General features: G+C 43.2%; 42 protein-coding genes, 9 tRNA genes and 6 rRNA genes (1 of these 57 only partly in view). 55 read left to right on the top strand and 2 right to left on the bottom strand.

Annotated elements, in window-relative coordinates:
- Positions 1–43: 43 nt before the first annotated feature.
- The 20 genes from veg (at position 44) to NST81_RS00360 (ending at position 20,236) form a co-directional block, all read left to right on the top strand.
- Positions 44–313: a biofilm formation stimulator Veg gene (gene veg / locus NST81_RS00265; protein WP_048622332.1), complete on the top strand. Its 270-nt coding sequence runs from the start codon at positions 44–46 to the stop codon at positions 311–313.
- Between the two features lie 208 nt (positions 314–521).
- Entirely contained in the window at positions 522–707 is a 186-nt protein-coding gene (locus NST81_RS00270) for a small, acid-soluble spore protein, alpha/beta type (RefSeq protein ID WP_003352318.1), read from the top strand.
- A 1,286-nt stretch (positions 708–1,993) separates the two neighbouring features.
- Positions 1,994–2,863, top strand: coding sequence for a 4-(cytidine 5'-diphospho)-2-C-methyl-D-erythritol kinase (ispE, locus tag NST81_RS00275; protein ID WP_003352317.1), 870 nt, complete (start codon positions 1,994–1,996; stop codon positions 2,861–2,863).
- Between the two features lie 61 nt (positions 2,864–2,924).
- Positions 2,925–3,758 carry a pur operon repressor gene (gene purR, locus NST81_RS00280; RefSeq protein WP_003352315.1) on the top strand — a complete coding sequence of 278 codons (834 nt, stop codon included), beginning with the start codon at positions 2,925–2,927 and terminating at the stop codon, positions 3,756–3,758.
- Between the two features lie 15 nt (positions 3,759–3,773).
- Entirely contained in the window at positions 3,774–4,151 is a 378-nt protein-coding gene (locus NST81_RS00285; RefSeq protein WP_003352314.1) for a RidA family protein, read from the top strand.
- A 913-nt stretch (positions 4,152–5,064) separates the two neighbouring features.
- On the top strand, positions 5,065–5,358 hold the full coding sequence (gene spoVG / locus NST81_RS00290) for a septation regulator SpoVG (RefSeq protein ID WP_003352313.1): 294 nt from the start codon (positions 5,065–5,067) through the stop codon (positions 5,356–5,358).
- A gap of 183 nt (positions 5,359–5,541) precedes the next feature.
- Positions 5,542–6,915, top strand: coding sequence for a bifunctional UDP-N-acetylglucosamine diphosphorylase/glucosamine-1-phosphate N-acetyltransferase GlmU (glmU, locus tag NST81_RS00295; protein WP_003352311.1), 1,374 nt, complete (start codon positions 5,542–5,544; stop codon positions 6,913–6,915).
- A 15-nt stretch (positions 6,916–6,930) separates the two neighbouring features.
- The gene (locus tag NST81_RS00300; RefSeq protein WP_048622335.1) at positions 6,931–7,887 is read left to right on the top strand and encodes a ribose-phosphate diphosphokinase; all 957 of its coding nucleotides are present in this window, start codon (positions 6,931–6,933) and stop codon (positions 7,885–7,887) included.
- A gap of 200 nt (positions 7,888–8,087) precedes the next feature.
- Positions 8,088–8,732: a 50S ribosomal protein L25/general stress protein Ctc gene (locus tag NST81_RS00305; RefSeq protein WP_048622336.1), complete on the top strand. Its 645-nt coding sequence runs from the start codon at positions 8,088–8,090 to the stop codon at positions 8,730–8,732.
- Between the two features lie 301 nt (positions 8,733–9,033).
- Positions 9,034–9,594, top strand: coding sequence for an aminoacyl-tRNA hydrolase (gene pth, locus NST81_RS00310; RefSeq protein WP_270583677.1), 561 nt, complete (start codon positions 9,034–9,036; stop codon positions 9,592–9,594).
- Positions 9,595–9,660: 66 nt separating this feature from the next.
- Complete coding sequence (locus NST81_RS00315; protein WP_003352307.1) at positions 9,661–9,891, top strand: anti-sigma-F factor Fin family protein; 231 nt, start codon at positions 9,661–9,663, stop codon at positions 9,889–9,891.
- Positions 9,892–9,961: 70 nt separating this feature from the next.
- Entirely contained in the window at positions 9,962–13,489 is a 3,528-nt protein-coding gene (mfd, locus tag NST81_RS00320; protein WP_341027638.1) for a transcription-repair coupling factor, read from the top strand.
- A 295-nt stretch (positions 13,490–13,784) separates the two neighbouring features.
- Positions 13,785–14,321, top strand: coding sequence for a stage V sporulation protein T (spoVT, locus tag NST81_RS00325; protein WP_003352305.1), 537 nt, complete (start codon positions 13,785–13,787; stop codon positions 14,319–14,321).
- Positions 14,322–14,523: 202 nt separating this feature from the next.
- Entirely contained in the window at positions 14,524–16,119 is a 1,596-nt protein-coding gene (locus tag NST81_RS00330) for a putative polysaccharide biosynthesis protein (protein ID WP_341027641.1), read from the top strand.
- Positions 16,119–17,585, top strand: coding sequence for a nucleoside triphosphate pyrophosphohydrolase (mazG, locus tag NST81_RS00335; protein ID WP_341027643.1), 1,467 nt, complete (start codon positions 16,119–16,121; stop codon positions 17,583–17,585). The genes NST81_RS00330 and mazG overlap by 1 nt, the downstream gene beginning before the upstream one ends.
- A 74-nt stretch (positions 17,586–17,659) precedes the next feature.
- Positions 17,660–17,920 carry an RNA-binding S4 domain-containing protein gene (locus NST81_RS00340; RefSeq protein WP_040340798.1) on the top strand — a complete coding sequence of 87 codons (261 nt, stop codon included), beginning with the start codon at positions 17,660–17,662 and terminating at the stop codon, positions 17,918–17,920.
- 468 nt (positions 17,921–18,388) lie between these two features.
- The gene (yabP, locus tag NST81_RS00345; protein ID WP_003352300.1) at positions 18,389–18,688 is read left to right on the top strand and encodes a sporulation protein YabP; all 300 of its coding nucleotides are present in this window, start codon (positions 18,389–18,391) and stop codon (positions 18,686–18,688) included.
- Complete coding sequence (yabQ, locus tag NST81_RS00350) at positions 18,685–19,314, top strand: spore cortex biosynthesis protein YabQ (RefSeq protein WP_003352299.1); 630 nt, start codon at positions 18,685–18,687, stop codon at positions 19,312–19,314. Before yabP ends, yabQ begins: the two co-directional genes overlap by 4 nt.
- Before the next feature lie 22 nt (positions 19,315–19,336).
- Positions 19,337–19,732, top strand: coding sequence for an FtsB family cell division protein (locus tag NST81_RS00355; protein ID WP_003352298.1), 396 nt, complete (start codon positions 19,337–19,339; stop codon positions 19,730–19,732).
- A gap of 75 nt (positions 19,733–19,807) precedes the next feature.
- Entirely contained in the window at positions 19,808–20,236 is a 429-nt protein-coding gene (locus NST81_RS00360; RefSeq protein WP_003352297.1) for a S1 domain-containing RNA-binding protein, read from the top strand.
- 358 nt (positions 20,237–20,594) lie between these two features.
- Here the strand turns inward: NST81_RS00360 and NST81_RS00365 are convergent.
- A tRNA-Met gene (locus NST81_RS00365) sits at positions 20,595–20,668 on the bottom strand.
- Between the two features lie 413 nt (positions 20,669–21,081).
- Here NST81_RS00365 and spoIIE point away from each other — a divergent pair.
- The 9 genes from spoIIE (at position 21,082) to cysK (ending at position 33,036) form a co-directional block, all read left to right on the top strand.
- The gene (gene spoIIE / locus NST81_RS00370) at positions 21,082–23,562 is read left to right on the top strand and encodes a stage II sporulation protein E (RefSeq protein WP_048624342.1); all 2,481 of its coding nucleotides are present in this window, start codon (positions 21,082–21,084) and stop codon (positions 23,560–23,562) included.
- Between the two features lie 75 nt (positions 23,563–23,637).
- Entirely contained in the window at positions 23,638–24,372 is a 735-nt protein-coding gene (locus NST81_RS00375) for a VWA domain-containing protein (RefSeq protein WP_048622344.1), read from the top strand.
- Positions 24,341–25,333, top strand: a complete 993-nt coding sequence (locus NST81_RS00380; protein WP_048622345.1) for a protein kinase domain-containing protein — start codon at positions 24,341–24,343, stop codon at positions 25,331–25,333. The genes NST81_RS00375 and NST81_RS00380 overlap by 32 nt, the downstream gene beginning before the upstream one ends.
- A gap of 356 nt (positions 25,334–25,689) precedes the next feature.
- Complete coding sequence (gene tilS / locus NST81_RS00385; RefSeq protein WP_341027647.1) at positions 25,690–27,105, top strand: tRNA lysidine(34) synthetase TilS; 1,416 nt, start codon at positions 25,690–25,692, stop codon at positions 27,103–27,105.
- Positions 27,099–27,653, top strand: a complete 555-nt coding sequence (gene hpt, locus NST81_RS00390; protein ID WP_341027648.1) for a hypoxanthine phosphoribosyltransferase — start codon at positions 27,099–27,101, stop codon at positions 27,651–27,653. The genes tilS and hpt overlap by 7 nt, the downstream gene beginning before the upstream one ends.
- A gap of 117 nt (positions 27,654–27,770) precedes the next feature.
- The gene (gene ftsH / locus NST81_RS00395; RefSeq protein ID WP_341027649.1) at positions 27,771–29,774 is read left to right on the top strand and encodes an ATP-dependent zinc metalloprotease FtsH; all 2,004 of its coding nucleotides are present in this window, start codon (positions 27,771–27,773) and stop codon (positions 29,772–29,774) included.
- A gap of 423 nt (positions 29,775–30,197) precedes the next feature.
- On the top strand, positions 30,198–30,965 hold the full coding sequence (locus NST81_RS00400; RefSeq protein WP_040340791.1) for a type III pantothenate kinase: 768 nt from the start codon (positions 30,198–30,200) through the stop codon (positions 30,963–30,965).
- Positions 30,966–30,979: 14 nt separating this feature from the next.
- Entirely contained in the window at positions 30,980–31,858 is an 879-nt protein-coding gene (gene hslO, locus NST81_RS00405) for an Hsp33 family molecular chaperone HslO (protein WP_048622350.1), read from the top strand.
- 248 nt (positions 31,859–32,106) lie between these two features.
- The gene (gene cysK, locus NST81_RS00410; RefSeq protein WP_048622351.1) at positions 32,107–33,036 is read left to right on the top strand and encodes a cysteine synthase A; all 930 of its coding nucleotides are present in this window, start codon (positions 32,107–32,109) and stop codon (positions 33,034–33,036) included.
- Positions 33,037–33,166: 130 nt separating this feature from the next.
- Here cysK and NST81_RS00415 read toward each other — a convergent pair whose 3' ends face one another.
- Entirely contained in the window at positions 33,167–34,528 is a 1,362-nt protein-coding gene (locus tag NST81_RS00415; protein ID WP_341027651.1) for an IS1182 family transposase, read from the bottom strand.
- A 397-nt stretch (positions 34,529–34,925) separates the two neighbouring features.
- Here NST81_RS00415 and folP point away from each other — a divergent pair, with 397 nt between their 5' ends.
- The 26 genes from folP to disA all read left to right on the top strand — a co-directional run.
- Positions 34,926–35,747, top strand: coding sequence for a dihydropteroate synthase (folP, locus tag NST81_RS00420; protein WP_341030458.1), 822 nt, complete (start codon positions 34,926–34,928; stop codon positions 35,745–35,747).
- Complete coding sequence (gene folB / locus NST81_RS00425) at positions 35,740–36,111, top strand: dihydroneopterin aldolase (protein ID WP_040340789.1); 372 nt, start codon at positions 35,740–35,742, stop codon at positions 36,109–36,111. The genes folP and folB overlap by 8 nt, the downstream gene beginning before the upstream one ends.
- Positions 36,104–36,631: a 2-amino-4-hydroxy-6-hydroxymethyldihydropteridine diphosphokinase gene (gene folK / locus NST81_RS00430; RefSeq protein ID WP_341027652.1), complete on the top strand. Its 528-nt coding sequence runs from the start codon at positions 36,104–36,106 to the stop codon at positions 36,629–36,631. Before folB ends, folK begins: the two co-directional genes overlap by 8 nt.
- The gene (locus NST81_RS00435; protein WP_048622354.1) at positions 36,583–36,789 is read left to right on the top strand and encodes a helix-turn-helix domain-containing protein; all 207 of its coding nucleotides are present in this window, start codon (positions 36,583–36,585) and stop codon (positions 36,787–36,789) included. The genes folK and NST81_RS00435 overlap by 49 nt, the downstream gene beginning before the upstream one ends.
- A gap of 25 nt (positions 36,790–36,814) precedes the next feature.
- Positions 36,815–37,810: a tRNA dihydrouridine synthase DusB gene (dusB, locus tag NST81_RS00440; protein ID WP_048622355.1), complete on the top strand. Its 996-nt coding sequence runs from the start codon at positions 36,815–36,817 to the stop codon at positions 37,808–37,810.
- 180 nt (positions 37,811–37,990) lie between these two features.
- Entirely contained in the window at positions 37,991–39,478 is a 1,488-nt protein-coding gene (lysS, locus tag NST81_RS00445; RefSeq protein WP_003352280.1) for a lysine--tRNA ligase, read from the top strand.
- Positions 39,479–39,758: 280 nt separating this feature from the next.
- Positions 39,759–41,313, top strand: a 16S ribosomal RNA gene (locus NST81_RS00450).
- A gap of 135 nt (positions 41,314–41,448) precedes the next feature.
- Positions 41,449–44,381 (top strand): 23S ribosomal RNA (locus NST81_RS00455).
- 76 nt (positions 44,382–44,457) lie between these two features.
- Positions 44,458–44,572, top strand: a 5S ribosomal RNA gene (gene rrf, locus NST81_RS00460).
- A 6-nt stretch (positions 44,573–44,578) separates the two neighbouring features.
- Positions 44,579–44,654: transfer RNA gene (locus tag NST81_RS00465), tRNA-Val, on the top strand.
- Between the two features lie 65 nt (positions 44,655–44,719).
- Positions 44,720–44,792 (top strand) — tRNA-Lys (locus NST81_RS00470).
- Positions 44,793–44,798: 6 nt separating this feature from the next.
- Positions 44,799–44,880, top strand: a tRNA-Leu gene (locus tag NST81_RS00475).
- 9 nt (positions 44,881–44,889) lie between these two features.
- Positions 44,890–44,964 (top strand) — tRNA-Gly (locus tag NST81_RS00480).
- Positions 44,965–44,971: 7 nt separating this feature from the next.
- Positions 44,972–45,057 (top strand) — tRNA-Leu (locus NST81_RS00485).
- A 7-nt stretch (positions 45,058–45,064) separates the two neighbouring features.
- Positions 45,065–45,141 (top strand) — tRNA-Arg (locus NST81_RS00490).
- Between the two features lie 2 nt (positions 45,142–45,143).
- Positions 45,144–45,217: transfer RNA gene (locus tag NST81_RS00495), tRNA-Pro, on the top strand.
- A gap of 16 nt (positions 45,218–45,233) precedes the next feature.
- A tRNA-Ala gene (locus NST81_RS00500) sits at positions 45,234–45,309 on the top strand.
- Between the two features lie 136 nt (positions 45,310–45,445).
- A 16S ribosomal RNA gene (locus tag NST81_RS00505) occupies positions 45,446–47,000 on the top strand.
- 135 nt (positions 47,001–47,135) lie between these two features.
- Positions 47,136–50,068, top strand: a 23S ribosomal RNA gene (locus tag NST81_RS00510).
- 76 nt (positions 50,069–50,144) lie between these two features.
- A 5S ribosomal RNA gene (rrf, locus tag NST81_RS00515) occupies positions 50,145–50,260 on the top strand.
- Together the 16S, 23S and 5S rRNA genes with 8 tRNA genes alongside form the textbook arrangement of a ribosomal RNA operon.
- Before the next feature lie 405 nt (positions 50,261–50,665).
- Positions 50,666–51,130: a CtsR family transcriptional regulator gene (locus NST81_RS00520; RefSeq protein WP_371836624.1), complete on the top strand. Its 465-nt coding sequence runs from the start codon at positions 50,666–50,668 to the stop codon at positions 51,128–51,130.
- Between the two features lie 16 nt (positions 51,131–51,146).
- Positions 51,147–51,701 carry a UvrB/UvrC motif-containing protein gene (locus NST81_RS00525; protein ID WP_003354818.1) on the top strand — a complete coding sequence of 185 codons (555 nt, stop codon included), beginning with the start codon at positions 51,147–51,149 and terminating at the stop codon, positions 51,699–51,701.
- A complete protein-coding gene (locus NST81_RS00530) occupies positions 51,691–52,761 on the top strand; it encodes a protein arginine kinase (protein WP_048622356.1) in 1,071 nt (356 codons plus the stop codon). Before NST81_RS00525 ends, NST81_RS00530 begins: the two co-directional genes overlap by 11 nt.
- Positions 52,762–52,776: 15 nt before the next feature.
- Complete coding sequence (gene clpC / locus NST81_RS00535; protein WP_048622357.1) at positions 52,777–55,221, top strand: ATP-dependent protease ATP-binding subunit ClpC; 2,445 nt, start codon at positions 52,777–52,779, stop codon at positions 55,219–55,221.
- Positions 55,222–55,575: 354 nt separating this feature from the next.
- On the top strand, positions 55,576–56,949 hold the full coding sequence (gene radA / locus NST81_RS00540) for a DNA repair protein RadA (protein WP_327825348.1): 1,374 nt from the start codon (positions 55,576–55,578) through the stop codon (positions 56,947–56,949).
- A 3-nt stretch (positions 56,950–56,952) separates the two neighbouring features.
- Positions 56,953–57,671 carry the 5' portion of a DNA integrity scanning diadenylate cyclase DisA gene (gene disA / locus NST81_RS00545; RefSeq protein ID WP_003354814.1) on the top strand. The gene runs 349 nt beyond the window's last position, so the window shows 719 of its 1,068 coding nt (coding positions 1–719); its start codon is at positions 56,953–56,955; its stop codon lies beyond the right edge, outside the window.

Below are 57,671 nucleotides of genomic sequence, written 5' to 3' on the forward strand. Positions count from 1 at the left end.
TGTACAAGCTGTGCTATAATAAAGGACAGTGAGGTGGAAGCAAATGCCGAAAACATTAGCCGACATTAAAAAAGCACTTGATTCCAATCTTGGAAAAAGACTTTTGCTAAGAGCAAATGGTGGTCGAAGAAAGACCATCGAGCGATCCGGTATATTAGCTGAAACGTATCCAGCTGTGTTCGTCGTTGAATTGGATCAAGACGAAAACTCTTTTGAAAGAGTGTCGTACAGCTATGCGGATGTGTTGACAGAAACAGTGGAGTTAAAATTTTACGAAGATTCAACAGGGAATATGGCATTAGGGCAGCAGTAGACATCATGTTTGCTGCTTTTTGTTTTCCAATATTGGCGGCAGCCCCCTGTTATAAATAAAGTACTTCGAAACAAAATAAATATGCGGCATAGCTACAACTTTCATCGATTCTTTATGACCGATGAGTGAACCGATCTTGCTTTTTTCGAGCTCTTTTCTCTGTATAGAGTAGGGGTTCGTTAAAGCAAGATAAAAGGGGGATGCTTATATGGGCAAAAGACGAGGAGTTATGTCCGATCGTTTCAAAGAAGAACTTGCCAAAGAACTTGGGTTTTATGATGTCGTCCAACGAGATGGTTGGGGCGGCATAACGGCAAGAGACGCAGGAAACATGGTTAAACGAGCTATCGAAATGGCCGAACATCAGCTCATTAATAAGCAACAATCTGAATAAAAGCCGCACAAAGGCCGGGAAATCAAATTCCCGGCCTTTTTTATGTGCGCCCGGCATGTACATGAACTATAGGGTGTAAGTCCCGAACCCCGAAGACAGAAGTAGAGGTTAGCCAAGAGCAAGGGTGTCCGTGGTGACGCGGAATCTGAAGGAAGCTGGAGGCAAAACACCGGTCCGAGGAACACGAACCTCATATAAGGCTAGGTATGATTGAGTGAGTTTGCATAACAAAACAAAGCTCTTTCTGTCGAAGGTCATATCGAGTAAATGAGGCGGATAGATGGTGTGAAAGTGCATGTACTTACCCGGGGAGGTCTGGCGGATATGTGAAGTACTCTTCATAACCTACTTAGTGATAAGTAGCTGAACCGTCAGAAGTCAGCAGAGGTCATAGTATTAGTTGGTCTAGAACAACTAAGAAGGACCGAACAATTAAGAGAGAATAGCCCTTGGTATTCAGTGAGTCATGATGAACACAGAAAACGTAGTACCTCACTTGAGGGAGGAAGCGGTGAATCCCGTGGGAGACCTCTTGGAGGGTGGAGTGACCACTGGCATAAAGAGAACAGCTATTCACGGAAGTTATAAAGACTTGCGTCAATTATCTTAATTGAACCGCCGTATACGGAACCGTACGTACGGTGGTGTGAGAGGACGGGAGTTAATCGCTCCCTCCTACTCGATGCAGAGAAGAGATCCTCTTTATTCCTCGACTGTGTCCTCTTTATCACTTCAAAATAAAGAACACGCAAAGATCACAGAAAAATTTCGATGAAGCGACAACCATGATAGACGGATTTTCCGATACAGGGAAAGTAAAAATTAATGAAATGAGATCGACTTTTCTTCATCTAAACCTTTGTTTTGTGTGAAGTAAAACGACTCTTTTGCATTGAATAGGAACTGTCCGTGTTTTTAAATTATTCATGATGCATGTTTACGAGGATTTTATCCGTTCGTTTTGTCTACTGTTTATTAAAAAGCTTCACAATGATATCAGCTAAGTGATAGAGTTCATGAACCCGGTCTTTTCATTGTTTTTTGAAAATGGTAAAATAACATACTTGAATGGCTATAATGTGAAAGAATACATACATTTGCATAACAACGTTTTATTTTTTCTTTAGTAAATGATTGATTGACAAATACATCGAACGATCGATTGGGATGAAGGAAAGGCACATGGGTGTTCTTTTCTGTCTCTAAATACCTTCCGATTTCAAACTGCTCAGGGCGGTTTCCAATATCAAACCATCATTCTTCGGTTCAATAGAGTAGGTGAATAAATGAAATTGCATGTAAAAGCACCGGCGAAAATCAATTTATCTTTAGATGTCCTTCATAAGAGACCTGACGGCTATCATGAAGTGGAAATGGTAATGACGACCATTGATCTGGCAGATCGAATAGAGTTAAAAGAATTACGACAAGATGAAATTAGAATTGACTCTCATAACCGTTTTGTTCCCGACGATCATCGCAACTTGGCGTTTCAAGCGGCTAAGTTGTTAAAAGAAACGTATCACATCAAAAAAGGCGTCTCCATTTCCATTGATAAAGCGATTCCGGTAGCGGCCGGACTTGCAGGAGGGAGCAGCGATGCCGCGGCTGTGCTTAAAGGTCTTAATCAAATGTGGCAATTAGGTCTCTCTCTAGAGGAACTGGCCGACCTAGGTTCTCAAATTGGATCTGATGTTTCATTTTGTGTTTTTGGAGGAACGGCGCTTGCAACCGGTAGAGGGGAAAAAATTACCCCGCTTCCAACACCGCCGAATTGCTGGGTGGTTTTGGCCAAACCCCAAATAGGGGTCTCTACCGCGGAAGTTTATCGAAATTTGAAATTGGAAGAGGTTCGACATCCGAATACGAAAGCAATGATTGAAGCGATTGTCGAGCAAAATTATGAAAAAATGTGCCAAAATGTAGGAAATGTATTGGAAAGTGTCACTTTAAAAATGCATAAGGAAGTGGCGCAAATCAAAGAACAAATGATTCGATCGGGAGCGGATGCAGTATTAATGAGCGGAAGCGGGCCTACTGTTTTCGCTCTTGTACAGCATGATTCACGAATGAATCGGATTTACAATGGGTTGAGAGGATTCTGCGGCCAAGTTTTTGCGGTTAGAATGCTGGGCGGACCGCCGACCATTGTGTAAAACCGTATATTAATGTATATTTAAAAGAAAATATTCGGTTTTAAGGAGGCGCGGTGATTATATGAAATTTCGGAGAAGTGAACGGCTCATTGATATGACTTATTATTTATTAGAACATCCCCGCGAGCTAGTATCTTTAACTTTTTTTTCGGAAAGGTACGGTTCCGCCAAATCCTCCATTAGTGAGGATTTGGGAATTTTGAAAGAAACGCTGGAGCAAAGAGGGATGGGCACTTTACAGACCATTCCCGGCGCTGCAGGTGGGGTCAAGTTTTTTTCAAAAGTAAAAGAAGAGGATGCAAGGGCATTTATTAAAGAATTATGTCAGCAATTAGAAAAACCTGAGAGGCTTCTTCCCGGTGGATATTTATTTATGACAGATCTCATTGGAAACCCGCAAATCATACACAAAATTGGGAAACTATTAGGATCCGCGTTTTCTGAAATCGAAATAGATGTGATTATGACGGTGGCCACCAAGGGTATCCCAATCGCTTACGCTACAGCTGCCCATTTAAATGTGCCAGTGGTCATTGTCAGAAGCGACAGTAAAGTAACAGAGGGACCCACTGTAAGCATCAACTATGTTTCCGGTTCGACAAAACGGATACAAACCATGGTGTTGTCAAAACGAAGTTTAAAAGAGGGATCAAGAGTGTTGATCGTGGATGACTTTATGAAGGCCGGCGGAACGATCAACGGAATGAAAAGCATGCTGGCTGAATTTAATGCCGAAGTGGCAGGCATCGCCGTTTTGGTTGAGTCCGAGCATGCAGAGGAACGATTGGTGGAAGATTATATTTCACTTGTAAAATTGCGGGATGTTGATGTAAAAAAGAAGGAAATAAAGGTAGATGAAGGGAATTATTTTACTAAAAATATTCATTTTATTTAAGGAGAGAAAAGAAGGATGAAACAAGTTGCTACGAAGAATGCCCCTGCTGCTATCGGCCCTTATTCCCAAGGAATCATTGTCAATAACCTCTTTTTCAGCTCAGGTCAGATTCCGTTGACGCCTGAGGGAGTATTGGTGGAAGGAAGCATTGAAGAACAGACAAGGCAAGTGTTCCGCAATCTGCAAGCTGTATTGCAAGAGGCGGGAGCGTCGCTGGAAACCGTTGTAAAAGCAACGGTATTTTTAAAGGATATGAATGATTTTTCCGTTGTAAACGACATTTATGCGGAGTTTTTCGGGGACCATAAACCGGCTCGATCTTGTGTGGAAGTGGCTCGGCTGCCAAAAGACGCAAAAATTGAAATAGAAGTGGTTGCACTCGTGAAATCATGATGGATAAAAAACTGTCGACATCGTCGGCAGTTTTTTTTCATGTGCGCGCGGCATGTACATGAACTATAGGGTGTAAGTCCCGAACCCCGAAGACAGAAGTAGAGGTTAGCCAAGAGCAAGGGTGTCCGTGGTGACGCGGAATCTGAAGGAAGCTGGAGGCAAAACACCGGTCCGAGGAACACGAACCTCATATAAGGCTAGGTATGATTGAGTGAGTTTGCATAACAAAACAAAGCTCTTTCTGTCGAAGGTCATATCGAGTAAATGAGGCGGATAGATGGTGTGAAAGTGCATGTACTTACCCGGGGAGGTCTGGCGGATATGTGAAGTACTCTTCATAACCTACTTAGTGATAAGTAGCTGAACCGTCAGAAGTCAGCAGAGGTCATAGTATTAGTTGGTCTAGAACAACTAAGAAGGACCGAACAATTAAGAGAGAATAGCCCTTGGTATTCAGTGAGTCATGATGAACACAGAAAACGTAGTACCTCACTTGAGGGAGGAAGCGGTGAATCCCGTGGGAGACCTCTTGGAGGGTGGAGTGACCACTGGCATAAAGAGAACAGCTATTCACGGAAGTTATAAAGACTTGCGTCAATTATCTTAATTGAACCGCCGTATACGGAACCGTACGTACGGTGGTGTGAGAGGACGGGAGTTAATCGCTCCCTCCTACTCGATTGGACTCCTTACACATAATGATTCAGCTTCTTTGATGGTTGGAAATAGAGATGGGTTCATCCATCATCCTCATTTTTTTTACCGGCTGTTTTACAAAATTATTTTGGAGACGTTAAGAGAAAAGGAGTGACTACTAAAAATTTTTAAAAAATTTTCCTATTAAAAGAAGGAAAATTAGAAATACTGTTGAATATATTTATTAGATTTTCACAAAGGAAGGGTGGTGAACAGAGTGGAAGTAACAGATGTTAGACTCCGCCGTGTCAACACAGACGGTCGTATGAGAGCAATCGCTTCCATCACTCTGGACAACGAATTTGTTATTCATGATATTCGAGTAATTGATGGCAATAATGGCTTATTTGTCGCCATGCCGAGCAAACGGACACCGGATGGTGAGTTCCGTGATATTGCTCATCCAATTAACTCCAATACTCGCGGTAAAATTCAAGACGCAGTATTGAGCGAATATCATCGGTTGGGAGAATTAGAAGAAATAGAATTAGAAGAAGCCGGAGCTTCCTAATCACATATGAAACAGCATGAGCCTACTTCATAAGTAAGGCTCTTTTTTTGCGCTTCTACCCCCCATCATTTACCATCCTTTTCTTTCCCACGCTGAAAGCATGAGTTTCCCAAGCAACCTTGAAAAGATTGTGTATTTAGGATATCATTCAATATGGATAAAAAGGTTATTGGGGGACCCTGTATGACAAATATATATGCCATTGTTTTGGCTGCCGGCCAAGGCACAAGAATGAAGTCTAAGCTTTATAAAGTATTGCATCCTGTATGCGGCAAACCAATGGTAGAGCATGTAATCGATCAAGTTTCGACTTTGAATACAGATAAGATTGTTACTATTGTAGGCCACGGCGCGGAAGCAGTAAAAGCGCAGTTGGATGGAAAAACGGAGTTTGCAGTACAGGAAGAACAATTAGGTACAGCTCATGCCGTTATGCAAGCGGAAGGGCTTTTAGGTGATAAAGAAGGAATCACATTAGTGATTTGCGGTGATACGCCGCTTATTCAGGCTGATACAATGAAAGCGCTTATCGAACACCATCAACAGCATCAATCAAGCGCTACGATCTTAACGGTTCATATGGATCAGCCGGATGGATACGGCAGGATAATCCGCAATCAGGAAGGCTTTGTTGAGCGGATTGTTGAACATAAAGACGCAACGGAAGAAGAGAGAAAAGTACAAGAAATTAATACTGGCACTTACTGTTTTGACAATAAAGCTCTTTTTGAAGCATTAAAGAAAGTAAGCAACGATAACGCTCAAGGAGAATATTATTTGCCGGATGTCATTGAAATTATGAAATCGGAAGGAAAAACCGTTGCCGCTTATCAAATCGATGATTTTGAAGAAACGCTCGGAGTCAATGATCGAGCTGCTTTAAGCCAAGCAGAGAAAATTATGAGAAGAAGAATCAACCTTCGTCATATGAAAAATGGTGTCACTATCGTTGATCCCGACCACACCTATATCGGAACGGACGTAGTGATCGGACAAGATACGATCATTTACCCAGGCACGATGATCACAGGTCACACTGTAATTGGAGAAGATTGTGAAATTGGGCCTAATAGTGAGATAAAAGATTGCACCGTAGGGGATCGAACATCGATTCGCCAATCGGTTGCATACGATAGTGCCATTGGCAGTGATGTGAAGATTGGCCCGTTCGCGCATATCCGCCCAGATTCCCAAATTGAAGATGAAGTAAGGATCGGGAATTTTGTTGAAATTAAAAAGACGGTATTTGGCCGCGGAAGCAAAGCTTCACATTTAAGTTATATAGGAGATGCAGAAGTGGGCAAAGGAGTGAACATCGGCTGCGGCTCCATTACCGTAAATTATGATGGTAAGAATAAACATAAGACGAAAATAGAAGACGGGGTTTTTGTCGGCTGTAACTCAAATCTAGTTGCTCCTGTGACAATCGGCAAAGGCGCCTATATAGCTGCAGGCTCCACGATTACGGAAGATGTCCCTGGGGATGCTTTAGCGATAGCGCGCGCCCGCCAAATCAATAAGGATGGCTATGTTCAAAAATTAAACCATAACAAATAATTTCGGAGGTCCATCATGTATAACCAGTATTTAGATCCAAATTTGAAAATCTTTGCCCTCAATTCCAACAGGGCATTGGCAGAAGAAATTGCCAATTTTGTCGGAGTGGAGCTTGGAAAGTGTTCTGTTAAACGTTTCAGCGACGGAGAAATCCAAATTAATATTGAGGAAAGTATTCGTGGATGCGATGTCTATGTCATTCAGTCAACCAGTTCTCCGGTGAATGATAATCTGATGGAACTGTTAATTATGATCGATGCCTTAAAACGGGCTTCTGCCAGAACGGTGAATCTTGTGATTCCTTATTACGGTTATGCACGACAAGATCGAAAAGCGCGCGCTCGTGAACCGATTACAGCAAAATTAGTGGCAAATTTATTGGAAAAAGCCGGTGCGACCCGTGTCATCACATTGGATTTGCATGCCCCGCAAATTCAAGGATTCTTTGACATTCCTATCGATCATTTAATGGGAGTTAAAATTTTAGCCGATTATTTCAAAAAGAAACAGTTCGACGACGATATTGTGATTGTTTCCCCTGACCATGGCGGTGTTACACGCGCTCGAAAAATGGCGGAACGCATGAAAGCACCGATTGCCATTATTGACAAACGTCGTCCAAAACCAAATGTTGCTGAAGTCATGAATATCGTGGGAAATATTGAAGGGAAAATTGCTATTTTAATAGATGACATCATTGATACAGCTGGTACAATTACATTAGGAGCAAACGCCCTTGTAGAAAACGGGGCTAAAGAAGTGTATGCATGCTGTACACATCCGGTATTATCCGGGCCGGCGATTGATCGGATTCAAAATTCCAATATCCGGGAACTTGTTGTAACCAACTCTATTGCTCTTCCCGAGGAAAAGAAAATCGATAAAATCGTGGAACTTTCCGTTGCACCATTAATGGGTGAGGCCATTATTCGTGTTCATGAAGATCAATCTGTCAGCATGCTGTTTGATTAATCCATCATCGAAAATAGGTCTTGCGGATGGTATGGATTCCAAAAATAAGGAGCAAAAGAATGAAGGGTGTGTTCGAAGCAATAATGGGCGGCTTTCCATACATGTTTTTCATGTAATGACCATGTTTAAAGATTGCCTGTTTAGGCAATTCATATAAAAGGGTTTTTACATTAAAAAACTAGAACGGGAGGATGTCTAATATGAGTGCAGTACTAGAAGTGAAAAGACGGAATGACTTGAGAAAATCGACATTAAATAAACTTCGGCGTGAAGGAAACATACCGGCCGTTATATATGGAAAGGGATTAGAAAATCAAGCGGTTTACGTAAGCAGAACAGATTTGCTAAAAACGATTAAAGAAGTGGGAAGGAATGGAATAATCACCTTAAATATTGATGATCGTGAGCAGAGCGCTGTTTTACACGACTATCAAGAAGATACGCTCACAGGCGAAATGATTCATGCTGACTTTTTTGCTGTCGATCCTTCCACGGAAATCTCCGCTGAAGTTGTGGTGGAATTAAAAGGGGAAGCTCCAGGTGTAAAAGATGGCGGTGTTTTGCAGCAGCCGTTATTTGAATTGACTGTAAAAGGCAAAGTGACCGATATACCGGATGCCATTCAAGTGGACGTTTCCCAATTGCAAGTCGGTGATACGATTACCGTAGGAGATATAAAAGAACATTATCCATTTGAGATTCAGCACGGCGATGAAGAGACGATTGTCTCTATCTTGGCTCCGCGTCAAGAAGAAGAAATCAGCACCGGCGAACAACAAGAGCCTGGCATACCGGAAAATGAAGAAGGAAGGGAAACACCGGCAAGCAAAGAAAGCGAAGGTTAATAGGTGTAAGGGCACAGCATGAAAGGCTGTGTCTTTCTTTCATAGTTGTGTTTATTACTGAAATATAACTGTGTTGGCAAAAATTTTTTACGATGAAAATCATAAGGGGTTCTATGCTTTTATCCGCTTCCCATTTCAAACATCTATTTTGACTGAATAGAGAATCTTCAGTTTAAGATAAGAAAAAGAGATTTTTATGAAAAATGTTATTTTTTTCAAGCAGGGCGGTTGCCTCGCTTTTTTTGTACATACCGCATAATATGTTAGAATGTAAAGAAGAAACTTGAGGTGTTTTTGGATGATAAAATTAATAGCGGGGCTTGGAAATCCCGGTGAAAAGTATAGAGGAACAAGACATAATATTGGATTTGATGTGATAGATGAGCTTGCACATCGATTGCAATCTCCATTGACAACTGCGAAACACAAAGGAATTTATACGATTGTACGGTCAGGCGGGCATCAAGTTTTGCTGCTCAAACCTCTTACTTATATGAATTTGTCAGGGGAAAGCATTGCCGAAGTCATGCGTTACTATAAGATAGATATCGAGAATTTATTGGTTGTGTATGATGATTTAGATCTTCCGCCCGGAAAAATTCGCTTGCGCCAAAAAGGGAGCGCAGGCGGGCATAATGGCATAAAATCAGTCATACAACATACAGGTACAGAACAATTTAAAAGGATTCGGATTGGCATTGGACGCCCTGACGGAAATAATACGGTTATTGATTATGTATTAGGAAAGTTTGACAAAGAGCAGCAGTTGATCATGAATGAAGCCGTTAAAAAGAGTGCGGATGCTTGCCTTGAATGGTTAGAGAAGCCATTTCCCGAAGTCATGAACCAGTTTAACTCCTGAAGAATGAATATCCTCGTTTCGATGTGTACATACTAAGAATAAGATGTGCACACGGAGGAGGACGTAATGGCTATTCATTATTATTGCCGGCATTGCGGCATTAAACTAGGCAGTTTGGAAAAACATATTATTAGCAGTGAAAAGCTAGGTCTTCATAAACTTGCGGACCATGAACGAAAAGAGATGGTTCAATATGAAAGTAATGGCGATATTTCTATAAAATCTATTTGTGAAGATTGCCAGGAATCGCTTGAACGATATCCGGATTTTCACCAAAATGATTATCTTATACATTGATTGAACAAGCTTTGGATGCGGTCCAAAGCATTTTTCTGTTTTTTTGTTTGGACGCCAGGAGGGGAGAATAATGTTAAAAAATTTAGAAAATTTACTTCTTACTAATGATGAAATTCAATCCATCACTCAAGGTGTAGAAATAGGGCTTTCAGAGCAGCTTATTGCCGGATTATCAGGCTCTGCGCGCTCTTTGCTCATCTCTTCCGTATATTACAAGACGAACCGTCCGACATTGGTCGTGACCCATAATTTGCTGCAAGCGCAAAAACTGTATGACGATCTTATTCAAAGCATCCCTGAAAACGAAGTGTATTTATATGCGGCCAATGAACTGATTGCGGCGGAAATCTCTATTGCGAGTCCAGAGTTAAAAGCCCAAAGGATTGAAATGTTGAATCATTTAACGACAAGCACTAAAGGTGTGTATATCGTACCGGTAGCCGGTTTGCGAAAGATCTTGCCTCCAAAAGATGTTTGGAAGAGATTTCAAAAGATGCTTTCTGTCGGGGATGAAGTAGATTTAGACAGCTTTTTGCAAGAATTGGTCGTAATGGGTTATGAACGAGCCGATATGGTGAACACCCCAGGCGAGTTTAGTTTAAGGGGAGGCATATTAGATATCTACCCGTTGACAACCCCTGATCCCATTAGGATCGAATTTTTTGACACGGAAATTGATTCGATTCGCACGTTTTCCATTGAAGACCAACGTTCCATAGAAAATTTAAAGGAAGTCAGCATTGGCCCGTTTTCCGAAATGCCGCTCGATCGTGATCAATTGGTGATAGTGGGCGATAGGCTTCAAACAGCGCTGGCAAACAGCTTGAAAAAGGTGAAGAATGAAAAAACAAAAGAACTTCTCACTCAAAATATTGGAAATGATGTTGAGAGATTAAAAACAGGCAGCCTTCCAGATCAAATGGCCAAATATATAGCGATTGCTTATGAACATCCTGCAAGTTTAATAGATTATCTTTCGGACAGAGGAATCGTGTTTTTTGATGAGTTAAGCCGAATTAATGAAATGAATGACTCGCTGGAAAAAGAGGAAGCAGAATGGTATACGTCACTCATTGAAGAAGGTCAAATGGTACATGACTTGCAAGTGTCCCATTCGCTAGCGGATCTCTTGTCATCGATAAAGATGCCACGGCTCTATTTTTCTTTGTTTTTAAGGCATATTCCTCATACCAATCCGCAAAATATTGTGAATTTGTCTTGCAAACCAATGCAAAACTTTCATGGCCAAATGAATGTCTTAAAGGCGGAAACGGAACGATGGAAACATGGAAAATATACAGTTGTCTTTTTGTGTTCCAGCAAAGAACGAATGAAAAAATTCCAAAGTGATTTAGAAGAGTATGAGATTGAAGCTTCATTGCTGGAGGAAGAAGAGAATCTGTTTATCGGCAATCATCAAATTCTATATGGGAATTTGCAAACGGGGTTTGAACTTCCTTCTTTGCGGCTTGCCGTGATTACAGAAGAAGAATTATTTAATAAAAAGGTAAAACAGTCCAAGAGAAGGCAAAAACTTTCGAATGCCGAGAGGATAAAAAGCTATTCGGAATTAAACGTCGGGGATTATGTGGTCCATGTGAATCATGGGATCGGAAAATATTTGGGGATTAAAACATTGGAGATCAACGGAGTCCATAAAGATTATCTCCATATTAAGTATCAGGGAACGGATCAATTATATGTACCGGTTGATCAAATTGACTTAGTTCAAAAGTATATTGCTTCCGAAGGAAAAGAACCGAAGATTTACAAGCTAGGAGGCAGCGAGTGGAAGCGGGTTAAAAAGAAAGTACAATCGTCTGTTCAAGATATAGCCGACGATTTGATCAAGCTTTATGCAGAAAGAGAAGCATCAAAAGGATATGCTTTTTCTCCTGATGGCGACTTGCAGCGGGAGTTTGAAGCGGCTTTCCCTTATCAGGAGACGGAGGATCAATTGCGCTCTATTCAAGAAATTAAACGGGATATGGAAAGAGAACGGCCGATGGATCGATTGTTGTGCGGAGACGTTGGATATGGAAAAACGGAGGTAGCTCTAAGAGCGGCTTTCAAAGCAATTATGGACGGAAAACAGGTGGCTATGCTTGTTCCCACCACGATATTAGCGCAGCAGCATTATGAAACGATGAAAGAGCGCTTTCGAGGATATCCGATCAATATTGGAATGTTAAGCCGATTTCGAACACGAAAACAAATTCAAGAAACCATTAAAGGAATTAAAAATGGAACGATTGATATTGTAGTCGGCACGCATCGGCTATTGTCCAAGGATGTTCAATACCATGATCTAGGCTTGCTGATTGTCGATGAAGAACAACGTTTCGGAGTGACGCATAAAGAGCGGATCAAGCAATTAAAAACGAATGTAGATGTATTAACGCTAACGGCTACCCCTATTCCTAGAACACTGCATATGTCGATGTTAGGCGTAAGAGATTTATCGATCATCGAGACTCCTCCTGAAAACCGGTTCCCGGTTCAAACGTACGTGATGGAGTATAACGGAACGGTTGTCAGAGAAGCGATTGAAAGAGAATTGGCGCGGGACGGACAAGTTTTCTTCCTTTATAACCGAGTAGAAGATATTGAGCGGAAAGCGGAGGAAATATCTTTACTTGTGCCGGATGCGCGCGTTACGTATGCCCACGGACAAATGACCGAGTCTGAGCTGGAAGATGTCATTTTAAGCTTTCTGGAAGGCGAATACGATGTGTTGGTGACAACAACCATTATTGAGACGGGAGTCGATATCCCAAATGTCAATACACTAATTGTATATGATGCCGACCGGATGGGGTTATCGCAGCTATACCAATTAAGAGGCCGAGTGGGCCGATCCAACCGAATCGCTTATGCTTATTTTATGTATCGAAAAGATAAAGTTCTTTCAGAAACGGCAGAAAAGCGTCTGCAATCGATCAAAGAGTTTACGGAATTGGGGTCGGGATTTAAAATCGCAATGCGCGATTTGTCGATTCGGGGAGCAGGAAATTTATTAGGCCCTCAGCAACATGGATTCATTGATTCAGTGGGATTCGATCTATATTCGCAAATGTTGAAAGAAGCGATTGAAGAAAGAAAAGGAATCACTGTGGAAGAAAAACCGCCTGTTTTTGAAGTGGAACTGGATATCGATGCTTATATTCCGGATGCTTATATTCCAGACGGACAGCAAAAAATTGAAATGTACAAACGGTTCCGTGCTCTTGAAACGTTGGAAGAGGTGGCTGAATTGCAAGAGGAAATGGTCGATCGTTTTGGTGAATATCCGAAAGAAGTAGAATATTTATTCCGAGTGGCGGAAATGAAAATCTTTGCGAAAGACGTTCATTTAGAGTCCATTAAGCAGACAAAAAATGAAGTGACGATTCTAGTCAGTGAAAAAGGGACACCGCTTTTAGACGGATCAAAAGTGGTAGAATTATGCCAAACATACGGTCGGATGATGGGATATGGAATGGACGGGTATAAATTAAAAATTACGATGAATATTAAAAATGTTCCTGTAGAAAAATGGTTTTCTATTGCTTACAACATTATTCAAAATTTAAAAGAAGCAAAAAAGAAAGCCTCTTGAATAAGTCGGCACCCGAAAGGAGCCATTGACCTGTTTGCCGTGAAGTGAATGCTGTTTTTTGATCCGTTCCTCTTATGCAAAATGATGAAAAATTTTTATGGATAACTGTTGAAAAGAGTATAAACTGAAAATAATGCCTCGCTTGAAATATTTTTTTTCAATAGAAAATTCTCACTGAAAGTGAATAGAACTTCTAAGTTGTTAGATACTAACATCAACAAAAAGAATGATTGTAAAACTGGCAAGCAAATAATGGATTGCCAAAATATCATCTGATGAAAGCGAGGCAGCAAAGATGAAAGCAACAGGTATTGTTCGTCGTATTGATGATTTAGGACGTGTAGTCATTCCGAAAGAAATTCGCAGAACTCTTAGAATCCGCGAAGGAGACCCGCTTGAAATTTTTGTGGACCGGGATGGTGAAGTCATATTAAAAAAATATTCCCCGATAAGTGAATTGGGTGATTTTGCTAAAGAATACGGAGAAGCATTATATGACAGCCTAGGATGTTCGATCCTCATTTGTGACAGGGACGCAGTAATTTCTGTGGCCGGGGTGTCGAAAAAAGAATATTTAAATAAAAACATTAGTGATTTGATTGAAAACGCTATGGAAGAACGACAGTCGGTGATCCAAACAAACCAAGGTGAGGTCTCTTTTGTTGATGGCCACGAAGAAACGGTTCAATCATACACCATTGCCCCAATTATCGCTAATGGCGATCCAATTGGAGCCGTTATTGTCTTTTCCACTGATCGAACGATAGGCGAAGTGGAGAAAAAAGCCGCGGAAACTGCTTCAGGATTTCTTGCACGGCAAATGGAACAATAAGAACGGGAAGAGCAGCTTGAAAAAGCTGTTCTTTTTTCATAAGCAGGAGAAAACATACGAATTTGACGCATCGTGAATCAGGAACGCCGCTTTTGCTTTAGATAAAAAGAAAAGAGAATTATTGGTATTCTGCAAACCTCTCATTTTGATATAATACATTCGACTATAGATGCTTATTATATGGAAGAAAGGCGGCGTTCTTTTGTCGAATCAATCATCACAGATATTTATGAAAGGAGCGCTAACGCTGACCGTTGCAGCACTTGCTGTCAAAGTGCTCAGTGCAGTTTATAGAATTCCTTTTCAAAACATTGTCGGGGATGTAGGCTTTTACATATATCAACAAGTATATCCGATTTATGGAATTGCGGTTGCCTTTTCTACTTATGGTTTTCCTGTGGCTGTTTCAAAATTGATAGCGCAAGGAGAAGAAAAGGACAAAAGCAGAATATTAACTGCTTCTTTTGTATTTTTGTCGCTGCTGGGAGTGCTATTGTTTTTAGCACTTTATTTTCAAGCAAAAACGATCGCAGCGGTAATGGGCGATCTAAAATTGGCAAGGCTCATTCAAATCATTTCACTATCCTTTTTGCTGATGCCGTTTTTATCCGTTGCAAGAGGACTTTTCCAAGGAAAAGGCGATATGGTGCCGACTGCCGTTTCCCAAGTGACTGAGCAATTGATAAGAGTTGGGGCGATATTAGGCTTTTCCTATTGGTTTATCCATTTAGACAGTAATTTGTATACGGTCGGCGGGGCTGTTCTTTTTGGATCGATTATGGGCGGATTGGCTTCCTCTATCGTGTTGATTTTTTTCTTAAAGCATAGGAGAGAGTCCATTTTTTATGTTCACCGCTTTTCTTTTGGAGAAATGGAAAGACGGTTGATCCAAACTTTAGTGCTGGAAGGCGTTGCGATTTGCTTATCTAGCATGATGCTTGTTCTCTTTCAATTTATGGATGCTTTAAGTTTATATTCGTCGCTAGTTGATTCAGGGATATCGAAATCGGCTGCAAAAGTTGCGAAAGGCGTCTATGACCGAGGGCAGCCGCTTTTGCAATTGGGAACGGTGGTCGCCACATCCTTTTCATTGACGCTTGTGCCGCTTATTAGCGCCAGCTATCAAGAAAGCGATTATGAGTCTGTTCACAAGAGCGTTCGCATTGCCGTAAAAATCAGTTTTGTCATAGGCCTTGCTGCCATGGTTGGGTTGTTAAATATTCTTGTTCCAACCAATATCATGCTGTTTGAGAATGGATTTGGGTCCAATATTTTGGCGTTTTTTAGCGCCGGCATATTGCTTAGCTCGATGGCGCTTACCTTTTCGGGAATTTTGCAAGGGGTAGGATCGCCGTATTTTCCTGCTATCGTTCTTTTCATCGGTCTTGTCGTTAAATTTGTCGGGAACTTATATCTTGTCCATATGTGTGGAGCAGTGGGAGCAGCTTTTTCCACGGTTCTTTCATTGATGTTGACATCCTTGATTTTGTTTTTGAAAATCAAAACATTAATGCGCATTCAAGTGCTGACATGGTCATCCGTTGGTCAAAGTCTTCTAGCGGCGGCAGCTATGACTGTTCTTTTACAAGTATGGTCGTTTCTTTTCCGATGCTTGGATTTTTCCGGCACCCGCATGCAAGCGGCGCTGGAAGCAGTCGGTGGTGTTTTTCTAGGCGGCACTGTTTTTCTAGTGCTTATCTTAAAAATGAAGATATTCTCCAAAGAAGAATTGGTTTTGTTTCCGTTTGGCGGGAAATTGGTTCAAATAAGTGAAAAACTGAATGGGAGAAATGTATAATGGCTTATAAAATAACGATTGTTGGATTGGGAGCAGGTGATATAGACCAGCTCCCATTAGGAGTCTATAAACGGTTGAAAAAAGAGTCTTTCGTCTTTTTGCGGACAAAGGAGCATCCTGTCTTCCGACAGCTGGAGGAAGAAGGTGTTTCGTTTATCAGTTTTGATTCTGTTTACGAACAACACGACCAATTTGAACAAGTGTACGAAGAAATAGTCGAGCGTTTGTTGAACAAAGCAAAAGAGGAAGATATTCTATATGCTGTTCCGGGGCATCCCCTTGTGGCTGAAAAAACAGTCCAGCTTTTGCTTGAAAGGGGAAAAGATGCGGATGTGGACGTGGTGATCGGCGGCGGGCAAAGCTTTTTGGATTCGTTGTTTGCTGCTCTGAAAATCGATCCTGTAGAAGGATTTCAATTTTTGGACGGGACTGATCTGCATAGAGACGATATACATGTCCGCGGGCATATCATCATTGGGCAGGTGTACGATTCTTTCGTAGCATCCGATGTGAAGCTGACACTAATGGAAAAATACCCGGACGACTATCCGATTTATATCGTTCAGGCGGCAGGATCGAGCGAGGAAAAAATAGCGAAAGTCCCTCTTTACCAATTGGATCATGAAATTTCTTCCGTCAACAACCTAACCTCCATTTATGTACCGCCGGTGAAGGATGACTTTGTTTACTGCGAATTTTCTTCATTGAGGGAAATCATTCGCATATTGCGGGGACCAAATGGTTGTCCCTGGGATAAAAAGCAGACTCATCAGTCGTTAAAAAAATACTTAATCGAAGAATGTTATGAACTTTTATCCGCCATCGATCATGATGACATTGATAATATGATTGAAGAGTTGGGAGATGTTCTTCTTCAAGTGATGCTTCATTCTCAAATCGGCGAGGACGAAGGTTTGTTTTCGATAGAAGATGTACTGGAATCCATATCCCGAAAGATGGTGCATCGGCATCCACACGTATTCGGAGATGAAACCGCTAAAACGGCGGAAGAGGTTGTGAAAAACTGGGAAGCCATTAAACAGAGCGAAAAGGGCAGAAGCGCTAAAGGCGGCGGTATTTTAGATGAAATCGAAAAAGGACTTCCGGCCGTTATTAGAGCGTACGAAATTCAAAAGAAAGCAGCAAAAACAGGCTTTGATTGGGAGAAAGCGGACGAAGCAGCTCAAAAAGTGGAAGAAGAATGGCGGGAATTTTTAGATGAAGTCAAAAGCGGCGACAAAAAGAAACAAGTGGATGAATTGGGGGATGTGTTATTTGCATTAATCAATACAGCGCGCTTTTTCTCCATTCATCCGGAAGAAGCCCTTGCTCAAGCAAATGATAAATTTATCAGGCGGTTTTCTTATGTGGAACAGAAAGTGAAGGAAAGCGGTCAATCTTTCCAAGATTTCTCCTTAACGGAACTTGACCGTTTTTGGAATGAGGCAAAAGAAAAAGGACTTTGAAAATAGCAAATCTTTTATAACAAACCATCAAATGTGAAAACACTCTTGAAAAAGGGGGAGAAGCAATGGAAACGATGCGGTTGGATAAATTTTTAAAGGTTTCGCGCATTATTAAAAGAAGAACGTTAGCAAAAGAAGTGGCGGATCAAGGCAGGGTATTCGTGAACGGACAGCAAGCAAAAGCGAGCACGAACGTAAAGGCAGGAGACGAATTGACCATCCGTCTTGGACAAAAAATCATAAAGGTTCGTGTTGAAAGCCTTCAGGAATCTACCCGGAAAGAAGACGCAGCGAGTCTCTATTCCGTATTGTCCGAAGAAAAAATAGAAGAATGAACTGAGGCTTTCTCCAAAGCCCCTTTTTAACAAGAAGACCCGCCGAGATATATCTATTTATCTCGACGGTTTTTTCTTTTGGATGGCTTTCTTTCTGAAGCAGGCGATTCTTTTCCTCCGCTTGTTTCAGAAGATTGTGGGAGATGGCAATCAGCCTGATTCGATTGTACCAATCCAGCTCTCCCAGCGGAGGTACGGGAGTCTTGCGGACCGTCCGCGGAAATCAAGTGAAATTCTCGATTGTCAACGCTCCCCGAAAACATTTCCTTCCATAAAAAACAGGCTTGTTCTATTTCTTCTCTTGCGTGCATATGTATGTTACAAAGCATGTACTTTTTCAAGGCTTCCGTTTATAAGTAGATCCCTTTGGTTTCTCAGTTGGTTCAGACTAAAAAACAAATACAAATGACCAAGACGATGACGGACAAAGCCTTTTAAAAAGCGATGAAAGGAAGCGTGGGAGAAACTATGGCGCAATTTCAAGAGTCTAAAAATAATGGATCATATCAAGAACACGATGTCATTATGAGGGGCAGAAAATTGCTTGATATCACAGGCGTAAAGCAAGTAGAAAGTTTTGATAATGAGGAGTTTTTGCTTGAAACAGTCATGGGTTTTTTGTCTATTCGAGGTGAAAATCTTCAGATGAAAAATTTGGATGTCGATCAAGGAATTGTATCGATCAAAGGGAGGGTATATGACCTTATTTATTTGGATGATCAGCATGGGGAGAAAGCTAAAGGGTTCTTTAGCAAGTTGTTTCGATGAGCTTGACAACTCAGTTTTATACTATGCTTGCCATGATTGCAATGGGAAGCTTTTTTGGTGCATCGTTTGATACGTACAACCGATTTTTAAAAAGAAGCAAGCGGAATAGGTGGATCGTCTTTTTTCACGATGTGCTTTTTTGGGCCGTGGAAGGACTTCTTATTTTTTACATTTTATTTCTTGTGAATTATGGGGAAATTCGATTTTATATTTTTCTTGCTTTATTATGCGGTTTTGCTGCTTATCAGGCGCTTTTGAAAAGAGGATTTTTAGTCATATTGGAAAGTGTCATAACATTTGTAGCTACTGTTTACAAATTTATGTTAAAAACTCTTTACAATTTCATTTATATTCCAGTAAAGTATATTTTTTTGTTTACTCAAACTGCTATAATAATAATGGGAAAATCAATATTGATGTTAACGCTTGCCATATGGAAAGTATTGTTTTGGCTTTTAAAAGGCGTTGCATTACCGTTTCATTGGATTCTTAAAGGATTTTGGAAGTTATTGCCGGAATCGTTTAAAATATTCGTCGATAAGTTCTTGGCACGTTTAAAAGGAACTTTTGGAAAAATAAAGAATACTATTACTAAACTGTTGGACGGAGTACGCAAAAAGAAGTAAATACTGGAAAGGGAGGTTTGGAATGGCGGTTCGAAACATAAAGGGAATCACTTCCATTAGAAACACATATGTGGAAAACGAAGAAAAGAAACAATATTTGATGCAGCAACGAAAAAAGAAACTATACAGAAGATTGATTGCTTTTTCCTCCTTATTCTTAATCATCACCATCCTTTTAGTTTCGACACTTATATCTCAAACTTCCCGTTTGGAAGAAAAACAGCGGCAAAAAGCACAATTGGAACATTCGTTGGCCAAACTTGAAAAAAAACAGGTTTTACTGAAAGAAGAATTGGCAAAATTAAAGGATGACGACTATGTTGCCAAGCTAGCCCGTGAAAAATATTTTTTGTCGGATAAAGGTGAGATCATTTTTTATCTCCCCAAGGAGAAAAAGAAAGAAAAGGATGTGGAGTAGTCTTATTGACACTCCTTTTTTCCGATATATAATATAAGATAAGCTTGATATTTTTTAAGGAGGAACAATTTTTTTATGTCAATTGAAGTAGGCAGCAAGTTACAAGGAAAAGTAACAGGCATCACGAATTTTGGAGCGTTTGTTGAATTGCCTGATGGCTCCACGGGGTTGGTGCACATTAGCGAGGTTGCCGATAATTATGTAAAGGATATCCACGATCATTTAAATGTCGGTGATCAAGTAGAAGTAAAAGTGCTCAACGTTGAGAATGACGGAAAAATAGGGTTATCGATCCGCAAAGCAAAAGATCAGCCCCAACATTCAAGCCATAATCATCACGGAAACCAGCGTCCACAGCGGCACAACAAAGGAAATGATCATCGTTCCAAAGAAAGTTTCGAACAGAAGATGGCCCGCTTTTTAAAAGAAAGTGAAGATCGTCTGTCTTCTTTAAAACGTCATACCGAATCCCGTCGTGGAGGCAGGGGGGCAAGAAGAGGCTAACTTGCTGTCTATTTCAAGCAGGGGCCGTAAGATTTATATTGTTCTTATAAATAAACCTATTTTTCCATAACGGGGTAATCAGCTTCATTTTATGATGAGGCATTTTACGTGCTGTTGTTGAATCTTTGGAAGAATGAACTTTGTGTCGTTTCGGTGACATACGGTTTTCAAAGTCAGATCCTTTTTTCAAACACCCGTTCTAAATGAGAATGGAAAAGAGTTTGAAAAAGGACTGGATCCCTATTTTGAAGAGGAAAATAGGATTTATTTAACGCTTTAATATGAAAGCATCGCTTTTTATATACAAAAAGCCAAAGAGATTAATCCCTCTTTGGCTTTTTTTTACTTAATCGATCGATAGCGGCGGAGGGAATCGAACCCCCGACCTCACGGGTATGAACCGTACGCTCTAGCCAGCTGAGCTACGCCGCCAAAGTATGTGATTTGAAACACAATGAATATATTAATGGCAACATCAAAAAATGTCAAGAGGTAGAATGGCGGCTTTTTGTTTTTCCTTGTCAAAAAAATGAGACATCGAGATGGATCCCTTTCAGCTGGCGCGAAGATCATCTTTTTTTCCGACAATCATTTTACGGATCAGATAAATTAATCCTATCGTAAGGGAAAAAGGGTGATGTTTTTACAATTCCTTTGAAGTTTATTCACAGGTTTTGCTCTGCAGCACCTCTCTGCGTGATCAATTTGTTTCCTTTTTGAAGATTAGGCTGAAAATAGTCGAACTTTTCTTGAACGGGAACTGGTCATTTTGACAAAGTTTTATGCTTGTCCCCTTTATAATGTCTTCAATAATACGAGTTGGGGAGGATTATTTGATGGATTTGATGGAAAGAGTAGAGCAAAACGTAATGGAGCCGGTAGGAAACGTCAATCTGGAAGAAACGAAATTGGAAGTGACAAGGAGGTTTAAAAGATTTCTGTTTAAACTGGAATTGGCTCTTCAACAAAAAGGGATGATGTTGTTTTTAATAGGTTTTCTGTTAGGAAGGGCTCTCATTTTATCCCATTTAACGCCGTTTGCTTTGCCATTTTTTGCGTCTGTTTTCATGATTCGAAGAGACCGGGCACCGATCGTTTTTATTGGACTATTATCGGGTGCTTTAACATTATCGATAGGAAACTTAGTCTACACCTTTGCCGTCATCTCTTTGTTTTTAATCGCTTTTCGGCTGTCTAGACAATTTCGTAAAGAAGAGTTAAATGCTTTGCCGTTCTTTGTGTTTTTTACTACTATAACAGTTAAACTGGCTTTTACCTACGTCAATCAGCAGCAAACGTTAAGCCTCTATGATGGTCTTATGGCACTGATTGAGGCGGGCTTGACCTTTATCCTTACTTTAATTTTTATGCAGAGCATCCCCTTATTATCCATTCATAAACGAAAAACTTCATTAAAAACAGAAGAAATTGTCAGTCTTATCATTTTATTAGCATCCATTTTGACAGGAACCATCGGTTGGAGATTATATGGATTATCCGTTGAACATATCTTTTCACGTTATTTGGTGCTGCTGTTTGCATATGTTGCCGGTGCCACTGTAGGATCGACCGTAGGAGTCGTGACCGGGTTAATTTTTAGCTTAGCTAACGTTTCGAGCTTCTATCAAATGAGTTTATTGGCTTTTGGCGGATTGCTAGGCGGTCTTTTGAAAGAAGGGAAAAAATTCGGTGCTGCAGCCGGAATGCTGGTGGCTACGTTGTTGATAGGGATGTACGGGGAAGAAAATGTTTCTTTAATACCCACTCTTTATGAAACTCTGGCTGCTATTATGCTGCTCTTTTTAACGCCCAGAAATTTAACAGAACGAGTCGCGAAGCATATTCCCGGCACTCCGGAACATTCCCATCACCAGCAGCAGTATTTGAAAAAGATCCGTGATGTAACGGCGAATCGAGTGGAGCAATTTTCTTCTGTCTTTCAGGCTCTATCCAAAAGCTTTGCCCAGTCCGGACGGCTTCATGAAGAAACATCTGAAGAGCGCGAGTTGGATTATTTTCTGGGCAATGTAACGGAAAAGACTTGTCAGACATGCTTTAAAAAAGAACAGTGCTGGACCAAAAATTTTCATAAAACGTACGAATTAATGAGGGAGGCTACGATGGATTTGGAGGAAGGAACGCTGTCCGGCTCTGTAGCAAGAGAAATGGAAAAGCATTGTGTCCGGGCTAAACGGGTTCAAGAAGTGATTCAGCAGGAGCTCACTCATCTTCAGGCGAATCAAAAGTTAAAACAGCAAGTTCAGGAAAGCCGAAAGCTTGTTGCCGATCAACTCTTGGGCGTTTCTAAGGTGATGGACGATTTTGCGAAAGAGATCCAGAAAGAGCGTGAAAATCACCATAACCAAGAAGAGCAAATACATGAAGCTCTGCAATCCTTTGGACTGGAGGTGGAAAAGATTGATATTTACAGCCTCCAAAAAGGAAATGTAGATATAGATATGGTCTTTCCTTATGCGGGCGGTCACGGTGAATGCGAAAAATTGGTAGCGCCCATGCTTTCGGATATTTTAGGAGAAACGATTTTGGTGCAAAATGAAGAATATACTGGATTCCCGGGAGGCTATTGTTATGCGACTTTTCGTTCGGCAAAAGCATTTGTTGTAGAAACAGGAGTCGCCTTTGCGGCCAAGGGGGGAGGCTTGGTTTCAGGAGACTGCTATTCAACGATCGACTTAGGGGTTGGAAAATATGCCGTTGCCATCAGCGACGGTATGGGAAATGGCGTAAGGGCCCATCACGAAAGCAATGAAACGTTAAATCTATTGCAAAAAATTCTCCAATCCGGCATTGATGAAAAGGTGGCGATCAAGTCTATTAATTCCGTTTTGTCTTTAAGAACGACGGATGAAATTTTTTCGACGTTGGATTTGTCGATTATTGATTTGCAAAACGCAACAGCAAAATTTCTGAAAATTGGGTCATCTCCAAGTTTTATTAAAAGGGGAAACAAAATTATAAAAATCGAAGCAGGCAATTTGCCTATGGGCATCTTACGGGAGGTGGATGTAGATATCGTTTCGGAACAGCTGAAAGCAGGAGATTTGCTCATTATGATGAGCGACGGCGTTTTTGAAGGAGCGAAGCATGTTGAAAATCATGATTTGTGGATGAAAAGAAAAATTGGAGAAATTGAAACAAATGATCCTCAAGAAGTAGCGGATTTAATTATGGAAAAAGTCATTCGTGCAGGGGGAGGCGGCATAGAAGACGATATGACAGTCGTCGTTACAAGGATTGAGCATAATATGCCAAAATGGGCCGCCATTCCGGTAACAAAATTGAAAAAGAAGAAGAATGCTTCATGACTTTTTCTTGAAATGTATAATCGCCCCTCCGGTTGGAAAAAATGGTAACGATAGTGCAAGATTGGAGGGGACCTTATGAAAACAGGTACGCTGCGGCAAATTTTGCTGATTACAGACGGCTGTTCCAATTATGGAGAAGATCCTATTGCCATGGCGGCTCTTTCAAACGAGCAAGGGATAACCGTCAATGTCATTGGAGTGCTAACGAACGATGCGATGGATGATAGGGGAATGAAAGAAATTGAGGGAATTGCCAAATCGGGCGGCGGGGTCAGCCAAATTGTATATGCAGCTCAGTTATCGCAAACCGTTCAAATGGTGACGCGTCAAGCGATGACGCAAACTTTGCAAGGATTGGTAAATCAAGAATTAAAACAAATTTTGAACAGGGATATTTCCATGGAAGAACTTCCCCCCGAAAAACGCGGAGAGGTAATGGAAGTGGTAGAAGACCTTGGTGAAAAGGCTAATTTAGAAGTATTGATATTGGTAGATACTAGCGCAAGCATGAAAGAGAAATTGCCGATCGTGAAGGAAGCTCTTTTGGATCTTTCTTTAAGCATGAATGCAAGAATGGGAAATAACTTGTTTTCTGTCTATATATTTCCCGGGAAACAAAGAGAAGTTGAAAGAATTCTGGATTGGACTCCTAAGATGGAATCGCTCACCAGCATCTTTTCAAAACTGACCCCGAGTGGAATGACTCCAACTGGTCCTGCTATTCGGGAAGCATTAGGACAATTTATGAAAAAACGTTCGGCAAGGAGTTTGCTGTCAAGTGATGATGAATTCTTTGAAGAATCCGTTTAATTTTCCAAAAGGCACAGTCATTAAGGGAAAATGGAATCAAAAAATGTATGTTCTGTTAAAAGAACTTGGATATGGTGCAAACGGAACGGTTTATCTAGTTCAAAATGAAAATGGGTATGCGGCTTTAAAAATGAGCAAAAACAGCATGTCCATCACATCGGAGGTAAATGTTCTAAAGGCTTTTCGAAGGGTCCAAGGGTCTTCCCTGGGGCCTTCTTTATTAGATGTTGATGATTGGATCATAAAAGGGTCTGCCATCCCTTTTTATGTAATGGAGTATATTCAAGGGCCTAATCTTCTTGATTTTATTAAGCAAAAAGGGCATTCTTGGATAGGGGTTTTGCTCAGTCAATTGTTAAGAGATTTAGAATCGCTGCATGAACAAGGATGGGTATTTGGTGATTTAAAGCCTGAAAATTTAATTGTTGCCGGTCCTCCTTATCGCATTCGTTGTATAGATGTGGGTGGGGCAACCATCCAAGGAAGGGCTATCAAAGAGTTTACGGAATTTTTCGACAGAGGCTATTGGGGAATGGGGAATAGAAGAGCTGAACCGTCGTATGACCTTTTTTCAGTGGCTATGATTGCTTTAAATCTTGCTTATTTAAAAAAATTTGAGAAGCGGGTAAACGGTCAAGCGGAAATTGTGCAGATGATGACGAAAAGGCCGGAATTACAGTTGATGAAACCCGTATTGCTGAGAGCTGTCAACGGGCATTATTCTTCAGCTAAAGAAATGAGAAAAGAACTGCTGTCAGCACTATCTTCACCAGCTAATCAGAAAAAGTCTGAAAAAAATGGACACCTGTCCAATTCGGCAGCGAAGGCCGCGGCAAAACCGCTTCCGTCCAGAAAATCCATCCATAAAAAGAAAAAGAACAGGAAGCTGCTTGAAACTTTTTTGATCATCGTGAGTTTGTCCTTCCTTTATTTAGTCTACTTGTTTTTCCAGTTGATCTAAATCATGTATCATACATTGGACTTTGAAAATGTTTATTCAAAATATAAACATTTTTGTGATCAATAAAGTTAAATGATACTATTATAAGTAAATAAAAGATAAACTTGAACAGGTGCTTTATGGCTTTATCTAGTGAGGAGATTTCGGAGGAATGCTATTTTACGGAAAAAAGGCCTAAGCCTTATTTGTTTTTAAGTCGACAAAAGTGTCTAATAGGAACTGCATTGCTGTTTTTACATTCACCACGTTCATGCTTATTTAGCGAGCGCTTTATTGTATAACAGAAAAATGGTCTATTCCGAATATCCCACATGGTGAAACCTTTCACCTGCTTTCAAGATAAAGGACGAATTGCGATGCTTGAGTATGAAGAAAAGGTCAGACAGTTTATTAAGAAACATCAATTGATTAATAAGGGCGATAAAATAGTCGTCGGGGTATCAGGTGGGCCGGATTCTTTATCTTTGTTGCACTATTTGGCGAGAAAACGAGATTTTTATGGGATCGATCTGTTTGCCGTTCACCTTGACCACATGTTTCGCGGGCAGGAGTCGTATGAAGAACTTCTGTTTGTTGAAGAATTTTGTAAAGAATTTCATATTCCGTGCTTATCCAAGCGGATCAACGTTAGTGAGATCATTCGAGACAATGGAACAGGGCTTCAAGAAACCGCTAGAATGGTGCGTTATCAAGTTTTTCAACAGGCAATGACCCGGTTTGCGGCTAATAAATTGGCGCTTGCGCATCATGGGGATGACCAGGTAGAAACGATCTTAATGCGGTTGACAAGAGGAACATCCGGAAAAGGAAGGGCAGGGATTCCTTATTTGAGGCCTTTCCACAATGGATGGATCATCCGTCCGTTGTTAGGCATAACGAAAGAGGAGATTTTAGCCTACTGTGATTTTTACAGACTGAATCCTCGAATCGACCCCAGCAACTCGAAAGGCGCATATACACGCAATCGTTTTCGTCTCGAAGTGCTTCCTTTTTTGAAAACAGAAAATCCGAAAGTTCATGAACATTTTCAAACATTTAGTGAGGAAATGCTGGACGATGAACGTTTTTTGCTAAAATTGACCTATGAAAGAATGGAAAACATATGGACGCACAAAAACGACGGAATTTCCTTGGATATTGAAGAGTTTCAAAAAATGCCTTTGTCTTTACAAAGAAGAGGGATTCATCTAATATTAAACTATCTTTATAAGAAAAAAACCCCATTTACAAATGTACATATTCGTCAAATTTTGCAATTGATCCAACATCACCATCCCTCTGGAAGCCTTGATCTTCCGGAAGGATTGAAAGTGATTCGGCAGTATCAGGAATGTTTTTTCGGTTTCATAAAGGATGAAACAAAAGAATATTCATATGAATTAAAAACGGAAGGAAAAGTTGTCCTTCCGAACGGTGACCAATTGATCCTGACAAAAAGGAAGAACGCAGACAAATTCCCATCAAAAGATGACCAATTTTGCCTGAATCGAGAGGCAGTCGCAATGCCGTTGATTATCCGTACGCGAAAACCGGGCGACCGCATCGCATTAAAAGGGATGGATGGATTCAAAAAGGTGAAAAAGCTTTTTATTGATTTGAAAGTACCGCGTTCTTATCGTGATCATTGGCCGATTGTGGCCGATTCCAAAGGGAAAGTTTTATGGATCCCGGGTCTTAGGAAATCGATCTTTGAAAAACAAAACGAAAATGAGAATGATGATATTTTAATTTATATTAAGCAAACATCATCTGGGGGGCAAACAAAGTGCTGAATCAGGATATTGAAAAAATTTTAATCACAGAAGAAGAGATCCAAGAAAAAATTAAAGAATTGGCTGGCTATTTGACAGAAGAATACAAGGACAAGTTTCCGCTTGTGATCGGCGTTTTGAAAGGAGCCATGCCGTTTATGGCGGATTTGTTGAAACGGGTGGACGCCTATTTGGAAATGGATTTTATGGATGTTTCCAGCTATGGCAATTCCACCGTTTCATCCGGAGAAGTGAAAATTGTGAAGGACCTTGATACTTCTGTCGAAGGGCGGGACATACTAATCGTTGAAGATATCATCGACAGCGGATTGACTTTAAGCTATTTAGTCGAGCTTTTCCGTTACCGTAAAGCAAATTCGATCAAGATCGTAACCCTTCTGGATAAACCGACAGGACGCAAGGCGAATATTGAAGCGGATTATGTTGGCTTCATCGTTCCGGATGAATTTGTGGTTGGTTACGGTTTGGATTATGCTGAAAAATACCGGAATTTACCTTACATCGGGGTTTTAAAACCTGAAGTTTATAGGAATAATGAAAGCAAATAGGTAAAGTGGGTTGCGCGAATGAAAAAACGAATTCAAGGGATGATTATTGTTTGTAACACTAAGATTCAATGTGATACTATTGTATATAGTTTTCTTGATGGTGGGAGGAGGTAAGGGATGAATCGCATTTTTCGCTATACCATATTTTACTTGCTAGTCTTTTTAGTGATTATTGGCGTTGTTGGTTATTTTAATAACAACAACCAGCCAACTAAAAATATAACGTATAACGAGTTTATATCTCACTTGGAAAATAATGATGTAAAGTCTTTTTCCATGCAGCCTGAGCGAGGCGTTTACGAAGTTCGTGGTCAATTAAAAGGCGACGATGGCAATTATTTTCAAACGTATGTCATGAACAGCGACACTCTTCTTAACCGCATCGACAATGCTGCAAAGAACGCCAGAGTGGAAGTGCTGCCTGCTAAGGAAACTAGCGGTTGGGTCTCCTTTTTTACTACAATTATTCCATTTTTGATTATCTTTATACTATTTTTCTTCTTATTAAACCAAGCGCAGGGCGGCGGAAGTCGTGTCATGAACTTCGGAAAAAGCAAAGCCCGGTTGTATAATGACGAGAAGAAAAAAGTGCGCTTTCGGGATGTAGCTGGAGCCGATGAGGAAAAGCAGGAGCTGGTTGAAATTGTTGAATTCCTGAAAGATCCGCGTAAATTTTCCGAATTAGGAGCTCGTATTCCGAAAGGTGTGCTTTTAGTCGGACCTCCAGGAACAGGGAAAACTCTACTTGCTCGAGCTGTAGCGGGCGAAGCGGGAGTCCCATTTTTCTCCATTAGCGGTTCCGATTTTGTGGAAATGTTTGTTGGGGTCGGTGCTTCTCGTGTCCGGGATTTATTTGAGACAGCCAAAAAGAATGCCCCCTGTATTATTTTTATAGATGAAATTGATGCAGTTGGCCGTCAACGTGGTGCAGGTCTTGGTGGCGGACATGACGAAAGAGAACAAACGTTAAACCAATTGCTTGTTGAAATGGATGGATTTAGCGCAAATGAGGGGATTATCATCATTGCAGCAACAAACCGTCCGGATATTCTCGACCCAGCATTGTTGCGTCCGGGACGTTTCGACCGTCAAATCACAGTAGATCGTCCTGATGTGAATGGAAGAGAAGCGGTTCTTCGAGTTCACGCCCGCAATAAACCTTTAGATGATTCTGTAGATTTAAAGGCGATTGCGCAAAGAACTCCCGGTTTTTCTGGAGCAGATTTGGAAAACTTGTTGAACGAAGCGGCACTTGTTGCGGCCCGTGCAAACAAGAAAAAAATAGATATGTCCGATATTGATGAGGCAACAGACCGCGTCATTGCCGGACCGGCCAAACGCAGCAAAGTGATTTCAGAAAAAGAACGAAGAATTGTGGCTTTCCACGAGGCTGGGCATACAGTGATTGGACTAGTACTGGATGATGCGGAAATGGTTCATAAAGTAACGATTGTCCCGCGCGGTCAAGCTGGTGGATATGCGGTTATGCTTCCGAAAGAAGATCGTTATTTTATGACAAAACCAGAATTGCTGGATAAGATCACAGGATTGCTCGGGGGTCGTGTATCGGAAGAGCTTACCTTCGGAGAAGTGTCGACTGGTGCTCATAATGATTTCCAACGCGCTACAAGTATCGCTCGCAGAATGGTAACCGAATTTGGAATGAGCGATAAATTGGGTCCGCTTCAGTTCGGACAATCTCAAGGCCAAGTGTTCCTTGGACGTGATTTAAACAGTGAGCAAAATTATTCGGATGCAATCGCTTACGAAATTGATCTTGAAATTCAGCGTATTATTAAAGAGTGTTATGAGCGCGCTAAAAAGATTCTGACTGAAAACCAAGATAAAGTGAAATTGATTGCTACAACACTGTTGGAAGTAGAAACACTGGATGCGGCTCAAATTAAACATTTAGTGGAACACGGCGCTTTACCGGACCGTTCCGCTTCAACTGACAAAAAGGCAACAAACAATGATAATGTAAAGGTAAATATTCAGAAAAAAGAAGAGTCGCCGACGGAAGAATCGAATCAATATGATTCAACAGATCAGAGTGAATCGGCTTCCAATTCTGATAAAAATCCCCCGAATTCAGGGAACGATGGGGACAAAACAGTTTAAGATCGACTCCTTCAAGAGAAAAGCAAGCTTGCTTGGAAGCATTTTTGGGCATAAAGTAAGACGACAATGATATAAAGCCTCCCGGATATCAAAGATGGAACAGCTTTGATGCCGGGAGGCTATTTTTGAAATGAAGCAGATAAACTTTCGCGGCAAACTTGTTTCATGAATACAGATGGGAAAAGAGCAGAATGGATTTTTAACGACTTTTTTGAGTTGGATGTTTGCGATGAACGAATATGGATACGTCTCTGCAGTAGATGAACATGGATTTCAACAAGTTGGATTTTTCGTTTAGATTACGGCTAGTATCAACGGGTATGTTCGGAAACTTTTCTGCAAGAGCCAATCTTTACGAAAATCGGATATTCTGTGATATGATGTTGACAGGAATTTTTAAGATTAATATGTGTGGTGAGTGGGTTGATTTTTGTATTGGATGTTGGAAATACTAATACAGTATTAGGGGTATATGAAAAGGATGAATTAAAATTCCATTGGCGAATCGAAACGAACCGGAGTAAAACGGAAGATGAATACGGCATGTTGGTGAAATCTCTTTTTGAGCATGTGGGGATTCGCTTTGAAGATATTCATGGTATTATCATTTCATCGGTAGTCCCTCCTATTATGTTTTCCTTAGAGAGAATGTGTCAAAAGTATTTTCATGTGAACCCGCTGATTGTAGGTCCAGGAATTAAAACGGGGCTGGATATTAAATACGACAATCCGCGTGAAGTAGGAGCGGATCGAATTGTGAATGCGGTTGCCGGGATACACGAATACGGAAGTCCGTTAATTATCGTCGATTTTGGTACGGCAACTACTTATTGTTATATCAATGAGAAGGAACAGTATATGGGAGGAGCTATTGCCCCGGGCATTGGTATTTCCACGGAAGCTTTATATACTAGGGCATCAAAACTGCCTCGGATAGAAATTGCGGCACCCGACCATATCATTGGAAAAAGTACGGTTGCAGCCATGCAGTCCGGGATTTTTTATGGGTTTGTAGGACAGGTTGACGGCATCGTCAGTCGAATGAAAGCATATAGCAAAATTGAGCCGAAAGTGATTGCCACCGGGGGATTGGCCTCGCTTATTGCCAACGAGTCGGAAACCATCGATCACGTTGATCCGTTTTTGACGTTGAAAGGCTTGAGACTCATTTATAAGCGAAACATGGAATAGGAAAGGAGAAACATATGAGTGATTATTTAATAAAAGCCCTTGCTTTTGATGGCAAGGTCCGTGCTTATGCTGCCAATACAACCAACACAGTCGGAGAAGCACAAAGAAGACATTACACATGGCCTACAGCATCTGCAGCATTAGGGCGTACTATGACAGCCGGGGTCATGATGGGTTCCATGATGAAAGGAAACGCCAAAGTGACCATTAAAGTGGATGGCGGAGGCCCTATCGGGATTATTTTAGTAGACAGCGACGCGAACGGAAATGTCCGCGGCTATGTCACCAATCCTCAAACCCATTTCGATTTAAATGAACATGGAAAACTTGATGTCCGCCGTTCTGTTGGGACCTCAGGAACACTTACAGTCGTGAAAGATCTTGGATTAAGAGAAAATTTTTCCGGACAAGTTCCGATTGTATCCGGTGAACTTGGTGAAGATTTTACTTATTATTTTGCTTCCTCTGAACAAATCCCTTCTTCTGTCGGTGTGGGAGTCTTGGTGAATCCTGACAATTCGATTCTGGCTGCCGGAGGATTTATTATTCAATTGATGCCTGGCACCGATGATGATACGATTGACAGGATAGAAGAACGACTCAAAACGATTCCGCCCATTTCAAAGCTCATTCAGAATGGATTAACTCCGGAAGAAATTTTATTTGAAATTCTTGGGAAAGACCAAGTAAAAATACTGGATAAAATACCTGTTCAATTTAAGTGCAATTGTTCTAAGGAACGTTTTGCGACTGCCATTATTGGGCTGGGAAAAGAGGAAATTCAAGACATGATCGATGAAGATGGCCAAGCGGAAGCGCAATGTCATTTTTGCAATGAGAAATATGTATTTACTAAAGACGAATTGGAAGCCATGCTGCAAGAAGCAAAATAAAGACCATCTATTGGGCGGGAAATTTTCCCGCCCGTTTTGATAATAGGGCTGTTGTTCCTTTTTTGGATACTTAAGATAGAATTCTCTATTAGATCATATTTTTTTAAAATAATATATTTTCCGTTTAAATTCAAAGATTTTTTTGTTTTATTATAAATTTCAGACATTATCAATTGACTTTTTCATAATTTATTGGTAAATTATCTACGATAATACCAATAAAATTACTCGGTTTTGAGGTGATCGAAGTGGCAAAAATTGCGAATTCCATTACAGAATTGATCGGGAATACGCCGATTGTAAAGCTGAACAGAATTGTCGATGCCGATTCAGCTGATGTTTATTTAAAATTAGAGTATTTCAATCCGGGCAGCAGCGTAAAAGATCGTATTGCATTGGCCATGATCGAAGCGGCTGAAAAATCAGGAAAACTTCAACCTGGCGGAACGATCATTGAGCCTACAAGCGGAAACACCGGGATCGGACTTGCTATGGTAGCTGCGGCGAAAGGCTATCCTGCGATTTTTGTTATGCCGGAAACGATGAGTTTAGAACGTCGCAACCTTCTGAAAGCATATGGAGCTCAACTTGTTCTTACTCCAGGTCCCGAAGGAATGAAAGGCGCCATCAAAAAAGCAGAAGAGCTCGCTAAAGAAAATGGCTATCTGTTGCTTCAACAATTCGAAAACCTTGCTAACCCGGAAATTCATCGTCGAACGACCGGTAAAGAAATTGTAGAACAGTTCGGTGATGAACAACTGGACGCATTTGTGGCCGGTATCGGTACAGGCGGAACCATTACGGGAACAGGCCAAGTGCTGAAAGAAAAATATCCGAATATTAAAATTTATGCAGTAGAACCAGCAGATTCCCCGGTTTTATCCGGAGGACAACCTGGCCCACATAAAATTCAAGGAATTGGGGCAGGCTTCGTTCCTAAAGTTTTAGATACCGATGTTTATGACGAAGTGATTACGGTAACTACTGAACAAGCATTCGATTCTGCAAGAAAAGCTTCACTGAATGAAGGAGTTCTCGGAGGCATTTCCGCTGGTGCTGCCATTTATGCGGCTCTTCAAGTCGCCAAAAAGTTAGGAAAAGGCAAAAAAGTTTTGGCGATTGTTCCAGACAATGGGGAACGCTACTTAAGCACACCGCTTTATCAATTTGAAGACTAAGCTTTGAAAAAGCAAGCCGAAATGGCTTGCTCAGAGTGTAGACAAAAGGCATCCGAATGTGCGCTTTCGGATGCCTTTTGTCACTTTTATGCTTTCAAATGTTTGGAATAGACCCCTCCAGGGGTCTATTTTATGTTATTGCTGGACTTTTCCATGTCCAGCAAGCCATCTTTTTCAAATTCATTGCAGCAAAAGTTAGCATCGCCTGCATGGACAATTTTTTTAGACCTCTTAAGGTTGTCCAACGCATACCATGCTTTTCCTTTGCATCAGCAAAAACACGTTCAATGGTTTCTTTCCGTCTTGCATAAATGCTCTTATTCTCTTGTGTATGCCGAAGATGATCAGCTTCCTCTAAATAAAATTCCCATACATGTCGCTGAATCAGTTTTTTATGCTCCTTACTTTGGGTGCACTTCGAGAGGAATGGACAATCTTTACACTGGACTGGATCAGAAAAATATTGACGATAGCCTTCCTTCGTCGTAGTTGCATATTTTAACACTTGTCCTTGCGGACAAAGATAACAATCGTAGTATTCATCGTAAACATACTCATGTTTTTTGAAATAACCATCCTTTGTACGAGGGCGAGTATAAGGTAAAGCAGGGGTCATATCATTTTCAAATATGTATTGGGCAACGGCGGGAGTTTTATATCCAGCGTCAGCAGCAACTACAACCGGTTTTCCATGTTTTTTGATGACTTTTTCAAGAAGTGGCTCCAATACGGAACTGTCATGAATATTCCCTGGCGTTACAATAGCCCCCAAAACAAAGCCATTTCGATCCGCAGCAGCATGGAATGAGTAAGCAAACTGTTTTGTTCGCTCGTCTTTTACGTAGTAACCACTTTCCGGATCAGTGGTACTTTCTTTTATTTCTTTATATTCTTCTTTCCCAAATTTATCTGGAGGAAATGGCTTTTTTCCATGTGCTTCTCGATCAGCATTTATCTCATCTTGTAGACGTGCTTGATAGGCTTTCGTTTCTTTTCGAACCACTTTCTTCACAAATTTATGCTTATTCGCACTCGCTTTGACATGAGTAGAATCAATAAAGACATGCTCACTGCTTATCAGCTTCTTATCTGCAGCTTCTTTCAAAATGCGATAGAATATCTGTTCAAATAAGTCTGTATCCTTAAAGCGTCGCTCGTAGTTTTTCCCAAACGTTGAAAAGTGAGGTACCTTATCATAAAAACCAAATCCAAGAAACCAACGGTAAGCCAGATTCGTTTCGATTTCCTCTATAGTTTTTCGCATGGAACGAATACCGAAGGTATATTGGATGAAAGCCATTTTAATCAATACAACTGGATCAATACTTGGTCGACCTCTTTCCGATGAATACATGTCTTGAACAAGCGAATAGATAAATGAAAAATCAATAGCAGCGTCGATTTTACGAACCAAATGATCTGCAGGTACAAGTTGGTCTAAAGCTATCATTTCTATTTGATCACGATTCATCTGTGTATTTTTTGTTAGCACTTCATCCACCTCAATTCATTACGGTATCTTAATTATACAAAAAAAGACTGTCGGCAAATCCGGTTTTTTCGGATTTGTCGACAGTCTGAGCAAGCCGAAATGGCTTGCTTTTTTTATCCCTGTATTTCCTTGCATCCATCAACCTCCCTTAAGCTCGTTGGAATAACAACGCGGGGCATTAGTCTATCATTTTCCCTCAAAAAACCTTCCGGAATCGATTTCCACAACTTTACATGAATAGTAGCAATGAATAGTTTTTCGTTGATTACGGGCTGTTTTTGGTTTATAAAAACACCCGCGCGGCTTGCATCTGAATTGCCATCGTTTTTTCAAAAATTATGCTACAATAAGTCCAAAAGAGAAGTTCTAACGTGCTAAGGGGATGATTCATATGAAAATGCTTGCGGGGCGCTTTCGGTTCGATTTTGATAAAAAAACGTATATTATGGGGATTTTAAATGTAACCCCTGATTCTTTTTCGGATGGCGGCAAGTTTTATTCGGTGGAGGATGCAGTATCTCATGCTATCGAGATGGTACAAGATGGAGCAGGGATTATCGATGTAGGAGGAGAATCTACACGTCCCGGTCATAATCCTGTTTCAGTAGAGGAAGAATTGCGAAGGGTGATTCCGGTCATTCAAGAAGTATCCAAGCGAGTAGATGCGCCTATTTCCATTGACACCTTTAAGGCGAGGACGGCAGCGGAAGCGATTGAAGCAGGTGCCCATATAATTAATGATGTTTGGGGGGCCAAACAAGACCCGGAAATTGCGGATGTGGCAGCGGAAAAAAAAGTGCCGATCATTTTGATGCATAACCGCCCTAATATGGATTATGAAAATTTTGTAAGAGATGTTTTGTTTGATTTATATGAAAGTATTGAGATAGCGAAAAAAGCGGGTGTTCCCGACGATAAAATCATTTTGGATCCGGGTATTGGTTTTGCAAAAGATAGAGATCAAGATATGCTGTTGATGCAAAATCTCGATAAAATTGTGGCTCTTGGCTATCCTGTACTTTTAGCTACTTCTAGAAAAAGAGTAATTGGGCATGTGCTGGACCTTCCGGTAGAAGAAAGGATGGAAGGGACAGGCGCAACTTGTTTATTTGGCATGCAAAAAGGATGTCATATCGTACGTGTACACGATGTGAAACCGATCAGCCGAATGGTGAAAATGATGGATGCACTAATGGGAAAAGGTGAGAGGATTGGATAAAGTGATCTTAAAAGGGATGGGATTTTACGCCTATCACGGGGTCTATCCCGAAGAAAACCGGCTAGGACAACGGTTCGAAGTGGACGCAGAATTACGGTTATCTTTAAAAAAAGCAGGAGAAACAGACGATTTAACTCAATCAGTCAATTATGCTGAAGTTTACATGGTTTGTAAAGAAATCATGGAGAAACAGACTTTTCGATTGGTGGAAACGGCTGCGGAGACAATCGCTAGACAAATATTAGAAAAGTTTCCGATTGTAAATGAATGCACCATTAAGGTGGTGAAACCCAATCCTCCCATCCCGGGCCATTACAATTATGTAGCGGTAGAGATTACTAGAGGCAGGGAAAATCATGAATAATATTGCATATTTATCGCTTGGTTCAAATCTCGGCGATCGGATGAATTATTTGAAACATGCCATTCAGGCATTGGCTTGTCATCCGAAGATAAACGTTCTGGCCATTTCTTCCGTTTATGAAACGGATCCGGTCGGATATACTGATCAAGGGAAGTTTTTAAATATGGCAGTCAAAATAAAAACATCGCTTGATGCCGAAGAATTGCTGGAAACTTGCCTGGAAATTGAAAAGTCGCTAGGGAGAGTAAGAGAAACAAAATGGGGGCCAAGAACGATCGATCTTGACATTTTGCTTTATAATAATGAAAATAGGAAAACAGATCGTTTGATCATACCGCACCCACGAATGCACGAAAGGTTGTTTGTACTTATTCCGATTTTAGAAATCGATCCTTTTTTAAAGATCCCGACAATAGATAAACCTTTAATTGACATATTAGAACAAATTCCAAACAAAGAAGGGGTACGGTTATGGAAACAGATAAATGGGGAAGACGTATACGCGCTTTTCGGAAGTTAAAGGGATATACTCAAGAGGGATTGGCGAATGAATTAGGAATTTCGGTTTCGGTTTTAGGAGAGATCGAAAGAGGAAACCGCTTGCCGACAGAAGAATTTTTAAGGCAAGTGGCTGAATGCCTGCAAATTTCAATGGAAGAGCTTAACCCTTCCGACTAAATAAACGTAAAAGGGGATAGAGCATATGCTTAAAATAGGAAATATTGAAATGAAAAACCCGGTGGTTCTTGCGCCGATGGCTGGCGTTTGCAACTCGGCTTTTCGATTGACAGTAAAAGAGTTTGGCGCAGGGCTTGTTTATGCGGAAATGGTGAGTGACAAGGGAATTATTTTTAAAAACGAAAAAACAATGAACATGCTCTATATCGATGAACGCGAAAAACCGCTCAGTTTGCAGATTTTCGGCGGAGAAAAAGAATCTCTCGTAGAAGCGGCCAAGTTCGTTGATAAAAATACGAACGCCGATATTATTGATATCAATATGGGATGCCCAGTGCCTAAAATTACAAAATGCGATGCTGGGGCAAAATGGTTGCTTGACCCCAATAAAATTTATGAAATGGTAGCTGCTGTTGTTGACGCAGTGGAAAAACCGGTGACCGTTAAAATGAGAATAGGCTGGGATGAGGAACATATCTATGCAGTGGAAAATGCGCAAGCAGTAGAACGCGCAGGCGGACAAGCGGTTGCCGTTCATGGAAGAACAAGAGCTCAAATGTACGAAGGCACATCAAACTGGGACATTATCCGTGAAGTAAAACAAGCTGTAAGCATTCCTGTCATCGGTAACGGCGATGTCAGTACGCCGCAGGATGCAAAAAGAATGCTTGAAGAAGTCGGCTGCGATGGCGTCATGATAGGGAGAGCCGCACTAGGAAATCCTTGGATGATTTATCGGACCGTTAAATATCTCGAATCTGGAGAGTTAATTGGTGAACCTACCCCGAGAGAGAAGATCGATGTCTGCATCCTTCACTTGGATCGTTTGATTGCTTTGAAAAATGAAGAAATTGCTGTTAGAGAAATGAGAAAACACGCGTCATGGTATTTAAAAGGAATTCGCGGAAACGCCAAAGTCAGAAATGCGATTAATGCCTGCACGACTCGAGACGAACTCGTCAATCTGCTGACTTCTTTTGTGGAAGAACTAGAAGAAAAACAATCTGTTCAAGCAGGATGAATAGGAAAACTGCCAACTTTCTGGCAGTTTTTTTGTAGGGAAGTTTTCCATAAACATTGCTATTTGGGACAAATAAATTATAAAATAATAGGGATGTCTATATATGAAGAACATGCACAATCGTAAATGTATAAACGTGCGGCCCATCAATAAATAAATATCAATGTAGGAGTGAAAAAAATGAGTCATGAAGATACACATGATCAATTTGCGGTAAGAAGAGAAAAATTAGAATCTCTTCGCAGTAAAGGAATCGATCCGTTCGGCAAACGCTTCGAGCGCACGCATCTATCTCAAGAAATAAGATCTGAATATGAAGCTCTGGAAAATGAAGAATTAGAGAATAAAAACGTAAAAGTAGCGGTGGCTGGAAGAATTATGACAAAACGCGGCAAAGGGAAAGCAGGTTTTGCTCATATACAGGATTTGACCGGCCAAATTCAAATTTATGTACGCAAAGATAATGTTGGAGACAGCGAATACGATTTGTTTAAAACAGCAGATTTAGGAGACATCGTTGGCGTTACAGGTACTGTTTTTAAAACAAAAGTCGGTGAATTATCGATCAAAGTGGACCACTTTGAACTGTTAACCAAATCTCTTCGCCCGCTCCCTGATAAATTCCACGGATTAAAAGATGTCGAACAACGCTACCGCCAGCGCTACTTAGATTTAATCGTCAATCCTGAAAGCAAACAAACGTTTATTACGAGAAGCTTAATCATTCAATCAATGCGTCGGTATTTGGATGCCCACGGCTACCTTGAAGTAGAAACGCCTATGATGCATGCGATTGCCGGAGGAGCAGCTGCTCGTCCGTTTATTACTCATCATAACGCTTTGGACATGCCTTTATATATGCGCATTGCCATTGAGCTTCACCTAAAGCGCCTAATTGTCGGAGGGTTAGAAAAGGTATATGAAATCGGACGAGTTTTTAGAAACGAAGGAATTTCAACTCGTCACAACCCCGAGTTCACCATGATAGAGTTATATGAAGCTTATGCTGATTATACGGATATCATGAAGCTTACAGAAAATTTAATCTCTCATATAGCGCAAGAAGTGTTGGGAACTCAAGTTATTCAGTATGGGGAACATACGGTTGATTTGACCCCTGAGTGGAGACGTCTGCACATGGTCGATGCTATTAAAGAATATACAGGCGTTGACTTCTGGAAACAAATGAGCGATGAAGAGGCTCGTGCGTTGGCGAAAGAACATAATATTGAGATAACAGATAATATGAAATTCGGTCATATTGTTAATGAATTTTTTGAACAACGAGTGGAAGACAAACTCATTCAACCTACTTTTGTTTATGGCCATCCTGTGGAAATTTCTCCTTTGGCTAAGAAAAACGAAAAAGATCCAAGATTTACGGATCGCTTTGAATTGTTTATTGTTGGTCGCGAACATGCCAATGCATTTACGGAATTAAATGACCCGATTGATCAGCGTCAGCGTTTTGAAGCTCAGTTAAAAGAACGCGAACAAGGCAATGATGAAGCTCATATGATGGATGAAGATTTTGTGGAAGCTCTGGAATACGGAATGCCGCCTACAGGCGGTTTGGGAATCGGTGTAGACCGCTTGGTTATGTTGTTAACCAACTCACCGTCCATTCGGGATGTGCTGCTTTTCCCATTAATGCGTCAAAGAGATTAAGAGAGACTGTGGCTGCTGAAACTGCTGCGTGCATTAGTTTCAGCAGCCGTTTTTTATTAAAAAAATACTTGCGCATTTTCTGAACAGGTGATATATTTATTTTCGTTGTCGCTGTTAAATCACGCACGATCAAAGATTTTTCAAAAAAAAGTATTGACGTTGTGTGAGAAGAGTGATAATATATAAAAGTCGCTGATTTGCGAGCAGAATGGATCCTTGAAAACTGAACAAAACGAAGCGTAAACCAATGTTTCGATAGAAACAAGCCAAGTCAAATTTCTTTTTGGAGAGTTTGATCCTGGCTCAGGACGAACGCTGGCGGCGTGCCTAATACATGCAAGTCGAGCGGACTTTCAAGAAGCTTGCTTTTTGAAAGTTAGCGGCGGACGGGTGAGTAACACGTGGGCAACCTGCCTGCAAGACGGGGATAACTCCGGGAAACCGGGGCTAATACCGGATAATATCTTCCTTCGCATGAAGGAAGGTTGAAAGGCGGCGCAAGCTGCCGCTTGCAGATGGGCCCGCGGCGCATTAGCTAGTTGGTGAGGTAACGGCTCACCAAGGCGACGATGCGTAGCCGACCTGAGAGGGTGATCGGCCACACTGGGACTGAGACACGGCCCAGACTCCTACGGGAGGCAGCAGTAGGGAATCTTCCGCAATGGACGAAAGTCTGACGGAGCAACGCCGCGTGAGCGAAGAAGGTCTTCGGATCGTAAAGCTCTGTTGTCAGGGAAGAACAAGTACCGTTCGAACAGGGCGGTACCTTGACGGTACCTGACCAGAAAGCCACGGCTAACTACGTGCCAGCAGCCGCGGTAATACGTAGGTGGCAAGCGTTGTCCGGAATTATTGGGCGTAAAGCGCGCGCAGGCGGTCTCTTAAGTCTGATGTGAAAGCCCACGGCTCAACCGTGGAGGGTCATTGGAAACTGGGAGACTTGAGTGCAGAAGAGGAGAGCGGAATTCCACGTGTAGCGGTGAAATGCGTAGAGATGTGGAGGAACACCAGTGGCGAAGGCGGCTCTCTGGTCTGTAACTGACGCTGAGGCGCGAAAGCGTGGGGAGCGAACAGGATTAGATACCCTGGTAGTCCACGCCGTAAACGATGAGTGCTAAGTGTTAGAGGGCTTCCACCCTTTAGTGCTGCAGCTAACGCATTAAGCACTCCGCCTGGGGAGTACGGCCGCAAGGCTGAAACTCAAAGGAATTGACGGGGGCCCGCACAAGCGGTGGAGCATGTGGTTTAATTCGAAGCAACGCGAAGAACCTTACCAGGTCTTGACATCCTTCGCTACCTCTAGAGATAGAGGGTTCCCCTTCGGGGGACGGAGTGACAGGTGGTGCATGGTTGTCGTCAGCTCGTGTCGTGAGATGTTGGGTTAAGTCCCGCAACGAGCGCAACCCTTGACCTTAGTTGCCAGCATTCAGTTGGGCACTCTAAGGTGACTGCCGGTGACAAACCGGAGGAAGGTGGGGATGACGTCAAATCATCATGCCCCTTATGACCTGGGCTACACACGTGCTACAATGGATGGTACAAAGGGTCGCGAAACCGCGAGGTGGAGCTAATCCCAAAAAACCATTCTCAGTTCGGATTGCAGGCTGCAACTCGCCTGCATGAAGCCGGAATCGCTAGTAATCGCGGATCAGCATGCCGCGGTGAATACGTTCCCGGGCCTTGTACACACCGCCCGTCACACCACGAGAGTTTGCAACACCCGAAGTCGGTGAGGTAACCCTTACGGGAGCCAGCCGCCGAAGGTGGGGCAGATGATTGGGGTGAAGTCGTAACAAGGTAGCCGTATCGGAAGGTGCGGCTGGATCACCTCCTTTCTAAGGATATTCTTAAGTACGCTTTCGTTTTGTTCAGTTTTGAAGGATTTCATCCTTCCAAGTTGTTCCTTGAAAACTAGATAGAAAAAAGAAGCAGCATAAACCGAGTATCGCCATCTAGGATAAAACCAACATGGTTAAGTTAGAAAGGGCGCACGGTGGATGCCTTGGCACTAGGAGCCGATGAAGGACGGGACTAACTCCGAAAAGCTCCGGGGAGCTGTACGTAAGCGTTGATCCGGAGATTTCCGAATGGGGAAACCCGCTGCCCGTAATGGGGCAGCATCCTTGCCTGAATCCATAGGGTAAGGAAGGCAACCCGGGGAACTGAAACATCTAAGTACCCGGAGGAAGAGAAAGCAACAGCGATTCCCTGAGTAGCGGCGAGCGAAACGGGAACAGCCCAAACCAGAAGGCTTGCCTTCTGGGGTTGTAGGACACCAATCGTGGAGTTACAAAGGAACGAGGTAGACGAAGAGGTCTGGAAAGGCCCGTCAGAGAAGGTAACAACCCTGTAGTCGAAACTTCGTTCCCTCCCTGGTGGATCCTGAGTACGGCGGGACACGAGGAATCCCGTCGGAAGCTGGGAGGACCATCTCCCAAGGCTAAATACTCCCTAGTGACCGATAGTGAACCAGTACCGTGAGGGAAAGGTGAAAAGCACCCCGGGAGGGGAGTGAAAGAGAACCTGAAACCGTGTGCCTACAAGTAGTCAGAGCCCGTTTACGGGTGATGGCGTGCCTTTTGTAGAATGAACCGGCGAGTTGCGATCTCATGCGAGGTTAAGTCGGAAAGACGGAGCCGTAGCGAAAGCGAGTCTGAACAGGGCGCATGAGTATGGGGTCGCAGACCCGAAACCAGGTGATCTACCCATGTCCAGGGTGAAGGTGAGGTAACACTTACTGGAGGCCCGAACCCACGCACGTTGAAAAGTGCGGGGATGAGGTGTGGGTAGGGGTGAAATTCCAATCGAACTTGGAGATAGCTGGTTCTCTCCGAAATAGCTTTAGGGCTAGCCTCAAGGGAAGAGTCTTGGAGGTAGAGCACTGTTTGGACTAGGGGCCCTCATCGGGTTACCGAATTCAGACAAACTCCGAATGCCAGTGACTTATCCTTGGGAGTCAGACTGCGAGTGATAAGATCCGTGGTCAAAAGGGAAACAGCCCAGACCGCCAGCTAAGGTCCCAAAGTATACGTTAAGTGGAAAAGGATGTGGAATTGCTTAGACAACCAGGATGTTGGCTTAGAAGCAGCCACCATTTAAAGAGTGCGTAATAGCTCACTGGTCGAGTGATTCTGCGCCGAAAATGTACCGGGGCTAAACGTATCACCGAAGCTGCGGGTGGACACCTTCGGGTGTCCGCGGTAGGAGAGCGTTCTAAGGGCAGAGAAGCCAGACCGGAAGGACTGGTGGAGCGCTTAGAAGTGAGAATGCCGGTATGAGTAGCGAAAGAAGGGTGAGAATCCCTTCCACCGAATGCCTAAGGTTTCCTGAGGAAGGCTCGTCCTCTCAGGGTTAGTCGGGACCTAAGCCGAGGCCGACAGGCGTAGGCGATGGACAACAGGTTGATATTCCTGTACCACCTCTTTTCCGTTTGAGCGATGGGGGGACGCAGGAGGATAGGGTAAGCGCACTGTTGGATGTGCGTCCAAGCAGTGAGAGGGGCAGCGAGGCAAATCCCGTTGTCACTAACCTCAAGCTGTGACGGCGAGGGAAATATAGTACCGAAGTTCCTGATTCCACACTGCCAAGAAAAGCCTCTAGCGAGGAAAAAGGTGCCCGTACCGCAAACCGACACAGGTAGGCGAGGAGAGAATCCTAAGGTGTGCGAGAGAACTCTCGTTAAGGAACTCGGCAAAATGACCCCGTAACTTCGGGAGAAGGGGTGCTTTTTGGGGTGCATAGCCCCGAGAAGCCGCAGTGAATAGGCCCAGGCGACTGTTTAGCAAAAACACAGGTCTCTGCGAAGCCGTAAGGCGAAGTATAGGGGCTGACGCCTGCCCGGTGCTGGAAGGTTAAGGGGAGCGCTTAAAGCTTTGCTTGAAGGTGCGAACCGAAGCCCCAGTAAACGGCGGCCGTAACTATAACGGTCCTAAGGTAGCGAAATTCCTTGTCAGGTAAGTTCTGACCCGCACGAAAGGCGTAACGATCTGGGCACTGTCTCAACGAGAGACTCGGTGAAATTATAGTACCTGTGAAGATGCAGGTTACCCGCGACAGGACGGAAAGACCCCGTGGAGCTTTACTGCAGCCTGATATTGAATTTTGGTACAGCTTGTACAGGATAGGTAGGAGCCTTGGAAACCGGAGCGCCAGCTTCGGTGGAGGCGCCGGTGGGATACTACCCTGGCTGTACTGAAATTCTAACCCGCACCCCTGATCGGGGTGGGAGACAGTGTCAGGTGGGCAGTTTGACTGGGGCGGTCGCCTCCTAAAAGGTAACGGAGGCGCCCAAAGGTTCCCTCAGAATGGTTGGAAATCATTCGCAGAGTGCAAAGGCAGAAGGGAGCTTGACTGCGAGACCTACAAGTCGAGCAGGGACGAAAGTCGGGCTTAGTGATCCGGTGGTTCCGTATGGAAGGGCCATCGCTCAACGGATAAAAGCTACCCCGGGGATAACAGGCTTATCTCCCCCAAGAGTCCACATCGACGGGGAGGTTTGGCACCTCGATGTCGGCTCATCGCATCCTGGGGCTGTAGTCGGTCCCAAGGGTTGGGCTGTTCGCCCATTAAAGCGGTACGCGAGCTGGGTTCAGAACGTCGTGAGACAGTTCGGTCCCTATCCGTCGCGGGCGCAGGAAATTTGAGAGGAGCTGTCCTTAGTACGAGAGGACCGGGATGGACGCACCGCTGGTGTACCAGTTGTCTCGCCAGAGGCATCGCTGGGTAGCTATGTGCGGAAGGGATAAGTGCTGAAAGCATCTAAGCATGAAGCCCCCCTCAAGATGAGATTTCCCATTTCTTCGGAAAGTAAGATCCCTGAAAGATGATCAGGTAGATAGGTCCGAGGTGGAAGCGTGGTGACACGTGGAGCTGACGGATACTAATCGATCGAGGACTTAACCAAAAGAAAGCGCGAAATCGGTGAAACTGCTTCTTCTATCTAGTTTTGAAGGAACAATCGTTCCGACAACTACATACCGTCTGGTGGCGATGGCGAAGAGGTCACACCCGTTCCCATCCCGAACACGGAAGTTAAGCTCTTCAGCGCCGATGGTAGTGAGGGGTTTCCCTTGCGAGAGTAGGACGCTGCCAGGCGATGATGGAGGTTTAGCTCAGCTGGGAGAGCACTTGCCTTACAAGCAAGGGGTCGGCGGTTCGATCCCGTCAACCTCCACCATTATTTTTCTATTCATTTTCCAATATATTCATAAGTACGAAAAGAAAACAAAATAATTCCATTATGAGCCATTAGCTCAGTCGGTAGAGCATCTGACTTTTAATCAGAGGGTCGGAGGTTCGAATCCTCCATGGCTCACTTTATGCGGGTGTGGCGGAATTGGCAGACGCACCAGACTTAGGATCTGGCGCCGCAAGGCGTGGGGGTTCGACTCCCTTCACCCGCATATGTAAATGCGGAAGTAGTTCAGTGGTAGAACACCACCTTGCCAAGGTGGGGGTCGCGGGTTCGAGTCCCGTCTTCCGCTCCATTATCATGCCGGGGTGGCGGAATTGGCAGACGCACAGGACTTAAAATCCTGCGGTGGGTGACCACCGTGCCGGTTCGAGTCCGGCCCTCGGCATTCATTTGCGCCCATAGCTCAATTGGATAGAGCGTCTGACTACGGATCAGAAGGTTAGGGGTTCGACTCCTCTTGGGCGCGCCATACGGGAAGTAGCTCAGCTTGGTAGAGCACATGGTTTGGGACCATGGGGTCGCAGGTTCGAATCCTGTCTTCCCGATTGAAATAAAAGTAATGGGGCCTTAGCTCAGCTGGGAGAGCGCCTGCTTTGCACGCAGGAGGTCAGCGGTTCGATCCCGCTAGGCTCCACCAAATAATTTTAAAAAGTTATTTACATTTTTATGTTTTTAAGCTATACTTAAAAAGTTGATCGAAAATGGATCCTTGAAAACTGAACAAAACGAAGCGTAAACCAATGTTTCGATAGAAACAAGCCAAGTCAAATTTCTTTTTGGAGAGTTTGATCCTGGCTCAGGACGAACGCTGGCGGCGTGCCTAATACATGCAAGTCGAGCGGACTTTCAAGAAGCTTGCTTTTTGAAAGTTAGCGGCGGACGGGTGAGTAACACGTGGGCAACCTGCCTGCAAGACGGGGATAACTCCGGGAAACCGGGGCTAATACCGGATAATATCTTCCTTCGCATGAAGGAAGGTTGAAAGGCGGCGCAAGCTGCCGCTTGCAGATGGGCCCGCGGCGCATTAGCTAGTTGGTGAGGTAACGGCTCACCAAGGCGACGATGCGTAGCCGACCTGAGAGGGTGATCGGCCACACTGGGACTGAGACACGGCCCAGACTCCTACGGGAGGCAGCAGTAGGGAATCTTCCGCAATGGACGAAAGTCTGACGGAGCAACGCCGCGTGAGCGAAGAAGGTCTTCGGATCGTAAAGCTCTGTTGTCAGGGAAGAACAAGTACCGTTCGAACAGGGCGGTACCTTGACGGTACCTGACCAGAAAGCCACGGCTAACTACGTGCCAGCAGCCGCGGTAATACGTAGGTGGCAAGCGTTGTCCGGAATTATTGGGCGTAAAGCGCGCGCAGGCGGTCTCTTAAGTCTGATGTGAAAGCCCACGGCTCAACCGTGGAGGGTCATTGGAAACTGGGAGACTTGAGTGCAGAAGAGGAGAGCGGAATTCCACGTGTAGCGGTGAAATGCGTAGAGATGTGGAGGAACACCAGTGGCGAAGGCGGCTCTCTGGTCTGTAACTGACGCTGAGGCGCGAAAGCGTGGGGAGCGAACAGGATTAGATACCCTGGTAGTCCACGCCGTAAACGATGAGTGCTAAGTGTTAGAGGGCTTCCACCCTTTAGTGCTGCAGCTAACGCATTAAGCACTCCGCCTGGGGAGTACGGCCGCAAGGCTGAAACTCAAAGGAATTGACGGGGGCCCGCACAAGCGGTGGAGCATGTGGTTTAATTCGAAGCAACGCGAAGAACCTTACCAGGTCTTGACATCCTTCGCTACCTCTAGAGATAGAGGGTTCCCCTTCGGGGGACGGAGTGACAGGTGGTGCATGGTTGTCGTCAGCTCGTGTCGTGAGATGTTGGGTTAAGTCCCGCAACGAGCGCAACCCTTGACCTTAGTTGCCAGCATTCAGTTGGGCACTCTAAGGTGACTGCCGGTGACAAACCGGAGGAAGGTGGGGATGACGTCAAATCATCATGCCCCTTATGACCTGGGCTACACACGTGCTACAATGGATGGTACAAAGGGTCGCGAAACCGCGAGGTGGAGCTAATCCCAAAAAACCATTCTCAGTTCGGATTGCAGGCTGCAACTCGCCTGCATGAAGCCGGAATCGCTAGTAATCGCGGATCAGCATGCCGCGGTGAATACGTTCCCGGGCCTTGTACACACCGCCCGTCACACCACGAGAGTTTGCAACACCCGAAGTCGGTGAGGTAACCCTTACGGGAGCCAGCCGCCGAAGGTGGGGCAGATGATTGGGGTGAAGTCGTAACAAGGTAGCCGTATCGGAAGGTGCGGCTGGATCACCTCCTTTCTAAGGATATTCTTAAGTACGCTTTCGTTTTGTTCAGTTTTGAAGGATTTCATCCTTCCAAGTTGTTCCTTGAAAACTAGATAGAAAAAAGAAGCAGCATAAACCGAGTATCGCCATCTAGGATAAAACCAACATGGTTAAGTTAGAAAGGGCGCACGGTGGATGCCTTGGCACTAGGAGCCGATGAAGGACGGGACTAACTCCGAAAAGCTCCGGGGAGCTGTACGTAAGCGTTGATCCGGAGATTTCCGAATGGGGAAACCCGCTGCCCGTAATGGGGCAGCATCCTTGCCTGAATCCATAGGGTAAGGAAGGCAACCCGGGGAACTGAAACATCTAAGTACCCGGAGGAAGAGAAAGCAACAGCGATTCCCTGAGTAGCGGCGAGCGAAACGGGAACAGCCCAAACCAGAAGGCTTGCCTTCTGGGGTTGTAGGACACCAATGGTGGAGTTACAAAGGAACGAGGTAGACGAAGAGGTCTGGAAAGGCCCGTCAGAGAAGGTAACAACCCTGTAGTCGAAACTTCGTTCCCTCCCTGGTGGATCCTGAGTACGGCGGGACACGAGGAATCCCGTCGGAAGCTGGGAGGACCATCTCCCAAGGCTAAATACTCCCTAGTGACCGATAGTGAACCAGTACCGTGAGGGAAAGGTGAAAAGCACCCCGGGAGGGGAGTGAAAGAGAACCTGAAACCGTGTGCCTACAAGTAGTCAGAGCCCGTTTACGGGTGATGGCGTGCCTTTTGTAGAATGAACCGGCGAGTTGCGATCTCATGCGAGGTTAAGTCGGAAAGACGGAGCCGCAGCGAAAGCGAGTCTGAACAGGGCGCATGAGTATGGGGTCGCAGACCCGAAACCAGGTGATCTACCCATGTCCAGGGTGAAGGTGAGGTAACACTTACTGGAGGCCCGAACCCACGCACGTTGAAAAGTGCGGGGATGAGGTGTGGGTAGGGGTGAAATTCCAATCGAACTTGGAGATAGCTGGTTCTCTCCGAAATAGCTTTAGGGCTAGCCTCAAGGAAAGAGTCTTGGAGGTAGAGCACTGTTTGGACTAGGGGCCCTCATCGGGTTACCGAATTCAGACAAACTCCGAATGCCAGCGACTTATCCTTGGGAGTCAGACTGCGAGTGATAAGATCCGTGGTCAAAAGGGAAACAGCCCAGACCGCCAGCTAAGGTCCCAAAGTATACGTTAAGTGGAAAAGGATGTGGAATTGCTTAGACAACCAGGATGTTGGCTTAGAAGCAGCCACCATTTAAAGAGTGCGTAATAGCTCACTGGTCGAGTGATTCTGCGCCGAAAATGTACCGGGGCTAAACGTATCACCGAAGCTGCGGGTGGACACCTTCGGGTGTCCGCGGTAGGAGAGCGTTCTAAGGGCAGAGAAGCCAGACCGGAAGGACTGGTGGAGCGCTTAGAAGTGAGAATGCCGGTATGAGTAGCGAAAGAAGGGTGAGAATCCCTTCCACCGAATGCCTAAGGTTTCCTGAGGAAGGCTCGTCCTCTCAGGGTTAGTCGGGACCTAAGCCGAGGCCGACAGGCGTAGGCGATGGACAACAGGTTGATATTCCTGTACCACCTCTTTTCCGTTTGAGCGATGGGGGGACGCAGGAGGATAGGGTAAGCGCACTGCTGGATGTGCGTCCAAGCAGTAAGAGGGGCAGCGAGGCAAATCCCGTTGCCACTAACCTCAAGCTGTGACGGCGAGGGAAATATAGTACCGAAGTTCCTGATTCCACACTGCCAAGAAAAGCCTCTAGCGAGGAAAAAGGTGCCCGTACCGCAAACCGACACAGGTAGGCGAGGAGAGAATCCTAAGGTGTGCGAGAGAACTCTCGTTAAGGAACTCGGCAAAATGACCCCGTAACTTCGGGAGAAGGGGTGCTTTTTGGGGTGCATAGCCCCGAGAAGCCGCAGTGAATAGGCCCAGGCGACTGTTTAGCAAAAACACAGGTCTCTGCGAAGCCGTAAGGCGAAGTATAGGGGCTGACGCCTGCCCGGTGCTGGAAGGTTAAGGGGAGCGCTTAAAGCTTTGCTTGAAGGTGCGAACCGAAGCCCCAGTAAACGGCGGCCGTAACTATAACGGTCCTAAGGTAGCGAAATTCCTTGTCAGGTAAGTTCTGACCCGCACGAAAGGCGTAACGATCTGGGCACTGTCTCAACGAGAGACTCGGTGAAATTATAGTACCTGTGAAGATGCAGGTTACCCGCGACAGGACGGAAAGACCCCGTGGAGCTTTACTGCAGCCTGATATTGAATTTTGGTACAGCTTGTACAGGATAGGTAGGAGCCTTGGAAACCGGAGCGCCAGCTTCGGTGGAGGCGCCGGTGGGATACTACCCTGGCTGTACTGAAATTCTAACCCGCACCCCTGATCGGGGTGGGAGACAGTGTCAGGTGGGCAGTTTGACTGGGGCGGTCGCCTCCTAAAAGGTAACGGAGGCGCCCAAAGGTTCCCTCAGAATGGTTGGAAATCATTCGCAGAGTGCAAAGGCAGAAGGGAGCTTGACTGCGAGACCTACAAGTCGAGCAGGGACGAAAGTCGGGCTTAGTGATCCGGTGGTTCCGTATGGAAGGGCCATCGCTCAACGGATAAAAGCTACCCCGGGGATAACAGGCTTATCTCCCCCAAGAGTCCACATCGACGGGGAGGTTTGGCACCTCGATGTCGGCTCATCGCATCCTGGGGCTGTAGTCGGTCCCAAGGGTTGGGCTGTTCGCCCATTAAAGCGGTACGCGAGCTGGGTTCAGAACGTCGTGAGACAGTTCGGTCCCTATCCGTCGCGGGCGCAGGAAATTTGAGAGGAGCTGTCCTTAGTACGAGAGGACCGGGATGGACGCACCGCTGGTGTACCAGTTGTCTCGCCAGAGGCATCGCTGGGTAGCTATGTGCGGAAGGGATAAGTGCTGAAAGCATCTAAGCATGAAGCCCCCCTCAAGATGAGATTTCCCATTTCTTCGGAAAGTAAGATCCCTGAAAGATGATCAGGTAGATAGGTCCGAGGTGGAAGCGTGGTGACACGTGGAGCTGACGGATACTAATCGATCGAGGACTTAACCAAAAGAAAGCGCGAAATCGGTGAAACTGCTTCTTCTATCTAGTTTTGAAGGAACAATCGTTCCGACAACTTCATACCGTCTGGTGGCGATGGCGAAGAGGTCACACCCGTTCCCATCCCGAACACGGAAGTTAAGCTCTTCAGCGTCGATGGTAGTGAGGGGATTCCCCTTGCGAGAGTAGGACGCTGCCAGGCAGAAAATCCCATTACAATCGTAATGGGTTTTTTTGTGCACCAAGAATGGGAGCAATTTATTTGCGTTAAATTTCATTGAAACGCCGTCTATCGGACAGGAGGGGCTAATCCCCTTTTTTCCTACTCGATTATCGAGCAAAATCTAGTATTTTTTAATTTGTTCTTTTCTTTTTGCGCCAAAAAAGAATAAAATGGCCGAGAATTGTTAACATTATTGATCGTAAGAATAAAATAATTGAAAAGAGAAATGTCGTGAAGGGATTCTTGGCTTTTGCGGCAAGTCGATTTGCAGCATTCATTTTTTGTTATGAAAAAGCGGATCATACATACTTAAAAATTGCCAAACAAGAGTTATTTCCGTTATAATTAATGTCAAATATAGTCAAAGTCAGAAGAGGAGGAGGCTTGGTGAGAAACATATCGGACATTATTGAAAATTACTTAAAAAAAGTTTTAGAAATGAGCGAAAGTGAAATTGTAGAAATAAAAAGAAGTGAAATTGCCGATAAATTTCAATGTGTCCCTTCTCAAATTAATTATGTGATAAACACAAGATTTACGATTGAAAGAGGCTATTTAGTGGAAAGCAAAAGAGGCGGCGGTGGATATATACGCATCATGAAAGTTCAGACTCATGATCAATCCCACTTAATAGACCAGTTGATTTCCTTAGTCGGGAATCGAATTTCTCAAGCGAACGCCGAACAGATTGTATATAGATTAGTGGAAGAAGAGGTTATTTCCAAAAGGGAAGCCAAAATTATGATCAGTGTTATGGATCGCTCTGTTTTATATATTGATTTGCCGGAGCGGGACGAGTTAAGAGCGAGAATGCTTAAGGCGATGCTTTTAACTTTAAAATTCAAGTAATGGAGAGGTGAATATTGTGATATGCCAGGAATGTCATCTGCGCCCAGCCACTCTTCATTTCACAAAGATCATTAACGGAGAAAAAACAGAATTTCATTTGTGTGAGCATTGTGCAAAAGAAAAAGGGGAATTTTCTTTTTTTGGAGGAAGCCAAGGGTTTTCCATTAACAACCTTCTAGCGGGATTGTTTAACGTTGAGCCTGTTTTTCAAAAGGTAGATCAGAATCCTTTTGTTCAGCCGGATGAATTGCAATGCGACTATTGTCATATGACGTTTCAACAATTTGTGAATACAGGGAAATTTGGCTGTTCGCATTGTTACAAAACGTTTGCGGACCATATAGATTCTATATTAAAACGACTACATGGAGGAAATAATGCTCATCATGGCAAAATCCCTAAACGAAAAGGAGGAGCCCTGCACTTAAAAAAGAAAATTGCCCATTTGAAGCAGCAACTTCAGTCGTTAGTAGCTAAAGAGGAGTTTGAAAAAGCGGCGCAAGTCCGTGATGAAATTCGCTCTCTTGAAAGTCAAATCAATCAAGAGGGAGGAGAAAATCATGTCTCTTGAGAAATTTATTAATCATGCTGTAAGTTCTTGGATGAAAAACGAAGGCCCTCACTCTGACATCGTATTGAGTTCCCGAATCAGGCTGGCTCGGAATTTAGAAAATCATCAATTTCCTACCGTTTTTTCTGGCGATGAGGCGATGAAAGTCGTGCATGAAGTGGGAGAAGCTTTAAAAAGGTTTCCCGGGATGAATGAAAATCCTCTGGAATTGCTGTTAATGAATGAACTGCAGCCGCTTCAAAAAAGAGTGCTTGTAGAAAAGCATCTCATTAGTCCTCTTCTCGCAGAAGGTACCAATTACGGAGCTGTTTTTTTGTCAGAAAATGAAGATATCAGCATTATGGTGAACGAAGAAGATCATATTCGTATACAATGCCTGGCTTCTGGATTACAATTAAAGGAAACTTTAGTTAAAGCCAACCAAATTGATGATTTGATCGAAGAAAAAGTTCCATATGCTTTTGACGAAAAAATCGGCTATCTCACGAGTTGTCCCACAAATGTTGGCACCGGCCTTCGCGCATCCGTCATGGTTCATCTTCCGGCACTTGTCATGACTCAACAAATGAATCAGATCATTCCGGCAATTAATCAATTAGGGCTGGTCGTCCGAGGAATTTATGGTGAAGGAAGCCAATCAGTGGGGAATTTATTCCAAATCTCTAATCAGCTGACATTAGGGAAATCAGAAGAGGAAATCGTTAACGATTTAATAAGCGTTGTTTCCCAAATTATTGATCAAGAAAGATCCGCTAGAGAAGCATTGGTCAAAACAAATCATATACAATTGGAAGACAGGATTTTCCGTTCCTATGGAGTGTTGGCCAATTCGCGTATTATTGAATCAAAAGAAGCAGCTCAATGTCTTTCCGATGTTAGATTAGGTATAGATTTAGGTTATATTAATACTATTTCTAAGAATGTTTTAAATGAATTATTGATTTTAACTCAGCCGGGATTTTTGCAACAGTATGCAGGAGCTTCGCTTCGCCCCGAGGAACGAGATGTACGCAGAGCGACATTGATTCGGGAAAAATTAAGACAGGAACATGGATATTAAAGGAGGAGAAAAGAGATGATGTTTGGGAGATTTACCGAAAGGGCTCAGAAAGTTCTGGCATTAGCTCAAGAAGAGGCAATCCGTCTTGGACACAATAATATCGGAACCGAGCATATTTTATTAGGGTTGGTAAGGGAAGGCGAAGGAATTGCGGCGAAGGCTCTTTACGGTTTAGGTTTGAGCCCTGAAAAAATTCAGAATGAAGTGGAGAATTTAATTGGGAAAGGCCAAGGAGTCGCCCAAACCATTCATTATACGCCAAGGGCTAAAAAAGTAATTGAGCTTTCAATGGATGAAGCCAGAAAACTGGGACATTCTTATGTTGGAACCGAGCATATTTTACTCGGGTTGATCCGAGAAGGCGAAGGTGTTGCGGCCCGCGTATTGAACAATTTAGGAATTAGTTTAAATAAAGCTCGTCAACAAGTGCTGCAGCTTTTAGGAAGCAATGAAACGAATGGGCATGCATCAGGATCGTCCGCCCATGCCAATACGCCGACACTGGATAGCTTGGCTAGAGATTTGACAGCTATTGCTCGCGACGGAAAACTTGATCCTGTGATCGGACGTAGTAAAGAAATTCAACGTGTGATTGAAGTGTTAAGCCGCAGAACGAAAAACAATCCAGTATTGATTGGTGAACCGGGTGTTGGGAAAACAGCCATTGCGGAAGGATTAGCCCAACAAATTGTCAATAATGAAGTGCCGGAAACTCTTCGTGATAAACGAGTTATGACATTGGATATGGGGACCGTTGTAGCCGGAACGAAATATCGAGGAGAATTTGAAGACCGTTTGAAAAAAGTCATGGATGAAATCCGGCAAGCTGGAAATATTATTTTGTTTATCGACGAGCTTCATACTTTAATCGGTGCGGGAGGAGCAGAAGGCGCCATTGACGCATCCAATATATTGAAGCCGGCATTGGCAAGAGGCGAGTTGCAATGCATTGGAGCAACAACATTAGATGAATATCGCAAATATATCGAAAAAGATGCTGCTTTGGAAAGACGCTTTCAGCCTATTCAAGTAGATGAACCGACCATTGAAGAATCGATTCAAATTTTAAAAGGGCTAAGAGATCGCTACGAAGCACATCACCGTGTATCCATTACAGATGAGGCGATTGAAGCGGCGGTTAAATTATCGGATCGTTATATTTCGGATCGTTTCTTGCCGGATAAAGCGATTGACCTTATTGATGAAGCAGGCTCAAAAGTAAGATTACGCTCCTTTACCACTCCTCCGAATTTAAAAGAACTGGAGCAAAAACTTGAAGAAATTAGAAAAGAAAAAGATGCAGCTGTACAAAGCCAAGAATTTGAAAAAGCAGCTTCTTTAAGAGACGCTGAGCAAAAATTGCGCGAGCAGTTGGAAGAAACGAAAAAATCTTGGAAAGAAAAACAAGGAAAAGAAAACAGCGAAGTGACGGTTGAAGATATTGCGACAGTTGTTTCCAGCTGGACAGGAATCCCTGTTTCCAAATTGGCACAAACTGAAACAGAAAGATTGTTAAATCTTGAAGAAATTCTACATTCGCGGGTCATTGGCCAGGAAGAAGCTGTAAAAGCGGTGGCTAAAGCTGTTCGTCGTGCACGGGCAGGATTAAAAGATCCAAAACGTCCAATCGGCTCCTTTATTTTCCTCGGACCGACCGGAGTTGGGAAAACAGAGCTGGCTAGAGCATTGGCGGAAGCTATGTTTGGCGATGAAGATGCTATGATCCGAATCGATATGTCAGAATACATGGAGAAACATTCGACTTCCCGTTTAGTTGGTTCTCCTCCTGGTTATGTCGGATTTGAGGAAGGCGGACAATTGACAGAAAAGGTTAGACGCAAGCCGTATTCTGTTATATTGCTAGACGAAATTGAAAAAGCGCATCCGGATGTTTTCAACATTCTTCTTCAAGTATTAGAAGATGGCCGTTTAACTGATTCAAAAGGTAGAACGGTTGACTTCCGGAATACAGTTCTGATAATGACGTCCAATGTGGGCGCTGAAGCGTTGAAGAAAAACAAGTATGTTGGATTTAATATTCAGGACGGCGAGCAGGAATTTAAAGATATGAAAGGGAAAGTGCTGGAAGAACTCAAAAGAGCATTTCGTCCTGAATTTTTAAATCGAATTGACGAAATTATTGTGTTCCATTCGTTGGAAAAAGATCAATTGAAACAGATTGTTTCGTTAATGTCTGATCAATTAACCAAACGTTTGAAAGAGCAGCATATTGAGCTTGAACTGACCGATAAAGCAAAAGAGAAAATTGCCGAAGAAGGATACGATCCTGAATATGGAGCTCGTCCGTTGCGTCGGGCGATCCAGAAACATATTGAAGATCGGCTGTCGGAAGAACTTTTAAAAGGCAATATCCATCCAGGACAAAATGTCGTGATTGACGTGGAAAATAACGAATTCGTCGTAAAAACAAAACAACCGTCAATTGGAGTAATGGAATGACATCTAAAAAGTACCCTATCCCGATTCTGGAAGAATTCGGATCTAAAGCCGTTACAACCTCCCTTTGATGCCCGGAGATATCGAAAGTTATTTGGCTTCGTTAAAGTTATCAGTTAGCAGGTCAGGGAGTTATCAGGCTTTTGAATAAAGGACCTTTTCCCAAGGAAATTTGAGGATGATGTCTGTCCAGGGGGAAATCAACAAGAGGTACGCGTATGATAAGCATCCGTGTACCTCTTTTTTATCTTGGATTGTTATAATAATCTCACACATTTGTAAGGCAAATTCCAGAGAATATGAATTGTTTCACATGAATGTTCAAATGTGTTCATAATATAAAGGAAGAGGATCCATATGGTAAAGAAAAAAACAAAATTTATTTGTCAATCATGCGGATATGAATCGCCGAAATGGATGGGGAGATGTCCCGGATGCGGGGAATGGAACCAAATGGTGGAAGAAGTGGATATGACGGGGCGACAAAAGAAAACATTTATTCATTCCGAATCTTCGCGGATTTCGAAGCCATCACCGCTCATTACAGTACAATCAACGGAAGAGCCTAGAACGACAACCAATATGAAAGAATTCAACCGTGTTTTAGGCGGAGGAATCGTCGCCGGCTCTCTTGTTTTAATCGGAGGAGATCCGGGTATCGGAAAGTCGACATTGTTGCTGCAAATTTCCAGCCAGCTAGCGAGCGGGGGCCATAAAGTTTTATATATATCCGGAGAAGAATCGGCGAAACAAATCAAACTGCGTGCGGATCGCTTGAATGTGGATTCTAGCAATCTCTATATCTATTCAGAAACCAATTTGGAATTAATAAACCTTGCGATCGAGCAATTAAATCCGGAATTTGTCATCATTGATTCGATTCAAACTGTCTACCACCCTGAAGTTACTTCCGCCCCGGGCAGCGTTTCCCAAGTGCGGGAAAGTACGGCCGAATTCATGAGAATGGCGAAGGTCCAAGGAATGGCTATCTTTATTGTAGGGCACGTAACGAAAGAAGGCTCGATTGCCGGTCCTAGAATTTTGGAGCATATGGTTGATACAGTTCTTTATTTCGAAGGGGAGCGGCATCATTCTTACCGCATTTTAAGAGCGGTTAAAAATCGCTTTGGTTCTACAAATGAGATGGGAATTTTTGAAATGAAAGAAACCGGACTCATAGAGGTGGAAAATCCGTCGGAAATCTTTTTGGAGGAGCGTGCGCAAAGTGCATCGGGGTCAACGGTAGTTGCTTCTATGGAAGGGACACGCCCCGTGTTGGTTGAGATACAGGCATTGATAGCACCGACCAGTTTTAATTATCCGCGTCGAATGGCCACAGGGATCGATCATAATAGAGTGTCTCTTTTAATGGCGGTATTGGAAAAAAGGGTCGGCCTTCTTCTTCAAAATCAAGATGCTTATTTAAAAGTGGCTGGGGGAGTCAAGCTTGATGAACCTGCCATTGATTTAGCGGTTGCTGTCAGCATTGTGTCCAGTTTCCGCGACAAGCCGACACGATCAACAGATTGTATAATTGGAGAAGTAGGATTAACCGGTGAAGTCAGAAGGGTAACGAGAATTGAACAGCGAGTGCGAGAAGCAGAAAAGCTGGGATTTTCCCGTGTCATTATTCCGGCCCATAATCTTGGTGGTTGGAATACTCCAGGGAAAATAGAGGTGATTGGAGTTTCAACAGTAGAAGAAGCATTGGAGTATGCGTTGGGAGGATAGAGAATGGAGGATAAAAAGGAGAAAACCATCTCAGATATTCTAAAATTAGTGGCTCCTGGAACACCTATTCGTGAAGGGATAGACAATGTTTTAAGAGCCAAAACGGGCGGCCTAATTGTCATGGGCTACAATGAGAAAGTGAAAGAATTGGTGGATGGCGGCTTTTATATAGATTGTGATTTCACACCGAGCAATTTATATGAATTGGCCAAAATGGATGGAGCGATTATTTTGAATGAAACGGGTACGAAAGTCATTTTAGCGAATGCCCATCTTGCTCCTGATTCGTCCATTCCTTCATCGGAAACGGGGATGCGCCATCGGACGGCTGAGAGAGTCGCCAGGCAAACGAATTCATTAGTCATTGCGATTTCACAAAGAAGAAATGTCATTACTTTATATCAGGGAAAGTTCCGTTACGCGCTAAAAGACATTGGAGTCATTTTGACTAAAGCGAATCAAGCCATACAAACTTTGGAAAAATATAAAATGGTCCTCGATCAAGCCATTGCCAATTTGACCATGCTGGAATTTGAGGAATTGGTTACATATAGCGATGTTTTGCAAGTTCTCCATAAAATTGAAATGGTTCTGCGGATTAAAAAAGAATTGTTGGCTTATTTAAACGAGCTTGGTGTGGAGGGGCGTCTGATACAACTGCAGATGAATGAATTGCTGTCTGACATGGAAGACGAAGCCATGCTGATTATTCGCGACTATTC

Source organism: Bacillus sp. FSL W8-0223, assembly GCF_038006805.1.
Classification (GTDB): Bacteria; Bacillota; Bacilli; order Bacillales; family DSM-4216; genus Bacillus_O; species Bacillus_O smithii.

Bases quoted from the DNA above. Each gene is read 5' to 3' on its own strand.
- NST81_RS00300 (WP_048622335.1), top strand. From the start codon at position 6,931: ATGTATAACCAGTATTTAGATCCAAATTTGAAAATCTTTGCCCTCAAT.
- NST81_RS00355 (WP_003352298.1), top strand. From the start codon at position 19,337: ATGGCGGTTCGAAACATAAAGGGAATCACTTCCATTAGAAACACATAT.
- NST81_RS00305 (WP_048622336.1), top strand. From the start codon at position 8,088: ATGAGTGCAGTACTAGAAGTGAAAAGACGGAATGACTTGAGAAAATCG.
- dusB (WP_048622355.1), top strand. From the start codon at position 36,815: ATGCTTAAAATAGGAAATATTGAAATGAAAAACCCGGTGGTTCTTGCG.
- yabQ (WP_003352299.1), top strand. From the start codon at position 18,685: ATGAGCTTGACAACTCAGTTTTATACTATGCTTGCCATGATTGCAATG.
- ispE (WP_003352317.1), top strand. From the start codon at position 1,994: ATGAAATTGCATGTAAAAGCACCGGCGAAAATCAATTTATCTTTAGAT.
- yabP (WP_003352300.1), top strand. From the start codon at position 18,389: ATGGCGCAATTTCAAGAGTCTAAAAATAATGGATCATATCAAGAACAC.
- spoVT (WP_003352305.1), top strand. From the start codon at position 13,785: ATGAAAGCAACAGGTATTGTTCGTCGTATTGATGATTTAGGACGTGTA.
- ftsH (WP_341027649.1), top strand. From the start codon at position 27,771: ATGAATCGCATTTTTCGCTATACCATATTTTACTTGCTAGTCTTTTTA.
- NST81_RS00435 (WP_048622354.1), top strand. From the start codon at position 36,583: ATGGAAACAGATAAATGGGGAAGACGTATACGCGCTTTTCGGAAGTTA.
- purR (WP_003352315.1), top strand. From the start codon at position 2,925: ATGAAATTTCGGAGAAGTGAACGGCTCATTGATATGACTTATTATTTA.
- lysS (WP_003352280.1), top strand. From the start codon at position 37,991: ATGAGTCATGAAGATACACATGATCAATTTGCGGTAAGAAGAGAAAAA.
- clpC (WP_048622357.1), top strand. From the start codon at position 52,777: ATGATGTTTGGGAGATTTACCGAAAGGGCTCAGAAAGTTCTGGCATTA.
- NST81_RS00315 (WP_003352307.1), top strand. From the start codon at position 9,661: ATGGCTATTCATTATTATTGCCGGCATTGCGGCATTAAACTAGGCAGT.
- tilS (WP_341027647.1), top strand. From the start codon at position 25,690: ATGCTTGAGTATGAAGAAAAGGTCAGACAGTTTATTAAGAAACATCAA.
- NST81_RS00340 (WP_040340798.1), top strand. From the start codon at position 17,660: ATGCGGTTGGATAAATTTTTAAAGGTTTCGCGCATTATTAAAAGAAGA.
- radA (WP_327825348.1), top strand. From the start codon at position 55,576: ATGGTAAAGAAAAAAACAAAATTTATTTGTCAATCATGCGGATATGAA.
- mazG (WP_341027643.1), top strand. From the start codon at position 16,119: ATGGCTTATAAAATAACGATTGTTGGATTGGGAGCAGGTGATATAGAC.
- hslO (WP_048622350.1), top strand. From the start codon at position 30,980: ATGAGTGATTATTTAATAAAAGCCCTTGCTTTTGATGGCAAGGTCCGT.
- NST81_RS00285 (WP_003352314.1), top strand. From the start codon at position 3,774: ATGAAACAAGTTGCTACGAAGAATGCCCCTGCTGCTATCGGCCCTTAT.
- NST81_RS00530 (WP_048622356.1), top strand. From the start codon at position 51,691: ATGTCTCTTGAGAAATTTATTAATCATGCTGTAAGTTCTTGGATGAAA.
- folK (WP_341027652.1), top strand. From the start codon at position 36,104: ATGAATAATATTGCATATTTATCGCTTGGTTCAAATCTCGGCGATCGG.
- mfd (WP_341027638.1), top strand. From the start codon at position 9,962: ATGTTAAAAAATTTAGAAAATTTACTTCTTACTAATGATGAAATTCAA.
- NST81_RS00270 (WP_003352318.1), top strand. From the start codon at position 522: ATGGGCAAAAGACGAGGAGTTATGTCCGATCGTTTCAAAGAAGAACTT.
- spoIIE (WP_048624342.1), top strand. From the start codon at position 21,082: ATGGAAAGAGTAGAGCAAAACGTAATGGAGCCGGTAGGAAACGTCAAT.
- glmU (WP_003352311.1), top strand. From the start codon at position 5,542: ATGACAAATATATATGCCATTGTTTTGGCTGCCGGCCAAGGCACAAGA.
- NST81_RS00375 (WP_048622344.1), top strand. From the start codon at position 23,638: ATGAAAACAGGTACGCTGCGGCAAATTTTGCTGATTACAGACGGCTGT.
- NST81_RS00360 (WP_003352297.1), top strand. From the start codon at position 19,808: ATGTCAATTGAAGTAGGCAGCAAGTTACAAGGAAAAGTAACAGGCATC.
- folP (WP_341030458.1), top strand. From the start codon at position 34,926: ATGCTTGCGGGGCGCTTTCGGTTCGATTTTGATAAAAAAACGTATATT.
- veg (WP_048622332.1), top strand. From the start codon at position 44: ATGCCGAAAACATTAGCCGACATTAAAAAAGCACTTGATTCCAATCTT.